This is a genomic window from Frigoribacterium sp. Leaf164, assembly GCF_001423665.1.
Lineage (GTDB): Bacteria > Actinomycetota > Actinomycetes > Actinomycetales > Microbacteriaceae > Frigoribacterium > Frigoribacterium endophyticum.
Window position 1 is genome coordinate 1,417,104 of sequence record NZ_LMOX01000003.1, and the last position, 56,135, is coordinate 1,473,238.

At 73.1% G+C, this 56,135-nt stretch carries 49 protein-coding genes (1 of these 49 only partly in view); 21 read left to right on the forward strand and 28 right to left on the reverse strand.

Annotated elements, in window-relative coordinates; translation table 11 throughout:
• Positions 1-168: 168 nt before the first annotated feature.
• The gene (locus tag ASF82_RS14670) at positions 169-1,077 is read right to left on the reverse strand and encodes a diacylglycerol kinase family protein (protein ID WP_056059286.1); all 909 of its coding nucleotides are present in this window, start codon (positions 1,075-1,077) and stop codon (positions 169-171) included.
• A 78-nt stretch (positions 1,078-1,155) separates the two neighbouring features.
• On the opposite strand from ASF82_RS14670, the gene ASF82_RS14675 reads away from it, so the two are divergent.
• Together ASF82_RS14675 and ASF82_RS14680 are read left to right on the forward strand one after the other, a co-directional pair.
• Positions 1,156-1,590, forward strand: a complete 435-nt coding sequence (locus ASF82_RS14675) for a DUF4383 domain-containing protein (protein ID WP_082514681.1) — start codon at positions 1,156-1,158, stop codon at positions 1,588-1,590.
• A 149-nt stretch (positions 1,591-1,739) separates the two neighbouring features.
• A complete protein-coding gene (locus ASF82_RS14680) occupies positions 1,740-2,393 on the forward strand; it encodes a heme oxygenase (biliverdin-producing) (protein WP_056058575.1) in 654 nt (217 codons plus the stop codon).
• Positions 2,394-2,604: 211 nt separating this feature from the next.
• On the opposite strand, the gene ASF82_RS14685 is transcribed toward ASF82_RS14680, so the two are convergent.
• A complete protein-coding gene (locus ASF82_RS14685; RefSeq protein ID WP_056058578.1) occupies positions 2,605-3,912 on the reverse strand; it encodes an ATP-dependent RecD-like DNA helicase in 1,308 nt (435 codons plus the stop codon).
• A gap of 162 nt (positions 3,913-4,074) precedes the next feature.
• Here ASF82_RS14685 and ASF82_RS14690 point away from each other — a divergent pair, with 162 nt between their 5' ends.
• Together ASF82_RS14690 and ASF82_RS14695 are read left to right on the forward strand one after the other, a co-directional pair.
• Entirely contained in the window at positions 4,075-5,073 is a 999-nt protein-coding gene (locus ASF82_RS14690) for a hypothetical protein (protein WP_156370193.1), read from the forward strand.
• Positions 5,074-5,179: 106 nt separating this feature from the next.
• Positions 5,180-6,229: a LacI family DNA-binding transcriptional regulator gene (locus ASF82_RS14695; RefSeq protein ID WP_082514682.1), complete on the forward strand. Its 1,050-nt coding sequence runs from the start codon at positions 5,180-5,182 to the stop codon at positions 6,227-6,229.
• Between the two features lie 240 nt (positions 6,230-6,469).
• Here the strand turns inward: ASF82_RS14695 and ASF82_RS14700 are convergent, their stop codons facing one another.
• Complete coding sequence (locus tag ASF82_RS14700) at positions 6,470-12,301, reverse strand: GH92 family glycosyl hydrolase (RefSeq protein ID WP_200932006.1); 5,832 nt, start codon at positions 12,299-12,301, stop codon at positions 6,470-6,472.
• Between the two features lie 587 nt (positions 12,302-12,888).
• Here ASF82_RS14700 and ASF82_RS14705 point away from each other — a divergent pair.
• Complete coding sequence (locus ASF82_RS14705) at positions 12,889-13,461, forward strand: YdeI family protein (protein ID WP_056058584.1); 573 nt, start codon at positions 12,889-12,891, stop codon at positions 13,459-13,461.
• A gap of 181 nt (positions 13,462-13,642) precedes the next feature.
• Here ASF82_RS14705 and mmsB read toward each other — a convergent pair whose 3' ends face one another.
• From mmsB to chvE, 3 genes are all read right to left on the reverse strand, one after another.
• Entirely contained in the window at positions 13,643-14,764 is a 1,122-nt protein-coding gene (gene mmsB, locus ASF82_RS14710) for a multiple monosaccharide ABC transporter permease (protein ID WP_208381079.1), read from the reverse strand.
• Between the two features lie 83 nt (positions 14,765-14,847).
• Positions 14,848-16,395, reverse strand: coding sequence for a multiple monosaccharide ABC transporter ATP-binding protein (gene mmsA / locus ASF82_RS14715; RefSeq protein ID WP_056058591.1), 1,548 nt, complete (start codon positions 16,393-16,395; stop codon positions 14,848-14,850).
• Between the two features lie 70 nt (positions 16,396-16,465).
• The gene (gene chvE / locus ASF82_RS14720) at positions 16,466-17,596 is read right to left on the reverse strand and encodes a multiple monosaccharide ABC transporter substrate-binding protein (protein WP_056058593.1); all 1,131 of its coding nucleotides are present in this window, start codon (positions 17,594-17,596) and stop codon (positions 16,466-16,468) included.
• Positions 17,597-17,854: 258 nt separating this feature from the next.
• Between chvE and ASF82_RS14725 the strand changes: the two genes are divergently transcribed.
• From ASF82_RS14725 to ASF82_RS14745, 5 genes are all read left to right on the forward strand, one after another.
• Positions 17,855-19,474 carry a glycoside hydrolase family 43 protein gene (locus ASF82_RS14725; protein ID WP_162240282.1) on the forward strand — a complete coding sequence of 540 codons (1,620 nt, stop codon included), beginning with the start codon at positions 17,855-17,857 and terminating at the stop codon, positions 19,472-19,474.
• A 173-nt stretch (positions 19,475-19,647) separates the two neighbouring features.
• Positions 19,648-20,670 carry a LacI family DNA-binding transcriptional regulator gene (locus ASF82_RS14730; RefSeq protein WP_056058599.1) on the forward strand — a complete coding sequence of 341 codons (1,023 nt, stop codon included), beginning with the start codon at positions 19,648-19,650 and terminating at the stop codon, positions 20,668-20,670.
• Positions 20,671-20,795: 125 nt separating this feature from the next.
• Positions 20,796-22,154 (forward strand): ABC transporter substrate-binding protein, encoded by a 1,359-nt coding sequence (locus ASF82_RS14735; RefSeq protein ID WP_056058602.1) that lies wholly within the window; start codon positions 20,796-20,798, stop codon positions 22,152-22,154.
• Between the two features lie 63 nt (positions 22,155-22,217).
• Positions 22,218-23,357: a carbohydrate ABC transporter permease gene (locus tag ASF82_RS14740; RefSeq protein WP_056058605.1), complete on the forward strand. Its 1,140-nt coding sequence runs from the start codon at positions 22,218-22,220 to the stop codon at positions 23,355-23,357.
• A complete protein-coding gene (locus ASF82_RS14745; protein WP_056058608.1) occupies positions 23,354-24,337 on the forward strand; it encodes a carbohydrate ABC transporter permease in 984 nt (327 codons plus the stop codon). Before ASF82_RS14740 ends, ASF82_RS14745 begins: the two co-directional genes overlap by 4 nt.
• A 391-nt stretch (positions 24,338-24,728) precedes the next feature.
• Here the strand turns inward: ASF82_RS14745 and ASF82_RS14755 are convergent, their stop codons facing one another.
• The 4 genes from ASF82_RS14755 to ASF82_RS14770 are packed head-to-tail and all read right to left on the reverse strand — an operon-like array spanning position 24,729 to position 30,292.
• Complete coding sequence (locus ASF82_RS14755) at positions 24,729-27,200, reverse strand: beta-glucosidase (RefSeq protein ID WP_056058614.1); 2,472 nt, start codon at positions 27,198-27,200, stop codon at positions 24,729-24,731.
• Between the two features lies 1 nt (position 27,201).
• Entirely contained in the window at positions 27,202-28,023 is an 822-nt protein-coding gene (locus ASF82_RS14760) for a carbohydrate ABC transporter permease (RefSeq protein ID WP_056058617.1), read from the reverse strand.
• On the reverse strand, positions 28,023-28,976 hold the full coding sequence (locus ASF82_RS14765; protein WP_082514744.1) for a carbohydrate ABC transporter permease: 954 nt from the start codon (positions 28,974-28,976) through the stop codon (positions 28,023-28,025). The genes ASF82_RS14760 and ASF82_RS14765 overlap by 1 nt, the downstream gene beginning before the upstream one ends.
• A complete protein-coding gene (locus ASF82_RS14770) occupies positions 28,976-30,292 on the reverse strand; it encodes an ABC transporter substrate-binding protein (RefSeq protein ID WP_056058623.1) in 1,317 nt (438 codons plus the stop codon). Before ASF82_RS14770 ends, ASF82_RS14765 begins: the two co-directional genes overlap by 1 nt.
• Positions 30,293-30,437: 145 nt before the next feature.
• On the opposite strand from ASF82_RS14770, the gene ASF82_RS14775 reads away from it, so the two are divergent.
• A complete protein-coding gene (locus ASF82_RS14775; RefSeq protein ID WP_056058627.1) occupies positions 30,438-31,460 on the forward strand; it encodes a LacI family DNA-binding transcriptional regulator in 1,023 nt (340 codons plus the stop codon).
• Here ASF82_RS14775 and ASF82_RS14780 read toward each other — a convergent pair.
• Positions 31,457-32,431, reverse strand: a complete 975-nt coding sequence (locus ASF82_RS14780) for a GlxA family transcriptional regulator (protein ID WP_235491306.1) — start codon at positions 32,429-32,431, stop codon at positions 31,457-31,459. The genes ASF82_RS14775 and ASF82_RS14780 overlap by 4 nt on opposite strands.
• A 95-nt stretch (positions 32,432-32,526) precedes the next feature.
• Between ASF82_RS14780 and ASF82_RS14785 the strand changes: the two genes are divergently transcribed.
• On the forward strand, positions 32,527-33,195 hold the full coding sequence (locus ASF82_RS14785; RefSeq protein WP_056058630.1) for an HD domain-containing protein: 669 nt from the start codon (positions 32,527-32,529) through the stop codon (positions 33,193-33,195).
• Positions 33,196-33,277: 82 nt separating this feature from the next.
• Positions 33,278-34,327, forward strand: a complete 1,050-nt coding sequence (locus ASF82_RS14790) for an LLM class flavin-dependent oxidoreductase (RefSeq protein ID WP_056058631.1) — start codon at positions 33,278-33,280, stop codon at positions 34,325-34,327.
• An 81-nt stretch (positions 34,328-34,408) separates the two neighbouring features.
• On the opposite strand, the gene ASF82_RS14795 is transcribed toward ASF82_RS14790, so the two are convergent.
• The 13 genes from ASF82_RS14795 to ASF82_RS14855 all read right to left on the reverse strand — a co-directional run bounded on the left by ASF82_RS14795 (position 34,409) and on the right by ASF82_RS14855 (position 46,077).
• Positions 34,409-36,391, reverse strand: a complete 1,983-nt coding sequence (locus tag ASF82_RS14795) for a cytochrome c oxidase assembly protein (RefSeq protein ID WP_056058634.1) — start codon at positions 36,389-36,391, stop codon at positions 34,409-34,411.
• A gap of 137 nt (positions 36,392-36,528) precedes the next feature.
• On the reverse strand, positions 36,529-36,816 hold the full coding sequence (locus tag ASF82_RS14800) for an HU family DNA-binding protein (RefSeq protein WP_043595940.1): 288 nt from the start codon (positions 36,814-36,816) through the stop codon (positions 36,529-36,531).
• A gap of 105 nt (positions 36,817-36,921) precedes the next feature.
• The gene (gene rpsN, locus ASF82_RS14805; protein ID WP_056058637.1) at positions 36,922-37,227 is read right to left on the reverse strand and encodes a 30S ribosomal protein S14; all 306 of its coding nucleotides are present in this window, start codon (positions 37,225-37,227) and stop codon (positions 36,922-36,924) included.
• Between the two features lie 2 nt (positions 37,228-37,229).
• Positions 37,230-37,397 carry a 50S ribosomal protein L33 gene (rpmG, locus tag ASF82_RS14810; RefSeq protein ID WP_043595944.1) on the reverse strand — a complete coding sequence of 56 codons (168 nt, stop codon included), beginning with the start codon at positions 37,395-37,397 and terminating at the stop codon, positions 37,230-37,232.
• Positions 37,397-37,633 (reverse strand): 50S ribosomal protein L28, encoded by a 237-nt coding sequence (gene rpmB, locus ASF82_RS14815; protein ID WP_056058641.1) that lies wholly within the window; start codon positions 37,631-37,633, stop codon positions 37,397-37,399. The genes rpmG and rpmB overlap by 1 nt, the downstream gene beginning before the upstream one ends.
• Before the next feature lie 195 nt (positions 37,634-37,828).
• Entirely contained in the window at positions 37,829-38,260 is a 432-nt protein-coding gene (locus ASF82_RS14820; RefSeq protein WP_056059296.1) for a Fur family transcriptional regulator, read from the reverse strand.
• Between the two features lie 7 nt (positions 38,261-38,267).
• A complete protein-coding gene (locus ASF82_RS14825; protein ID WP_056058645.1) occupies positions 38,268-39,179 on the reverse strand; it encodes a metal ABC transporter permease in 912 nt (303 codons plus the stop codon).
• Entirely contained in the window at positions 39,176-40,054 is an 879-nt protein-coding gene (locus ASF82_RS14830; RefSeq protein WP_082514684.1) for an ATP-binding cassette domain-containing protein, read from the reverse strand. Before ASF82_RS14830 ends, ASF82_RS14825 begins: the two co-directional genes overlap by 4 nt.
• Positions 40,051-41,052 carry a metal ABC transporter solute-binding protein, Zn/Mn family gene (locus ASF82_RS14835; protein WP_056059300.1) on the reverse strand — a complete coding sequence of 334 codons (1,002 nt, stop codon included), beginning with the start codon at positions 41,050-41,052 and terminating at the stop codon, positions 40,051-40,053. Before ASF82_RS14835 ends, ASF82_RS14830 begins: the two co-directional genes overlap by 4 nt.
• Before the next feature lie 72 nt (positions 41,053-41,124).
• A complete protein-coding gene (locus ASF82_RS14840) occupies positions 41,125-42,696 on the reverse strand; it encodes a dihydrolipoamide acetyltransferase family protein (protein ID WP_056058648.1) in 1,572 nt (523 codons plus the stop codon).
• A gap of 82 nt (positions 42,697-42,778) precedes the next feature.
• Entirely contained in the window at positions 42,779-43,744 is a 966-nt protein-coding gene (locus ASF82_RS14845) for an alpha-ketoacid dehydrogenase subunit beta (protein ID WP_056059303.1), read from the reverse strand.
• Between the two features lie 74 nt (positions 43,745-43,818).
• Positions 43,819-44,976, reverse strand: a complete 1,158-nt coding sequence (locus tag ASF82_RS14850) for a thiamine pyrophosphate-dependent dehydrogenase E1 component subunit alpha (RefSeq protein ID WP_056058652.1) — start codon at positions 44,974-44,976, stop codon at positions 43,819-43,821.
• 30 nt (positions 44,977-45,006) lie between these two features.
• Positions 45,007-46,077 carry a histidinol-phosphate transaminase gene (locus ASF82_RS14855; protein WP_056058655.1) on the reverse strand — a complete coding sequence of 357 codons (1,071 nt, stop codon included), beginning with the start codon at positions 46,075-46,077 and terminating at the stop codon, positions 45,007-45,009.
• Positions 46,078-46,148: 71 nt separating this feature from the next.
• Between ASF82_RS14855 and ASF82_RS14860 the strand changes: the two genes are divergently transcribed.
• The 3 genes from ASF82_RS14860 to purB are packed head-to-tail and all read left to right on the forward strand — an operon-like array spanning position 46,149 to position 48,438.
• On the forward strand, positions 46,149-46,556 hold the full coding sequence (locus ASF82_RS14860; protein WP_056058658.1) for a phage holin family protein: 408 nt from the start codon (positions 46,149-46,151) through the stop codon (positions 46,554-46,556).
• Complete coding sequence (locus ASF82_RS14865) at positions 46,553-47,059, forward strand: low molecular weight protein-tyrosine-phosphatase (RefSeq protein ID WP_056058661.1); 507 nt, start codon at positions 46,553-46,555, stop codon at positions 47,057-47,059. Before ASF82_RS14860 ends, ASF82_RS14865 begins: the two co-directional genes overlap by 4 nt.
• Positions 47,056-48,438: an adenylosuccinate lyase gene (gene purB / locus ASF82_RS14870; RefSeq protein WP_056058666.1), complete on the forward strand. Its 1,383-nt coding sequence runs from the start codon at positions 47,056-47,058 to the stop codon at positions 48,436-48,438. Before ASF82_RS14865 ends, purB begins: the two co-directional genes overlap by 4 nt.
• A 58-nt stretch (positions 48,439-48,496) precedes the next feature.
• Here the strand turns inward: purB and ASF82_RS14875 are convergent, their stop codons facing one another.
• Genes ASF82_RS14875 through ASF82_RS14885 form a run of 3 tightly spaced genes read right to left on the reverse strand, consistent with a single transcriptional unit; the run spans position 48,497 to position 50,281 of the window.
• Positions 48,497-48,742, reverse strand: a complete 246-nt coding sequence (locus ASF82_RS14875) for a hypothetical protein (protein ID WP_056058669.1) — start codon at positions 48,740-48,742, stop codon at positions 48,497-48,499.
• Complete coding sequence (locus ASF82_RS14880; RefSeq protein WP_235491307.1) at positions 48,739-49,497, reverse strand: DUF308 domain-containing protein; 759 nt, start codon at positions 49,495-49,497, stop codon at positions 48,739-48,741. The genes ASF82_RS14875 and ASF82_RS14880 overlap by 4 nt, the downstream gene beginning before the upstream one ends.
• Before the next feature lie 55 nt (positions 49,498-49,552).
• Positions 49,553-50,281 (reverse strand): hypothetical protein, encoded by a 729-nt coding sequence (locus ASF82_RS14885; RefSeq protein ID WP_056058672.1) that lies wholly within the window; start codon positions 50,279-50,281, stop codon positions 49,553-49,555.
• A 217-nt stretch (positions 50,282-50,498) separates the two neighbouring features.
• On the opposite strand from ASF82_RS14885, the gene ASF82_RS14890 reads away from it, so the two are divergent.
• Entirely contained in the window at positions 50,499-51,593 is a 1,095-nt protein-coding gene (locus ASF82_RS14890; RefSeq protein WP_056058675.1) for an acyl-CoA desaturase, read from the forward strand.
• Positions 51,594-51,701: 108 nt separating this feature from the next.
• Here ASF82_RS14890 and idi read toward each other — a convergent pair whose 3' ends face one another.
• The gene (idi, locus tag ASF82_RS14895) at positions 51,702-52,214 is read right to left on the reverse strand and encodes an isopentenyl-diphosphate Delta-isomerase (RefSeq protein WP_056058678.1); all 513 of its coding nucleotides are present in this window, start codon (positions 52,212-52,214) and stop codon (positions 51,702-51,704) included.
• A gap of 85 nt (positions 52,215-52,299) precedes the next feature.
• Here idi and ASF82_RS14900 point away from each other — a divergent pair, with 85 nt between their 5' ends.
• The 4 genes in view from ASF82_RS14900 to ASF82_RS14915 are tightly spaced (each overlapping or abutting the next) and all read left to right on the forward strand, a layout consistent with a single transcriptional unit that may run on beyond the window.
• The gene (locus tag ASF82_RS14900) at positions 52,300-53,370 is read left to right on the forward strand and encodes a polyprenyl synthetase family protein (protein WP_235491308.1); all 1,071 of its coding nucleotides are present in this window, start codon (positions 52,300-52,302) and stop codon (positions 53,368-53,370) included.
• Positions 53,367-54,281: a phytoene/squalene synthase family protein gene (locus tag ASF82_RS15975; RefSeq protein ID WP_056058681.1), complete on the forward strand. Its 915-nt coding sequence runs from the start codon at positions 53,367-53,369 to the stop codon at positions 54,279-54,281. The genes ASF82_RS14900 and ASF82_RS15975 overlap by 4 nt, the downstream gene beginning before the upstream one ends.
• Positions 54,278-55,990, forward strand: a complete 1,713-nt coding sequence (crtI, locus tag ASF82_RS15980) for a phytoene desaturase family protein (RefSeq protein WP_235491309.1) — start codon at positions 54,278-54,280, stop codon at positions 55,988-55,990. Before ASF82_RS15975 ends, crtI begins: the two co-directional genes overlap by 4 nt.
• On the forward strand, positions 55,990-56,135 hold the 5' end (the start) of the coding sequence (locus ASF82_RS14915) for a lycopene cyclase domain-containing protein (protein ID WP_056058684.1). Its footprint extends 196 nt past the window's final position; only the first 146 of its 342 coding nucleotides appear in the window; its start codon is at positions 55,990-55,992; its stop codon lies off the right edge, out of view. Before crtI ends, ASF82_RS14915 begins: the two co-directional genes overlap by 1 nt.

Sequence of the window (56,135 nt, forward strand, 5' to 3'; positions counted from 1 at the left end):
CCGACCTTGGTGATGCGCTTGCGGGTGAAGGCGTTCATGATCAGGTCCTTTTCTGTGGTTCCCGGTGGGGTGCAAGGGATTCGCCACCGGGACCGACACGGATTGGTCCCGCTCGTCGCTCTCAGGAGACGGTCAGGTGCGGCAGTCCGCACCGCACCCGGCACCGCCTCAGAGGCCGGGCCCGCCGTAGACCCGGAGCGCCCCGGGCGCGACCTCGACCGTGACGGGCAGCGCGCCGATCCGCTCGCCGTCGGCGTAGGCGACGACGTCGTCCGACTCGATCACCACCCGTCGGGCCCGGTGGACGTGCACCCGCGGGTCGTCGAGGTGCGTCCCGGCGGCGACCCGCGCGAACAGCCGCACGAACTGAAGCCGGGTGAGCCGCTCGACGACGAGCACGTCGAGCAGCCCGTCGTCGAGCCGCGCGTGCGGCAGCACCCGCATGCCGCCGCCGAACGACTGGCCGTTGCCGACGCTGACCAGGGTGCCCCGCACCTCCGACGCGACGCCGTCGATCTCCAGCCGGTAAGCGAGGTGGCGCAACGCGAGCAGCTCGAGCGCGAGCGCCAGGTCGTAGCGTCGACGGCCCCTCGGCCAGCGCAGGCGGTTCGCGCGCTCGTTGACGACGGCGTCGAAGCCGGCCGAGAGCATGCAGCCGAACCAGGTCGACTCGTCGCCGCGGGTCACCCGGCCGGCGTCGATCACGGTCGCGGGCTGCTCGAGGCGGTGGACGAGGAGGCGCGTGGCGGCCGCCACGTCGTCGTGGGGCAGCCCGAGGGCCCGGGCCATGTCGTTGCCGGTGCCGGTCGGCACGACCCCCAGCCCGACCGGCGTCCCGGCCACGAGGTCGACGCCCAGGGCGACCATGCCGTCCCCGCCGACGACGACCAGGGCGTCGGCGCCCCGGTCGAGCTCGCGGCGGACGGCGTCGACGAGGGCCGCGTGCGACTCCTCCTGCAGGGGCGCCACCGTGTGGCCCGCGTCGCGGAGGGCGGCGACGACGCCGTCGCCGACCCCCCGGCGGCGGCCGGTCGAGGCGGAGGGGTTGACGGCGACCACGAGGCGGAGCGGGGGCATGCCCCTGATCATGGCACCGCACCTCCCGCGGGCCAGCGCGCCGTGCGCGGCCCCCGGCCCACCTGGCATGATCGAGGGATGACGACCACGACGACGCCCGCCGCCTACGAGCCCACGATCCGCGAATCGCCGAACCGCGCGCTGGCCCTGACGATCGGCACCGTCGTGCTGCTGCTCGGCGCCGTCGGGTTCTTCGCAGAAGACATGGGGTCGTTCGTCAGCACCGAGGGCGCGCCCCTCGGGCCCTGGAACGTGAACCCCGCCCTGATCGTCATCTGGGTGCTGACCGGTGCCGCGCTCATCATCGCCGGTGCCTCGGGCCGTGCCGCCGCCCGCTCGATCAACCTCGCGGTGGGCCTGCTCTTCGTCGTCTTCGGCGTCGCCGGGTTCCTGGTGCGCGACACCGAGGCGAACTACCTCGCGCTCAACCTCGGCGACGACGTCACGCACCTCGTCGCCGGCGCGCTGCTCGTGCTGACCGCGGTCGGCGCCGAGCGTCGTCGCCGCCGCTGAGCCGCAGCTCCCGGCGGGGCCGCCGCTAGGGCGCACGTTCACGGCGGACTCCAGGGCGCGGCCCTGGCCGACCCGCGCCTCCCCGGCTATGGTTAGGCTCACCTAACCGGCCTCGTGCCGGGTCGCCGACCGGATCGGAGGTGGGAGCGATGTCCGTCGTCATCCCCTTCTCGCAGGCCCTCCGTGAGCGCACCTCGGCCAGCGCCTCCGGCGTCGACGCGGGCTGCTCGTTCATGACCGACCTGATGACCGGCCGCGGCACCCGCGACGACTACGTGCAGATGCTCGCGCAGCACCACTTCGTCTACGAGGCCCTGGAGCGCGTCGCCGAGCGGTGGGCGGGCGACTCCGTCGCCCGGCCGTTCCTGTCGCCGGCGCTGACGCGGCTGCCCGCGATCCGCGCCGACCTCGAGTTCCTCCTGGGCGAGGGGTGGAGGCGCCGCATCGAGCCTCTGCCCGTGACGGCCCGGTACGTGGCCCGCATCGAGAGCGCCTCCGCGTGGGTGGGCGGGTTCATCGCGCACCACTACACGCGCTACCTCGGCGACCTGTCGGGGTGCCAGATCATCCGCACGCTGATGCAGCGCCAGTTCGGCTTCGAGACGAACGGCGTCGGGTTCTTCCTCTTCGCCGAGATCGCCCGCCCGAAGGAGTTCAAGGGCACCTACCGTCAGCAGCTCGACGCGGTCGACTGGACCGCCGACGAGCGCGAGCGCGTGATCGACGAGGTCGTGGTCGCCTACCGCTTCAGCACCGAGCTCTTCGTCGAGCTCGCCGCCGCGAAGGCCGCCGCCGCCGCGTAGCGCGCCGGCGCCCCTCCTCGCTCACGAACCCCGTTCTCGCACGGGAACCCGGCCGCGGCGGGGTTCCCGTGCGAGAACGGGGTGCCGCGCGGGAGCGAGGTGCCGTGCGGGAGCGGGGTGCCGTGCGGGAGCGGGGTGCCGCGCGGGAGCGGGGTGCCGCGCGGGTGCGCGCGGGCGTGCGCAGGCGCGGGCGCCCGCGCGACGCGACGCGCTACGCGGTCGCGGCGTCCTCGGCGGCGCGGATCGCGGGCACGCGCGTCGACTGGCTCATGAAGCGCCGCACGTCGAGGTCGACGATGATGTCGGCCGGCCGCAGCGGCCGCGTCAGGTAGAGGCCCTCGAGGGTCGTGATGCGGCTCAGCGCGACGTAGGTCTGCCCCGCGCTGAACACCCGCGACCCGAGGTCGACGACCGCGCTGTCGTACGTCTTGCCCTGCGACTTGTGGATCGTCACGGCCCACGCCAGCCGCAGCGGGAACTGCGTGAACTCCGCCACGACGTCCTTCTTCAGCTGCTTCGTCGTCGCCGACCACGAGTACGCGAACTTCTCCCACACCGCCGGCTGCACCTCGTGCTCCTCGCCGTCGACCTCGACGAAGACCGTGTCTCGCACCTTCGTCACCGTGCCGGTCGTGCCGTTCACCCAGCGCTGGTCGGGGTCGTTGCGCAGGAACATCACCCGGGCCCCCGGCTTCAGCTCGAGCGCGTCGTCGGCGGGGTAGGCCCGGCCGCCGAACTCGCCGCTCACCTCGGCGCGCGCCGTCAGCACGCGCCCGGGCAGCCGCTCGAGCTCGACCTTGTTGATGCGGGTCACGGTGTCGTTGCGCGTCGCGAGCGTGATCGCCGAGCCGTCGGTCGGAGCGGGCCGCGCCCCGGCCGCGTTCAGCGCCCTGGCGATCTCGGCCGTCACGCGCCCGTGCCGCACCGCGTTCAGCATCTCCTTGAAGTCGCCCGCCGTCTGCCGGTGGATGAACGCCAGCTCGTAGATGCGCAGCGAGGCCTCCTGCCAGACGTGCGCGTCGAAGAACCACATCGACCGGTAGTTGTCGCGGAAGTACGACTTCTCCTCCAGGTCGCCCGGCACCGGGGGCAGCTGGTAAGGGTCGCCGAACAGCACGACCTGCACGCCGCCGAAGGGCTCGGCGCGGCGCTGGCGCGCCTGGCGCAGCGAGCGGTCGATCGCGTCCATCAGGTCGGCGTTGACCATGGAGACCTCGTCGATGACGAGCGTGTCGATCGTGTTGAGCAGCTTGCGCAGCTCGCTCTTCTGCTCGATGTCGTGGTCGGCGATCAGGCCGATCGAGAGGCGGAAGAGCGAGTGGATCGTCTGCCCGCCGACGTTCAGCGCCGCGACCCCGGTGGGCGCGCAGATGACGATCTGCTTCGACGTGTTCCACGACAGGTGGTTGAGCAGCGTCGACTTGCCGGTGCCCGCGCGGCCCGTCACGAAGACGTTCTCGCGCGAGTTCTCGATCGCGTCGAAGACGGCCTGCTGCTCGGCGGAGAGGGCGACTGGCACGGGCGGGACGACCTTCCGGGGCACGAGGCTGATCAGGGGCGAGGGGGAGGCGCGGCGAGGCCGGGGCGACCGGCCCCGGCGACCGCGGCCGGAGCACCCAATCTACCCGCGACTCCTCTCGGGCACGGCTCGCCGTGACCTGCTCCGACCTATGCTGTGGAGATGTCTTCTGCTGTGGGGGAGAGGAGACCCGCCCTGCGCCGCTGGCCGTTCGTCGCGATCTGGGGCGGGGCCGCCCTCCTCGTCGTGATCGGGTTCGTCGTGACCGTGTCGGCGCTCAACGCGACCCTCTACGGCGCCGCCGGCTTCGCGCGCGGCTACCTCGACGCCGTCGACCGCGGCGACACCTCGAGCGCCCTCACCCTCGCGGGCGTCGAGCAGACCGACGAGCTCGAGGACTCCCTGCTCGACGTGCCCTCGCTCGGCGGCCTCGACGACGTGCACGAGGTCTCGCAGCTCTCGCTCGGCGACGGCACGCGCACGGTCACCCTCGGCTACACGCTCGACGGCGTCGAGGGGCAGTCGCAGTTCGTGCTCACCGGGGCGGGCACGCGGTTCGGCGTCTTCCAGGCCTGGCGCTTCGCGCAGCCGCCCACGGCCATCCTCAGCGTGACGCCCGAGCACGACCCCCGCTTCACGGTCGACGGCCGCGTCGTCACGACCGCCGGCGGCGACGTCGCGACGCGCTTCACGGTGCTCGCCCCCTCGCGCTTCGAGCTGTCGCACGAGAGCACCTGGCTCGAGGCGCCGACGGTCGAGGCGAGCGTGCTCGGCGTGGGCTCGACCTCGTCGGCGACCGTGGCGACCGTGGCCCGCGCCTCCTTCGCGGAGGAGCTGCAGGGCCAGCTCGACGACCAGCTCGACGACACCTGCGTCACGCAGTCGGTGCTGCTGCCCGCCGGCTGCCCGTTCGGCCGCCAGGTCGACGACCGCGTCACGAGCGACCCCGTCTGGTCGATGGTCGAGCACCCGCAGCTCGCCGTCGTGCCGTCGGCGACGCCCAGCCAGTGGCTCGTGCAGGAGACCCCCGGCACCGCCCACCTCGTCGTCGAGGCCCAGTCGCTCTTCGACGGCCGCCGCTACACGATCGACGAGGACGTCCCGTTCACCGTCAGCTACCAGATGACCATCGGCACGGACGACCAGATCACCTTCCAGTAGCGCTCCGCGGCCGGGGGGAGTCGCGGGTCGGCCGCCCGGCAGGGCTCCCGCCCCGGTCCCGGCGAACGCCCCGGGTCTGCATCGGCCGCGCTGCCATACTGTGCCGATGATCCCGGGCGACGAGCAGGCTGGCGCGCTGACGGGGGCCTCCGCGGCCCCCCGAGCAGCCGTGACGCTCGTCGACGTCGCCGCCCGCGCCGGCGTCAGCCTCAAGACCGCGTCGCGCGCCGTGAACGGCGAGCCGCACGTCGCGGAGGAGACGAGGAGGCGCGTGGTCGAGGCCGCCGACGCCCTCGGCTTCCGCCTGAACAGCATGGCCAGCATGCTGCGCCGCGGCATCCGCTCCAGCGTGGTCGGCTTCGTCACCGGCGACCTCGCCAACCCGTTCTACGCGGCGATCGCGTCCGGGATCGAGCAGGAGCTGCGGGGCCACGGCATGCAGCTCGTCGTGGCCAGCACCGACGAGGACCCGGTGCGGGAGCGCGAGCTGGTCGACGAGCTCGTTTCGCGACAGGTGCGGGCGCTCGTCGTGGTCTCGACCCGCGCCTCCCACGCGGAGCTCGCCTCGGTGCAGGAGCGCGGCGTCCGCGTCGTGCTCGTCGACCGCCCGCCGGTCGGGCTCGAGGCCGACACCGTGCTGCTCGACAGCGTCGCCGGAGCCCGCACGGCCGTCGAGCACCTGCTCGCCCACGGGCACCGACGGATCGGCTTCGTCGGCGACTTCTCGCGGCTCTCGACGCACCACGAACGGCTCACCGGCTTCGGCGAGGCGATGACCGCGGCGGGCGTCGACGACTGGCGCCGGTGGGTGCGCGAGGACCGGCACGACGCGGCCTCGGCCCGCTCGGGCGTGAGCGACCTGCTCGCGCTGCCCGAGCCTCCCACCGCCCTCTTCGCGAGCAACAACCGCGTCACGACGGGCACGCTCTCGGCGCTGCGCGGCCTCGCGGTGCCGCCGGCGCTCGTCGGCTTCGACGACTTCGACCTCGCCGACGTGCTCGGCGTGACGGTCGTCGCGCACGACACCGTCGAGATGGGGCGCCAGGCGGCGCGGCTCGCCCTCGCGGCCGGGGAGCCCCCGCGGTGCGTCGTGGTGCCGACCCGGCTCGTGCCGCGCGGCTCGGGCGAGGTCGCGCCCGGCGTCAGCTGGCGCTGACGCGCCGCGCTGCCCGCTGCCCGCCGCCCGCCGCCGCACGCCGCACGCCGCTGCCCGCACTGACGAACCACGTCCTCGCGGCCGAACCACGCCGCGGCCTGGTTCGGCGGCGAGGACGTGGTTCTTCTCCGGGGGCGCCGCGGCGCGACTCCGCGGGACGACAGAGACCCCCGTGCGGGCACGGGGGTCTCTGCGGTCAGGGTGAGCGGGGCGGCGGGACTCGCCCGCCGCCCCCGGCCGCTAGGCGTCGTCGCCGACGGCCAGCAGGTGGCGGCGCCGACGTCGCGCCGCCTCGATCGCCAGGGCGAGCGCCCCGGCCGCGAGCAGGACGCCGGCGACGAGCCCGCCGTCGACGGGCGACTCCGGCCGGCCGCCCGTGTAGGCGAGCGACCCGTCGTACGAGCCCGGACGCAGCGGGGCCACGCCGGTCGCGGACGGTGCCGTGTCGACCACCGAGAAGGCGACGCGGACGGCTGCCTGCGACGTGCCTCCCAGGGCCTCCACCTCGTGGGCACCGGTGACGGCGCCGGCCGGCACGGTGAACGAGCCGCTGACCAGGCCGTCGGCGCCCGCGGTGAGGGTGCCGAGCGCGATCGGGTCGCTGAACAGCGTCAGCGAGACGGTCTCGCCGGGCGCGAAGCCCGCGCCCTCGACCGGAACCGCCGTGCCGCGCGTGGCGGAGTCGGCGAGCACCCGCAGCGACGGCGTCCACGCGCCGGGGCCGCCGGGGTTGCCGGGGTTGCCGGGGTTCCCCGGGTTCCCGGGGTTGCCGGGGTTCCCGGGGTTCCCCGGGTTGCCGGGGTTGCCGGGGTTGCCGGGGTTGCCGGGGTTCCCCGGCTCGCCCGGCTCCTCCGGCTCGACCGGCGCCGCCGCGACCGTGACGGTGGTCGTCGCCGAGGCGCTCGACCGCCCGTCGTCGACCGTGACCGTCACCGTGTACGTGCCCGGCAGCGCCCAGGTGTGCGCTCCCGAGACGGCCCCGCCCGCGACCGTGCCCGCGGTGACGGCCGTGCCGTCGCCCCAGTTCACGGTCGCCGTGACGGCGCCGTCGGCCGCGTCGCCGACGCCGCCCGTCACCGTCGCGAGCTCGCCCGCGACCTCGACGCCCGCCGTGCCCGTGAGGCCCGCGGCCGTCCCGGTCACCACGAGGTCGGTCGGGGGCGCCAGGCGCGTGCCGTCGGTCGCCAGCGCGAACACGTGGATCCGCCCGGCGGCCCGCGGGTCGCCCGTCTGCACCGGCAGGGTCAGCGAGACCGCCGTCTTGCCGGTCGGCAGCGTGACCGGGGCCGTGGCGTAGACGCCCGCCACCGCTCCGTCCGAGCCGTTCGCCCCGTTCGTGCGACCGTCCGAGGTCGCGACGACGACGTTGCCGAACGCCGGGGTGGTGACCCCGGCCGTCCAGTCGCCGAACTCGATCGGGAAGGGCTGGGTCGAGCCGTCGTCGAAGGTCAGCGTGCCGACCGTCTGCTGGGCCCGCTCGTTCGCCGTGCCGATCACCGACAGCTGGGTGACGTCGTCGCCGAGCTCGAGCGGCAGCACCTGGCCGGCGCCGGTCGCGTTGTCGGGCTCGCCCGCCGGGATCGCCGGCAGGTCGAACGTCAGCGCGGTGCCGGGCACGGCCACCGTGGTGCCCTGCACGAAGCCCTTCTCCGCGAGCGACTGCCGCTTCAGCCCGTTCTGCAGGTAGTCGCAGTTCGCGGCCTGGCCCGGCTCGCCGAGGCAGACGCTGTCGAAGGCGCCGACCAGCGAGGGGGCGGTGCGGGTCACCACGACGTCGGCGGTGGTCGACGCCGACTCGGTGCCGTCGGTCGCCGTGACGATCGCCGTGTAGGTGCCCGGCGCGTCGAACACGTGCGCCGGGGCCGTGACGTCCCAGCCGCCGAGGGCGGTGGGCGTGAGGGCCGCGCCCTGCGGGCCCTCGCCGTCGAGCCAGTCGACCGTCGCGGTGAGCTCCTCGGGGGCGTCACCGCCGCCTCCTGCCCCGCCGGAGGCGCGGGTCACGGTCGCGACGGAGCCCGAGAACTCGGCCCCCGCCTCGCTCGTCAGGCCCGGCTTGCCGGTCAGCGTGAACTCCCCGGCGGGTGCCGTGGTGTCGGCCATCAGCTCGAGCTCGGAGAGCGTCATCGCGCGCCCGTCGGTCGTGCCGGTGGCCGTCAGCCGGTACCAGGTGAACGGCCGCGGGTCGGTGACCGTGAACGGCCTGGTCTGCAGCGCCGACGGGAAGGTCTGCGCGGCGCGCTCGTCGAGCGGCAGCCAGGTGGTGCCGTCGGTCGAGCCCTCGAGGGCCCAGCCGGTGGGCGCCGCCGAGCCGGCGGGGCCGTTCGTCAGCGTGTAGCGCGAGACCGTGACCGGCCCCGACGCCGAGCGCCAGGTGACCGCCGCGTCGGGCGCGTCGAAGGCGACCGCGGTGCGGGCCGAGTCGTCGGCGAGGCGGTCGACGACCGTCCCGTCGCTCGAGCTCAGCACGCCCTGGCCGGCCGTCGTCGCGTCGACGAGGGGCACCGGCACCTCGACGGGCTCGGGGGCGTGCGCCGCCCACGTGCTCGGCCGGGTGCCCATCGTCAGGTCGAGCACGCCGCCGGCCGCGACGTCGTCCTGGCTGAGCGAGACGGTGTCGATCGCCGCTCCGTTCAGCCGGGCCGACTGCACGTACACGGCCTCGTTCGAGTTGCCCTCGGCGCGCACCGTGAACTCGCGGCCCGACCCGAGGTGGATGGTCGCCTCGTCGAACAGCGGCGAGCCGATCGTGTACGAGTCGGTGCCCATGGCGAGCGGGTAGAAGCCGAGCGCCGAGAACAGGTACCACGACGACATCTCGCCGTTGTCCTCGTCGCCGGGGTAGCCCTGGCCGATGTCGCTGCCGACGAAGAGCCGCTGCGTGATCTCGCGGACGACGCGCTGCGTGGTCGCGGGGTCGCCGTTCGCCGCCGAGACGTAGGGGATGTGGTGCGAGACCTGGTTGCTCATGCCGAGCTGCCCGATCCGGACGTCGCGCGCCTCCAGCATCTCGTGGATGACGCCGCCGTACCCGCCGGGCTTGTCGGCGTCCTCCGGCGTGGAGTAGAACTCGGCCAGCTTGGCGTCGAGCCCGTCCGAGCCGCCGTAGAGCGCGGCCAGGCCGGCCACGTCGAACGGGGCGTGGAAGGCGAAGTTCCAGCCGTTCGTCTCCGTGTACGCGCCGCCCCACGACTCGGGGTCGAAGGTGTCGGGCGACTCGGCGAAGGTGCCGTCGGCGTTCCGGGCCTGGAAGAAGCCGACCGCGGGGTCGAACAGGTCCACGTAGTCGCGCGACCGGTCGAGCAGCCAGGCCGACTCCTCCCTCAGCTGCGCTCGCCGCGCCTCCGGGGTGGCCGGGTCGTCGGCGAGCGCCGCCGCCATGTGGCCGAGCCCGAAGTCGTTGATGTTGCCCTCGAGGCCCCACGAGACGCTCTCGCCGGTGCTCGCCGGCGTGTAGCCGAGGAAGAGCGACTGGTCGAGGCCCTTCCGGCCGACGCCGCTCTCGGTGGGCTGCACCGACGCGTTCTTGAGCGCGGCGTCGTAGGCCTCGAGCGCGAGGTCGCCGCTGACGGCGCCCTTCAGGTAGGAGTCGGCGAACGCGACGTCCGAGCTGGTGCCGGTCATGAGGTCGGCGTAGCCGGGGCTCGACCAGCGCGCGATCCAGCCGGAGTCGCGGTACTGCTGCACGAAGCCGTCCATGAGCTCGCTCGCGACCTCCGGGTAGAGCATCGAGTAGGCGGGCCAGACGGTGCGGTAGGTGTCCCAGAAGCCGTTGTTGACGTAGATCTTGCCGGCCTTCACCTGCGCGTTCGTCGTCGTGTCCGTCGCCGCGCCCTCCTTCGGCGCGACGGGGCTGGCGTACCGGTAGTCGGGCACCGAGGCCGTGCCGGTGTTCTCGAACTGCGAGTTCGGGTACATGTTGAGGCGGTAGAGGCTGCCGTAGAGCGTGGCGAGCTGGTCGTCGCGCGCCCCCTCGACGGTGATGACGCCGAGGCGGTCGTTCCAGAGCTGCTCGGCGGCGCCGCGCACCTCGTCGAAGCTGCGGCCGGTGACCTCGAGGTCGAGGTTGCGCGTGGCCTGCGCGGCCGAGATGAACGACGTGGCGAGGCGCAGCTCGACGACGCCGGCGGGGCTGTCGCCGCTCGGCGCCGTGGCGTCGAACGAGGCGTAGCGGGCACCGTCGCGGTCGCCCGCCGCGGTGCCGACCGAGGTCGGCGTGCGGTCGAACGTGCCGGAGACGAACATGCGGCTGGCGCCGGCCGAGAGGCCGGAGCCGTTCTCGACCCAGCCGCTGACGCGGCCGTCGGCCGACACCGTGAGGCCCGAGCTGCCGGCGACGCGGTCGACGATGACGCTGCCGGCCCGGGTGGTGCTGCCGGGGTCGGTGCCCGCGGTCTCGGGGAAGGCGAAGCGCAGCACGGCGCCGTGGTCGGTCGGCGTGACGGCGGCCTCGAGGCCGCTCGTGGTGGCGACGCTGTAGAGGTCCGGTCGCGCGACCTCGGCCCCGTGGTCGAACTGGAGGGCCCGGGTGGCGAGCGAGGCGTCGGGCGCCCCCGCGCCTCCCGCACCCGCGACGGTGGTCGACGGGAGGATGGCGAGCTGGTTCCGGTCGCCCATCCACGGGCTCGGCTCGTGCGAGACGCCGAGGCCCTGCAGGCGGGGGAGGTTCTGCGCGTCGTTGCCGCGGGCGTAGTCGTACAGCCACGACTGGCTCGACGCGTTCGTCATCGGCGTCCAGAAGTTGAAGCCGTTCGGCACGGTGGCCGCCGGGACGTTGTTGCCGCGCGAGAAGCCGCCGGTCGCGTTGGTGCCGCGACGCGTGTCGACGTGCGCGACGAGGCTGCTGCCGTCGACGCGGGCGGGCGCCGGGTCGAGGTCGAGGTCGTCGACCCAGCCCTGGAAGCGCGTGTCGGCCGTGCCGCCGTCGTTGTCGTAGGTGAACAGCACGCGCTCGACGGTCTGGCCGGCCAGGTCGCCCAGGGGCACCTGCACCGAGTTCCACTGGTCGGCGTAGAGGATCTTCGCGGCGCCCTGGTCGGCGGCGGAGGTGCCGCCGCCCTGGCCGTCGACGACGCCGTCGGCCGCGCTGACGAGCGAGCCGTCGCTGAGCTGCAGGTCGACGGCGGCGTAGGTGGCCGGGTACTGCAGGTCGCCGCCGAGCTCGGGGAAGACCTTGTACGAGAAGACGGTGTCGTCGCCGATGAGCAGGTCGAGGTCGTCGTAGAGCACGTTCGTGGCACGGGCGGGGCCGTCGGTCGCGTGCTCGCCGGCGTATCGCAGAGAGCGGGTGCCGCTGAAGCCGGCGCCCGGCTTCATGTTCGGGCCGCTGACCGGGCCGGTGCCGACGACGGTCACCATCGGGCCGGCCGGAGGCGCGGTGTCGGTCCCGTCGCCCAGGCTCCAGTCCGCGAGCTGGGTCAGCCCCGCACCGGCGTTGGCCGTGATGTCGAGGCGGTACGCGTCGTAGGCCCCGGGCGTGGTGACGGCGTACTCGTTCGTGGCTCCGCGGCTCGCGAAGGAGATGCCGGTGAGGGCGGTGATCGGGGTCCAGGTGGCTCCGCCGTCGGCCGAGCCCTGCAGGGTCACGTCGCGGGGGTCGCGGGTGGGGGCGTCGCCGCCGCTGGTGAGCGAGAACTCGGCCGCGGTCTGCGGCGAGTCGAGCAGGTAGGTGATCGACGCGGTGCGCTCGAAGGCGAGCCACTTGCTCGCCGCGTTGCCGTCGGTGAGGTTGATCGCGACCTCGCCGGGGGCGTTCTCGGCGGTGGCGGTGACCTCGGTCACGTGGCCGAGCAGGCTGCCGGCGGGGAGGCCGGTCGAGCCGGAGACGTTCTCGCTCGGGGCGACCGAGGCCGACCCGGGGTCGACGTCGGTGAGGGGCGTGCTGGCGAGCGGCTGCGCGTCGGCGGCCTCGAAGCTCGTGCGCCAGTCGCTGCCCGCGACCGCGGCGGCGCGGGCGTCTCCGCCGCGGGCGTCACCGGAGCTGCCGGAGCCGCCGGAGCCGCCCGGTGCGGCGGCCGCGGGGCCGGCGCCGGTGAGGGCGCCCGTGACGGCCAGGGCGATCGCGGTGGTGATCACCCCCGCCCGTCGTGCCTGCTGCTTCGCGGAACTCCGCCTCCAGCTCGCGCCCCTGCGCTGCTGCTCGTCCGTGCGGACACGACCTGACGCCATCGTCACTCTCCTGCTGTCGACCCGTGATCGGGGGTGCGGCGGCCCGGGGGCCTGCCGCCGGCCGCTGGTACGGCCGAGCACGACGACGACGCCTGTCATCGATGACAGCGTTGTCATGCACGTGTTCTTTCTACCCCCGCCCGGGGGTGGTGGTCAAGGCCGGCGGCGCGTGCCGTTGCCGCCCGGCGCCGCTCGAACCGCAGCACGCGCCTCGGCCGCGGGTGCGCTCGCCGCGGCGGCGCCCAGCCCCCGTCGCGCACGGCACGGGGCCATCGAGGTGCCTCGTCCTGGGACCTCACGTGCGTCGGGGCCCCAGATGGAGTCGTCTCGTCGTGGCAGCAGGCTCGCGCTGCTCGTGTCGCCGCCTGACGCACCACGTCTTCGCAGCTGAACCAGGCCGCGGCGTGGTTCGCCGGCGAGGACGTGGTGCCTCCCGCGCTGCACTCCCGCGCCGCACCTCGCCCGGCGTCGGTTGCACCCGCTACCGTCGCCCCATGGTCAGCGTCGCCGACAAGCCCGCCCTGCACCTCACCGAGCCGCAGTGGGTGCACTACCTCGAGACGGTCGCCCACCCCGACGGCGTCCGGCTCCTGCTGCGCAAGAAGTCCTCCGCCCGGGTCGGCATGACCTGGTCGGAGGCCCTCGACGTCGCGCTCTGCCACGGCTGGATCGACGGCCAGTCCCAGCGCGTCGACGACGACTTCCTGCTGACGGCCTTCCAGCCGCGGCGCCGTGCGAGCCCGTGGTCGCAGGTCAACCGCGACCACGTCGCGCGCCTCGTCGCGGAGGGGCGGATGCTCCCCGCGGGCCAGGCCGAGGTCGACCGTGCGAAGGCCGACGGCCGGTGGGAGGCGGCCTACCGTCAGAAGGACGCGGTCGCCCCGCCCGACCTCCAGGCCGCCCTCGACGCCGACCCCGCGGCCGCCGCGCACTGGGCGACGCTCACGAAGACCGTGCGCTTCCGGACCTACTTCCGCCTCGCGGCCCTCAAGCGCCCCGAGACCCGCGCCGCGCGCGTCGCCGACGTGGTCGCCGCCGCCGCCCGCGGCGAGCAGCACTACCGCTGACGCGCCCGCCCCGCGCCTCGCCTCGCGCGCCCGCCCCGCGCCTCGCCTCGCGCGCCCGCGCAGACGACGAACCCCGTCCTCGCACGGCAACCCCGCCGCGGCGGGGTTCGAGTGCGAGGACGGGGTGTCGGGAGCTCGGCGCAGGCGGCCGGGCCGGCCCCGGGGGGCCGACCCGCGCCTCCTACCGGCGGCGCCGTTTGCTGTACACGTCGAACGCGACGGCCAGCAGCAGCACGAGCCCCTTGATGACCTGCTGCCAGGCGGCGTCGACCGAGAGGATCGACAGCCCCTGGTTCAGCACGCCCATCACGAGCCCGCCGATGACGGCCCCGACGACGGTGCCGATGCCGCCCTGCACGGCCGCGCCGCCGATGAACACCGCGGCGATCGCGTCGAGCTCGAAGCTCTGGCCGGCCGAGGCGACGGCGCTGCCGGCACGGGCGGTGCTGACGACGCCGGCGAGCCCGGCGAGCAGGCCCATGTTGACGAAGATGCCGAAGGTGACCCACTTCGTCTTGACGCCCGACATCATCGCGGCGAACAGGTTGCCGCCCATGGCGTAGACGTGGCGGCCGAACACGGTCCGCGTCAGCAGGAACGAGTACAGCAGCACCAGCGTCGCCAGGATGATGAGGATGATCGGCGTCCCGCGGTTGTACGCCAGCAGGTAGCAGAGGTACATGATCGCGGCGACGGCGATGGCGATCTTCAGCACGAACGACACCGCGCGCTCGCGGGGCAGCTCGAGGCGGCGGAGGTTCGCGCGGGCCCGCAGCTGCTGGGCGATCAGGCCCGCCGAGGCGAGCAGCCCGATGCCGAGCGTGAACAGGTCGGGCTGGCCCGTGGTCGGCAGGGTGCCCGAGCCGATCGAGTTGAACGCGCGGGGCAGGCCGCTGATCGTGCCGCCGGTGAGCAGCACGAGGGCGACGCCGCGGAAGACGAGCATGCCGGCGAGCGTGACGATGAACGCCGGGATCCCGACGAACGCGACCCAGAAGCCCTGCCACGCGCCGATCAGCGCGCCGACGAGCAGCGAGAGCGCGACGGCGGCGCCCCAGGGCAGGCCCCAGTCGTTCATGGCGAGCGCGGCGACGGCGCCGACGGTCGCGACGACCGAGCCGACCGAGAGGTCGATGTGCCCGGCGATGATGACGATCACCATGCCGATCGCGAGGATCAGCACGTAGGCGTTCTGCTGGATGAGGTTGCTGACGTTGCCGGGGTAGAGCAGCCGGCCCTCGGTCAGCACCTGGAAGAGCAGCACGATCACCAGCAGCGCGGCGAGGATGCCGTACTGGCGCATGTCGATCCGGAGGCGGCGCTTGGCGCCCGGCACCGGCGCGGGTGCCGGCGGCGGAGCGGAGGGGCGAGGAGGTGCGGTGGTGGTCACGAGGCTTCTGCTCCTAGGGTCCTGGTCGCGGTCATGTGGCGCATCAGCTCTTCCTGGCTGGCGTCGGCGCGCGAGAGCTCGGCCGTGAGGCGGCCCTCGGCGATGGTGTAGATCCGGTCGGAGAGGCCGATCAGCTCGGGCAGCTCGCTCGAGATGACGATGACGGCCTTCCCCTGGGCCGCCATCTCGGCGATGATCCCGTAGATCTCGTACTTGGCCCCGACGTCGATGCCCCGGGTGGGCTCGTCGAGGATGAGCACGTCGGGGCCCGAGTAGATCCACTTGCTCAGGACGACCTTCTGCTGGTTGCCGCCCGACAGGTTGCCGACGATCGCCGAGACCGTGGGGGTCTTGATGTTCATCTGCTTCCGGTAGTCGTCGGCCACGGCGTACTCGCGGTTGCGGTCGATGACGCCGAGCTTGGCGAGCTTGCCGAGGGCGGCGGCCGAGACGTTCACCGTGATGCTGCCGATGAGGTTCAGGCCGTAGCGCTTGCGGTCCTCCGTGACGTAGGCGATGCCGTTCTTGATCGCCTCGCCGACGGTGCGGGTCTGGATCTCCTTGCCGTCCTTGTAGACGCGGCCCGAGATGTCGGTGCCGTACGACCGGCCGAAGAGGCTCATCGCCAGCTCGGTGCGCCCGGCGCCCATCAGGCCGGCGAAGCCGACGACCTCGCCCGCCCGCACGTGGAACGACGCGTGGTCGACGACGAGCCGCTCGGAGTCGACCGGGTGGTGCACGGTCCAGTCCTCGACGCGCAGCTTCTCGGCGCCGATGTCGGGCACCCGCGGCGGGAACTGGCTGTCGAGCGGGCGCCCGACCATCGCTCGGATGATGCGGGTCTCGATCTCGGGGGTGTCGACGACGGGGAACGACTCGATGGTCTTGCCGTCGCGGATGACCGTGACGGTGTCGGCGATCGCCCGGATCTCGCCGAGCTTGTGGCTGATGATGATCGACGTGATGCCCTGCTCGCGCAGCTGGTCGATCAGGCCGAGCAGGTGGGCCGAGTCGTCGTCGTTGAGGGCCGCGGTCGGCTCGTCGAGGATGAGGAGCTTCACCTCCTTCGAGAGCGCCTTCGCGATCTCGACGAGCTGCTGCTTGCCGACTCCGAGCTCGAGCACCTTGGTGACCGGGCTCTCGGCGAGGCCGACCCGCGCGAGCAGCTTCGAGGCCTCGAGGTTGGTGCGGTTCCAGTCGATGACCCCGGCGCGCTGCACCTCGTTGCCGAGGAAGATGTTCTCGGCGATGGAGAGGAACGGGCTGAGCGCGAGCTCCTGGTGGATGATCACCACGCCGTCGCGCTCGGAGTCGTTGATGGACGAGTAGCGGACGGGACTGCCGTCGATCTCGATCGTGCCGTCGAAGCTGCCGTGCGGGTAGACGCCCGAGAGCACCTTCATCAGGGTCGACTTGCCGGCCCCGTTCTCGCCGCAGACCGCGTGCACCTCGCCGCGCTGCACGCTCACCGAGACGCCGTCGAGGGCCCGGACGGCGCCGAACTCCTTGACGATGTCGGTCATCTGCAGGATGACGTCGTTCATGTCTTCTCGCTTCGGGTCGAGGGAGCCGGCGGCGGCCCCGAGGGGCCGCCGCCGGCTGCCGGGGGTGGGGTCAGAGACCGACGTCGGAGGCGTCGACGAAGCCCGAGTCGACGAGCGTGCCCTGCACGTCGTCCTTGGTGACGACCACCGGGTCGAGCAGGTACGCGGGGACGACCTTCTCGCCGTTGTCGTACGTGTCGGTGTCGTTCGTCTCGACCTCGTCGCCCGCGACGATGGCCGCCACCATCGCCTGCACCTGGGTGCCGAGCTCGCGGGTGTCCTTCCAGACGGTCATCGACTGCTGGTCGGCGAGGATCGCCTTGACGTTGGCGACGTCGGCGTCCTGGCCGGTGATGATCGGCCAGTCCGAGCCCGGCTGGTAGCCGGCGGCGTCGAGGGAGGCCTCGATGCCGAGCGCGAGGCTGTCGTTCGGCGACAGGACCACGTCGACCTTCTCGCCGCCCGTGTAGAACGACTGCAGCCGGTTGTCCATCTCGGCCTGGGCGTCGTCCGAGCCCCAGCCGAGGATGCCGATGGCCTTCCAGCCGTCGTCATCGGCGGGGGCCTTGCCGCTCGGCACGACGAGCGCGCCGCTCTCGACGTAGGGCTGCAGGACGTCCCACGCGCCGGCGAAGAAGAAGCCGGCGTTGTTGTCGTCGGGGCTGCCGGCGAACGGCTCCATCGTGAAGGGGCCCTTCTCGCCGTCGGCGAGGCCGAGCTGCTCCTCGATGTACTGGCCCTGCAGCTGGCCGACCTTGTAGTTGTCGAAGGTGGCGTAGTAGTCGACGGCCTCGGTGCCGTTGATCAGGCGGTCGTAGGCGATGACGGTGGCGTCCTGCGACTTCGCGTCCTCGAGCGCCGGGCCGAGGGTCTGCCCGTCGATGGCGGCGACGACGAGGATCTTCGCGCCCCCGGCGACCTGGTTCTGGATCTGGCTGATCTGCTGGTCGGTCTTGTTGTCGGCGTACTGCAGGTCGACGGTGCAGCCGTCGCCCTCGAGCTTCTCCTTGAGGCCCTCGCCGTCGTTGATCCAGCGCTCGAGGCTGCGGGTGGGCATGCTGATGCCGACGTTGCAGTCGGTGCCCGAGGCGTCGTCGCCGCCGCCGGAGGAGCCGGAGGAGCCGGCGGGCGCGCAGGCCGCGAGGCCGGCGACGAGGCCGACGGTGAGGGCCGCGACGGAGAGCTTCCGTGCTGTGGTCATGGTGCGGATCCTTTCGATGGGATCTGCCCGGGCGGCGCCGCCCGGACGCGTCGTCGATGACGGCGTGCCGTGCGGTGGTGCGTCGTGGCCGGACCAGATCGAGCGGGTACTTCGCTGTAGGGCTCGAACCGACGTGGGTGGCGTCGGGGTATTTGTTGGCTCTCGGAACATATACGGGCCCCGATCGTCGGCGCAAGGGCCTCGGAGACCGTTACCGGATCGAGATGAGCCGGGCTCACCGCGGCTATGCTCGCCGTCGTGCCCGCCGACGTGCCCCTCGCTGCCGACCCGACCACCGCCTCCGCCCGGCCCCGCGCGACGCCGGTGCTGCCGGGCTTCCACCCCGACCCGAGCGTCTGCCGGGCGCCCGGCGACGACGTGGTCTGGCTCGCGACGTCGACCTTCGAGTACTGGCCCTCCGTCGCGCTCTCCTCCTCGACCGACCTGCTGACCTGGGAGGCGCGGGGCTCCGTCGTCACCCGCCCCGGCGCCCTGGACCTGGCCGGCGTGCCCGACAGCGGCGGGGCCTACGCGCCCACGCTGCGGCACGGCCTCGGTCGGTGGTGGCTCGTCAGCACGGTGGTCGGCGGCGACCGGCCGGGGTCGTTCGCCTGCACGGCCGACGACCCGGCCGGCCCGTGGTCCGACCCGGTCGTCGTCGAGGGGGCCGAGGGCATCGACCCGGCGCTGTTCTTCGAGGCGCGGCCGGGCGGCCGGCGCGACCGCGTCTGGTGGCTCGGCACGCGCCTCCGCGACCCCGGCTCGTACGAGGGCGAGACCGAGATCTGGCTGCGCGAGCTCGACCCCGACACGCTGCGGCTGACGGGGCCCGAGCACGTCGTCTGGACGGCCGCGCAGCGCGGCGCCGTCTGGAGCGAGGGGCCGCACCTGGTCGAGCGCGACGGCTGGTTCCACCTCGTCACCGCCGAGGGCGGCACCGAGCGGGCGCACGCCGTCGTCGCCGCCCGCTCGCGCGCCGTCACCGGGCCGTACGAGGTCGACCCGCGGGGCCCGCTGCTCACGCACCGGCACCTCGGGCAGGGGCACCCGGTCGTCGCCGTCGGCCACGCCGACCTCGTCGAGCTGCCCGACGGCGAGTGGCGCGCCACCGTGCTCGGCATGCGCCCGGTCGGCGGCCACACGGTGCTCGGCCGCGAGACCTTCCTCGCCCGGGTCACGTGGGAGGACGACCGCCCCGTCGTCAACGCCGGCGTCGGCCAGCTCGACGACGCGGTCGTCGGGCACGGGCCCCGGGTGCCGGAGGCGCGGGTCGACGGCCTGAGGGGCTCCCGGCCCCTCGACGCGGCGTGGCTCTCGGTGCGCGGGGCGCCCTCGTTCGCGGTGCCTGGCTCCGACGGCCTGGTGCTCGACGGCGCCGGCGCCGCCCGCCTGCACGACTCGACCGGCGTGCCCGCGTTCGTCGGGGCGCGGCAGCGCGACCACCACGAGACGCTCGAGCTGGCCGTCACGGCGCGGCCGGGAACGGGCGGAGCGGCGGGCCTCGTCGTGCGGCAGTCCGGGGCGGCCGACCTCCGCGTCGAGGTCGTGCGCGGGCTCGACGGCGACGGCCTCCGCGTGCGCATCGTGGCGCGCGAGACCGGCGTCGACCGCGAGATCGCCGGCGCCACGGTGGAGGAGACCGGCTCGGGTGGTGTCGAGATGCTGCTCCGCGCCTCCTGCCGGGGCGACGCCTACGACCTCGTCGCGCTCGTCGTCGACCCCGCGGGCGGGCCGCCGGCGGAGCTGCTGCGGGCCCGGGCGGAGGCGCGGGTCGTCAGCACCGAGACGGCCGGCGGGTTCGTCGGCGTGGTCTGGGGCGCCGCGGTCGACGGGCCCGGTCAGCTCGTGCTGCACCGCGCCTCCCGCGCCGTCCGCTGACCGGGCCGTCCGCTCCGGGCGCTCGCGGTCGCGGAAGTGGGCAGACCTCAGGTTGGACAAATCGTCAGCCGTTGCGCATGATGACCTCGCCGCCGATCGCACAGTCGTGCACCGGGGGAGCGCCTGCGTCGCCGCTCCTGTCCTGCGACGCACGACCGATCGAGGTGGATGCCATGGGTGCGACCCGTGACGACGTGGCGCGCCTCGCCGGGGTCTCGTCGAGCACCGTCTCGTACGCGATCAGCGGTCGGCGCACCATCTCGGAGGCGACCCGGCAGCGCGTCGAGCGCGCGATGGCCGAGCTCGACTACACCCCGAACGCCTTCGCCCGCGGCCTCGCCGGCTCGCGCGGCGGGATCCTCGCCCTGCACTACCCGTCCAGCCCCCGCGGCGTGACGTCGTCCGAGTTCGAGTACGTCGCCGCCGCCACCGAGCGCGCCCGGTCGTGCGGCTACCACCTGCTGCTCTGGTCGAACCCGATCGGCGACGTCGAGGGGCTCGGCAGCCTCGTCAGCGAGCGGCTCGTCGACGGCGTGATCCTCATGGAGCTGACCTCGACCGACGCCCGCGTCGAGGTGCTCGAGCGTGCCGGGGTGCCCTTCACCAACATCGGTCGGCCCGACGACGCGAGCCGCCTCTGGTTCGTCGACGCCGACTACGAGGCGATGGGCCGGCTCGCCGTCGACCACGTCGCCGACCTCGGGCACGAGCACCTGTTCTTCCTCAGCCAGGGCCTCGGCGCGCTCGAGCGGGGCTCGGGCCCGCTGACGCGGACGACGCGGGCGCTCGCGGGGCCGGTCCGCGACCGGGGCCTGCGGGTCGAGGTGGTCCACGCCGACACCTCCGTGCGCGGCGGGCGGGAGGCGTTCGCCGCGTTCGCCGCGCTGGTGCCGCGCCCGACGGCCGTGCTCGCCTTCAACGAGATGGCGCTCGCCGGCTTCGTCCAGGCCGCCGCGCTCGCCGGCTGTCGCGTGCCCGACGACGTCACCGTCGTCGCGCTGAGCATCGGCGACCTGGCCGCCGACATGACCTCCCCGCCCCTGACCACGGTGTCGCCGCCGGGCGACGAGATCGCCGCCGCGGCCGTCGACGACCTCGTCGCCGCCATCGAGGACCGCCGCGGCGAGGCGCCGCACCTGCTCGTCGCGCCGCGGCTCACGGTGCGCGGCAGCTCCGCTCCGCCGACACGCTCCTAGGCGCGGTTGCGCGCCTCCGCACGGTGTGTGACACTCATCGTCGACGCGCGTCGATGACGACACGTCGACGGTCCGCTCGACAGCACGAGCGATCGCCCGCCGCACCACTCAATGAGGAGAACCCCATGCGAGCACCCCTGAACCGCCGCGTCACCGGCGGGATGGCCTTCCTGGCCGCCACGAGCCTCCTGTTGGTCGGCTGCTCCGGCAGCTCCGACCCCAACGACCCCAACGCCGGCGGCGGAGCCGGCGGGTCGGTCGGCACCGCCGACGGCGTCGTGAACGTCTACGGCACGATCAACGGCGACGAAGCGACCCTCCTCGAGCAGTCCTGGGCGGACTGGGAGAAGGAGAACGACATCGAGATCAAGTACACGGGCGACAAGGAGTTCGAGAAGCAGATCGGCATCAAGGTCCAGGGCGGCGACACCCCCGACCTCGCGATCTTCCCGCAGCCCGGCCTGCTGGCCGACACGGTCAAGTCCGGCAAGGTGCAGGAGCTCCCCGCCGACGCCCTCGCCAACGTCAAGGAGGGCTGGTCGGGGGACTGGCAGAAGTACGGCCAGGTCGACGGCACCCAGTACGGCGCGCCCCTCATGGCCAGCGTCAAGGGCTACGTCTGGTACTCGCCGGCGAAGTTCAAGGAGTGGGGCGTCGAGGTCCCGAAGACGTACGACGACCTCGTCGCGCTGTCGAAGACCATCCAGGAGAAGACCGGCGGCCCGTCGTGGTGCGCCGGCTTCAACTCGGGCGAGGCCTCGGGCTGGCCCGGCACCGACTGGGTCGAGGACCTCGTGCTGCGCGAGGCCGGCCCTGACGCCTACGACTCGTGGGTCGCCGGCGACACGAAGTTCACCGACCCCGAGATCAAGTCGGCCTTCGACGCGGTCGGCGAGATCCTCCTCGACCCGACGCTCGTCAACGCCGGCTACGGCGACGTGAAGTCGATCAACTCGACCGCGTTCGGCGACGTCGCGACCAACGTCGCGAACGGCACCTGCGCCCTGACCCACCAGGCCTCGTTCTTCGAGGGCTTCCTGACCGCGGCGAACAACGCCGAGGGCCAGCCCGCCACCGTCGCCGAGGACGGCGACGTCTGGGCCTTCCTCACCCCGCCGATGGAGGAGGGCGACCCCGCCGCCGTCACCGGTGGCGGCGAGTTCGTCGCCGCGTTCTCGAACGACGACGACACCGCGAAGGTGCAGGCGTACCTCGCCAGCGCCGACTGGGCCAACAGCCGCGTCTCGCTCGGCGGCGTCATCTCCGCCAACCAGGGCCTCGACCCGGAGAACGCCGGCAGCGACCTGCTGAAGAGCGCCGTGGAGATCCTCCAGGGCACCGACACCACCTTCCGCTTCGACGGCTCCGACCTGATGCCCAAGTCGGTCGGCTCCGACAGCTTCTGGAAGGGCATGGTCGACTGGATCGACGGCACCGACACCGACTCGGTCCTCGAGGAGATCCAGGCCGGCTACACCTCCTAGTCGTCCTTCCGTCAGGGGCCGTCGTACGTCGGCGGCCCCTGACCCGTCCCCGAAAGGACAGCGATGTCCAGCTTCTTCCAGTGGTTGGCGGGTGTCCCGCCCCTGGCGCAGATCCCCCTGATCCTGCTCGCCTTCACCGCGCTCGTCGGCATCGTGCTCGTCTTCGTCGAGTTCGCCCCGCGTCGCGGCCTCCAGTACACGATCCTCCGGCTCGCGGTCTGCGTGCTCGTGCCGGTCGTGGTGCTGCTCGCGTTCGGCCTCTACAACTCGGTGATGTGGGTCGCGGTCGTCGCGGCCGTGCTCGGCGGCGGGCTGTTCCTGCTCGACTACCGCTCGAAGCGCGGCTCCGGCTACTCGCTGCAGCTGATCGCCTTCATGGCCCCCGCGGTCTTCTTCCTCATCATCGGCCTGATCTACCCGACGATCACCACGGCGGGGCAGGCCTTCATGAAGAACGACGGCTCCGGCTTCGCCGGCATCGACAACTTCATCTGGGTCTTCACGAGCCCCGACGGCCTCACCGCCTTCGGCAACACGCTGGTCTGGGTGCTGCTCGCCCCGATCACGGCGACGGCCATCGGCCTCGCCTACGCCGTGTTCATCGACAAGAGCCGCGGCGAGAAGGTCCTCAAGCTGCTGGTCTTCATGCCGATGGCGATCTCGTTCGTCGGTGCGTCGATCATCTTCAAGTTCTTCTACGACATCCGCCAGGGCGAGCAGATCGGCCTCCTGAACGGCGTCCTGGTCGCGTTCGGCGGCCAGCCCGTCGACTGGCTGGGGCTCGAGCCCTGGAACACCCTGCTGCTCGTGATCGTGCTGATCTGGACCCAGGCCGGCTTCGCGATGACGGTGCTCTCCGCCGCCATCAAGGGCGTCCCCGCCGAGCAGCTCGAGGCGGCGTCGCTCGACGGCACCAACGGCTTCCAGGCCTTCCGCCACATCACGGTGCCGGGCATCCGCACGACGATCATCGTGGTGCTCACGACGATCTCGATCGCCTCGCTCAAGGTCTACGACATCGTCTCGGCGATGACCGGCGGCCGCAACGACACGACCATCCTCGCGTTCGAGATGGTGCGCCAGTTCCAGCTCGGCAGCCGCACCGGCTACAGCTCGGCGCTGGCCGTCATCCTGTTCGTCCTGGTGCTGCCGATCGTGATCTACAACGCCCGCCAGATCCAGAAGCAGAGGGAGATCCGATGACCGCCACGCCCACCCCGGTCGGGGTCGCCGTCCCCCCTCGCACCGAGAGCCAGCTGAAGCGCGGCGTCGCGAAGATCGAGAACTCCAGCGGCAAGCTGAAGAAGGGCACGACGAGCCGCGGGGCGACCATCGCCGCGCTGATCATCGCCGTGATCTGGACCCTTCCCACCGCCGGCCTCTTCATCTCGTCGTTCCGCCCCGCGACCGACATCAAGACGACGGGCTGGTGGACGGTCTTCGCCAACCCCGGCTTCACTCTCGACAACTACGTCAACGCGCTGAACTCGGGCGACAGCCTGACCCTCGGCAAGGCCTTCCTCAACTCGCTCGTCATCACGCTGCCCGCGGCGCTCATCCCGATCACGATCGCGAGCCTCGCGGCCTACGCGTTCGCCTGGATCGACTTCAAGGGCCGCAACACGATGTTCGTGCTGGTGTTCGCCCTGCAGATCGTGCCGATCCAGATGGCCCTCGTGCCGCTGCTGCGCCTGTTCTCGGACGGGCTCGTCATCGGCGGGCTGTACATCCTCCCCGGCCTCGGGGTGAACGGGCTCGACGGCTCGTTCGCCAAGGTGTGGATCGCGCACACGATCTTCGCGCTGCCGCTGGCGATCTTCATGCTGCACAACTTCATCAGCGAGATCCCGGCCGAGGTCATCGAGGCCGCGCGCATGGACGGCGCGGGGCACGGCCAGGTCTTCTTCCGCATCGTGCTGCCGCTGTCGATGCCGGCCATCGCCTCCTTCGGCATCTTCCAGTTCTTGTGGGTCTGGAACGACCTGCTCGTCGCGACGGTGTTCACGTCGGGCGAGGGGCTGCCGATCACGAAGGCCCTGCAGGACCTCTCGGGCTCGTACGGCCAGTCGTGGGAGCTGCTCACGGCGGGCGCGTTCATCTCGATCATCGTGCCGCTGATCGTGTTCTTCGCCCTGCAGCGCTTCTTCGTGCGCGGCCTGCTGGCCGGCGCGACGAAGGGCTGACCCCGAGGAGTCGCGGGTCGGCCCCCGCAGGCTGCCTCACCACGGACGCCGGTCCGGTGCACCCGCACCGGGCCGGCGTCCGTCGTCCGCCCGGGGGTCGCCCGGGCGACGACGAGGTGACGCGATCGGGACCCTGGGCGACGACGAGGTGACCCGATCGTGGCCCTCGACGGTGCCGTGGGCCCAGATCGCGTCGCCTCGACCCGGCGAGGGCGCGAGGGCGCGCGAGGCGCGCGAGGCGCCCGAGGCGCCCGAGGCGCCCGAGGCGCCCGAGTCGCGGGAGTCGCGGGTCGCCTCGCGCGGGCCCGCGCACACCGGAGGGGGCGGCGCCTCCACAGCACCGCCCCCTCCGTTCCCTCGCCCCCGCGCACCACGGCGGGGGCCCGGTGCCTCAGCGCACCGTCACCACCGAGGTCAGGCGGCGGGTGTGGTCGACGACCCGTGCCTCCCCGGTCACCTCGACGTCGACCGCGGCGACGACGTCGCTGCTCGAGCGGGCGACCCGCAGCTGCAGGGCCCCCGTCTCGATGCGCCGCAGGCCGTCGCGACCGGTCGCCGAGGCGAGGTCGACCGGCACGACGATCTCGAGCACGGCCTGCTCGCCGGGCGCGAGCTGCGGGGTGCGCCCGTAGGCGACCAGCCGCTGCCCCGGCCGGACCGTCTCGGCCACCGGGTCGTGCAGGTAGACCTGCACGACATCGGCCCCGATCCGGTCGCCGGTGTTGTGCACGGTCACCTCGAGCGCGACCTCGCCGACGGTCGGCACGCGCAGCGGCCCGTCGCCGCCGCCGGGCACGACGACGTCCCAGTCGAAGGTCGTGTACGACAGCCCGTGCCCGAAGCCGAAGGCGGGCGTCGGGTCGACGTCCGACACGGCCGACCGCGCGGCGAGCGGGCTCTGCAGGTAGGTCGACGGCTGGGATCCCGGGTGGGCGGGCACGCTCACGGGCAGCCGGCCCGACGGCGTGGTCGCGCCGGTGAGCACGTCGACGACCGCCGCCGCGCCCTCCTCGCCGGGGAAGAACGCCTGCACGACCGCGGCCGCCTCCGTGGCGGCACGGCCGAGGGCGTAGGGGCGCCCGGTGAAGAGCACGACCACGGTCGGCGTGCCGGTGTCGAGCACGGCGTCGAGCAGCTGCTGCTGCACGCCGGGCAGCGCGAGGTCGACGGCGTCGCAGCCCTCGCCGCTCGTGCCGCGGCCGAAGAGGCCGGCGCGGTCGCCGAGCACGACGAGCGCGACGTCGGCGTCGCGGGCGGCGTCGACGGCGGCGGGGATGCCCGAGGCGTCCGTCCCGTCCACGTCGCAGGCCGCGACGACCGCGCCCAGGCCGGGCACCGCCTCCCGCAGGCGCTCCGCGAAGGTGGGCAGCTCGATGCCGACCGCGACGTCGGGGTGCTGCGACCCCACGTGTGCCGGGAAGGAGTAGCAGCCGAGCAGCGCGGCGGAGGTGTCGGCGTTCGGGCCGACCACGGCGAGGCGCGGGGCGGTGCCCCTGCCGGCGCCGGTGCCCTGGTCGGCGCCGGAGGCCGAGCCGACACCGGTCAGCGGGAGCCCCCCGGTGAGCGGCAGCACCCCGTCGTTGCGCAGCAGCACGACGGCCTCGTCGGCGAGCCGCCGGGCGAGGGCGCGGTTGCCGGCCGTGTCGAGGTCGATGTCGTCGGCGCGGGCGAGGGGCGCCTCCGGGTCCCACCCGGGGTCGAGCAGCCCGAGCTCGGCCTTCTGGGTCAGCACGCGGAGCGCGGCCCGGTCGATCAGGGCCTCGTCGACCTCGCCGGCGCGCACGGCGGCGACGAGGGCCGGCCCGAACGCGTCGACCGTGGGCAGCTCGACGTCGACGCCGGCGGCGAGGGCCAGCCCCGCCGCCTCGGCCCGCGAGCCCGCGACGCCGTGCAGCGTCTCGAGGAAGGCGACGCCGAAGTAGTCGGCGACGACGGTGCCGTCGAAGCCCCAGGTGTCGCGCAGCAGCCCGGTCAGCAGCGACTCGTCGGCGGCTGAGGGCACCCCGTCGATGTCGGTGTAGGCGTGCATGACGCTCCGCACGCCGCCGAGGGCCACGGCCATCTCGAACGGCGGCAGCACGACGTCGGCGAGCTCGCGCCGCCCCATCGAGACGGGGGCGAGGTTGCGGCCAGCACGCGACGCCGAGTAGCCGGCGAAGTGCTTGAGCGTCGCGACGACGCCGGCGCTCTCGAGCCCCTGCACGTAGGCGGTGGCGACGGTGCCCACGAGGTGCGGGTCCTCCCCGATGGTCTCCTCCACGCGGCCCCACCGGGCGTCGCGCACGACGTCGAGCACGGGGGCGAGCCCCTGGTGCACGCCGACCGAGCGCAGGTCGTCGCCGATGCGCGCCGCCATCTCGCGGACGAGCTCCGGGTCGAAGGAGGCGCCCCACGAGAGCGGCACCGGGTACGCGGTGGCGCCCCAGGCCGCGAAGCCCGCGAGGCACTCCTCGTGCGCGAGGGCCGGCACGCCGAAGCGGCCGCTCTCGACGATGGTGCGCTGGGTGCGGGCCAGCGAGTGGGCGCCGGCCACGGCCTCGACCGGGGCCGTGCCGAACGGGCGCGTCAGCTGCCCGAGGCCGGTCGGCAGCAGCTCGTCGAGCGAGACGGGCTCGGCCATGTCGTGCTGGTGCGGGGCGACCTCGGCGCCGTCGGCCGAGGCGCCGACCCAGATGCCGAACAGCTGGGCGGTCTTCTCCTCGAGGGTCATCGCCGCGACGAGGGCCGCGGCGCGCTCCGCGGCCGGCAGGGCCGGGTCGCGCCAGGGGCCGTCGAGGGGGGCCGACGAGGAGGCGCGGGCCGGCTCCGCCGCCGCCCCTCCCGCCGCCGGGGTGCTGGTGCTGGTGCTGGTGGTGCTGGTCATGTCACTTGCCGCCTACTCCGATGAGGCCCTGCACCAGCGCGCGACGCGCGAAGAGGTAGAGCACGAGGATCGGGATCATCGAGAGCACCACCGCGGCCAGGAGGCCGGGGATGTTCACGCCGTACTGGGTCTGGAAGTTGAAGAGTCCGAGCGTGACGACGCGGGTGTCGTCGGACTGCGTGAGGATCAGGGGGAAGAGGAAGCCGTTCCACGCCTGGAGCGCCGAGAACACGACGATCGTCGCGAGGCCGCCCTTCGAGAGCGGCAGCACGAGCCGGAAGAACGCGCGGAACGGCGTCGCGCCGTCCATCGACATCGCCTCGTAGAGCTCGGGCGAGATGTCGCGCATGACGCCCGACAGGATGAGCGTGCAGACCGGCAGCGCGAACGCCGCGGTCGGCAGGATGACCCCGAGGAGGTTGTCGTACAGCCCGGCGACCGAGATCAGGTAGAAGATCGGCACGATCACGGCCTGCGCCGGCACCGCGAGCCCGAGCAGGAAGACGCGGAACACGCCCCGCACGAGCGGCGAGGTGCTGCGCACGATCGCGTAGGCGAGCGGCGGCACGAGCAGCAGCACGACGAGCACCACGGCGACCGTGACGAACAGCGTGTTGAGGAAGTACTGGGCGAAGCCGGTGTCGAAGGCGTCGACGTAGTTCGAGAGCGTGAAGTCGCCGAACGGCAGCGAGAGCGGGCCGTTCGCGGCGTAGCCGGTGCGGGTCTGCAGGGTGGCCGTGACCATCGCGTAGAGCGGCAGGGCCACGACGGCGAGCCAGATCGCGGCCAGGGTGCCGGCGATCCAGTTGGGTCGGGTGGTCATCAGACTCCTTCTGCCTGGGAGCGCATCTCGCCGTAGCCCGAGAACTTGACGACGATCAACGAGATCGCCGTCGCGACGATCACGAGCGCGACCGCGATGACGCTGGCGCCGCCGAAGTCGAACGACGAGAAGGCCTTCTGGTACATGTACAGCGGCGAGACGAGCGTGTCGGTGCCGGGGCCGCCGTTGGTGAGGATCAGCACGGTCTCGAAGGTGGTGAGGCCGCCGACGAGCATGAGGATCAGCGACGTGACCACGGTGTTCTTGAGCTGCGGCAGCGTGATGCTGAAGAACTGGCGCACCATGCCGGCGCCGTCGAGCGAGGCCGCCTGGTAGAGCACGGCCGGGATGCCGCGCGCGCCGCCCTGGTAGATCAGCGTGTGGAACGGCGTGTACTGCCAGGTGCTGACGAACACGAGCACCGCGATCGCCGTGCCCTGGTGGCCGAACAGGTTGCCGTCGCCGAAGAGCCAGGGCGCGCTGCCGGGGATGCCGAAGTTGGGGTCGAGCAGCGCTCGCCAGAGCACCGAGATGGCGGCCGACGAGAGCAGCAGGGGGATGAACCAGATCGCGACGACGGCGGCGCGGGCGCGCTGCTGGCCGGCGGCCCAGACCCCGAGGAGGAGCGAGACCGGGGTCTGGACCGCGATCGAGAGCAGCACGAGCACGACGGTCAGCCCGATGCTCTTCAGCAGCAGGGAGTCCTGGCCGATGCGGGTCCAGTTGTCGAGGCCGACGAACCGGGGGTCGCCGATGCCGCCCCAGGTGACGAACGACATCCAGACCGTGGCGACGAGCGGCACGAGGGCGAAGAGCCCGAAGAAGACGGTGGCGGGCAGCGCCCAGACGGAGCCGGGCCGGCCGACGGCGGCCTGCCCCGTCCGGGGCCGACCGGCACGGCGAGCCGTGCCGGTCGACCCGAGCGCCCCGCGACGAGCGGTGGCGGACGACATCACGGAGCCTGCAGCGCCTGCATGGCGGCGATGAAGCCGTCCTCGTCGAGGGTGCCGCTGAAGTACTGCGCGACGGCGGTGTGGATCGGCGTCATCGCGGCGGGCGGGTAGGCCTGGTCCCACGAGAGCTGGAACGAGGGGGCGTCGGCCACGAGGTCGAACTGGTACTGCGAGTAGGCCGGGTCGGCCGCCGTCGACAGGAAGTCGGGCGTGTTCGTCGTGGTCGGCAGGTTGCCGATCGCGAGCTGCTGCTGCACGAACTCGTCGCTGTACATGATCTTCAGGAAGTCCTCGACGGCGTCGGGGTACCGCGTGCCCTTGATGACCGAGTAGAAGTTGTTCGTGTTGCCAGCCAGGTTGGCCGGGTCGCCCTTGCCGCCCTCGACGGTCGGGAAGGTCGTGTAGCCGAGGTCGGTCGCGGCGAACTCCGGGTCCTCGTTCTGCTGCGTCGAGTACTCCCACGAGCCCATCAGCTCGAACGCGGCCTTGCCGGTGCGGAGCAGGGCGGGCGAGCCGCCGTCGGTGAACTTGACCGAGTCGAAGTTCGTGCCGAAGCCGCCGGCGTCGACGAGGTCGCGCAGCATGCCGAGCGCCTCCCTGCTGTCGTCGCTGGCCCAGGCGTCGGCGTCGCCGTCGAGGGCCGACTGGAACAGCTCGGGCCCGGCGACGCGGTCGTAGGCGTACTGGAACCACATCTGGGTCGGCCACTGGTCGCCGCCGCCGAGCGCGATCGGGGTGACCCCGGCGCCCTTCAGCGTCTCGACGGCCGCCATCAGGTCGTCCCAGGTCTCGGGCACGGCGATGCCGGCGTCGGCGAGGACCTTCTTGTTGTAGAAGAGCATCACGGGCTGCGTGCCGCGCATCGGCACCCCGTAGGCCTTCTCGTCGAAGCGGGCCGTGTCGAAGACCGAGGGCAGGAAGGCCTCTTCCAGCTGCGGGTCGTCGGCGATCATGTCGTCGAGCGGCAGCAGCAGGTCGGCGTCGACGAACGGCTTGATGCTGCCGCCGCCCCAGTTGAAGAAGACGTCGGGCGCGCTGTCCGTGTCGATGATCGTCTGCAGCTTCTGCTGGTAGTTCGCGCCGGGGATGACGTCCAGCACGGCCTTGACGTCGCTGGTCTCGTTGAACTTCGCGACCACCGCCTCCTCGACCTTGTTGGTGGCGTCGCCGTAGACCGCGACGTGGATCTCGTTCTCGGGGCGGCTCTCGGCGCCGGAGCCGCCGGAGCAGCCGGCGAGCAGCGCGCCGGTGGCGAGCGTCGCGACGACCGCGAGCGACCGCCGCAGTCGCCGGGAGCGGGGGGATGAACTGTTCATCGTTGAACACCTTCCGAAAGTTTCGGTGATTCGCCCGAAATGAGTGCCGGACGGTCGAAGCATAGGCAGGAGGCGCCCCCGAGGTCAATAGGTTGTCGCAGACCACAAATGGCGGGCGCCGCCGACCGCCAGCTACGATCACCGGATGGACGAGCTCGACGCCGCACCCCGGACGACGCTGGCCGAGGTGGCCGACGAGGCCGGCGTCTCGCTGTCGACGATCTCGAAAGTGTTGAACGCGCGGGCGGATGTATCGGCGAGCACCCGCGCCCGCGTCGAGGCCCTGCTCGAGGACCGCGGCTACCGCCGCCGGCCCTCGCCCTCCCGGTCGTCCACCCTCGTCGAGCTGGTCTTCCACGAGCTCGACTCGGCCTGGGCGCTCGAGATCATCCGGGGTGTGGAGGACGTCGCCCGCGCTCGCGGCCTCAGCGTCGTGCTCACCCAGAGCGGCGACCGGCACTCGCCCGACGCCGGCTGGGTCGACGGGGTGCTGCGCCGTCGGCCGGCCGGCGTGGTGCTGGTCTTCTCCGACCTGGGGGAGTCGCAGACCGCCCAGCTGCGCTCGCGCGACATCCCGTTCGTGATCGTCGACCCCGCCGGCGACCCCGCGCCCGACGTGCCCTCGGTGGGCTCGGCCAACTGGTCGGGGGGCATGGCCGCCACGCGGCACCTGCTCGAGCTCGGCCACCGGCGGATCGCCGCGATCACGGGCCCCGACGACATGATGTGCTCGCTCGCCCGGCTCGACGGCTACCGCTCGGCGATGGGCGCCGCGGGCGTCGCCGTCGACGAGCGGCACGTCGCGTTCGGCGACTTCCAGGTCGGCGGCGGCCGCGAGGCGGCGATGCGCATGCTCCGGCTGCCCGAGCCCCCGACCGCGATCTTCGCGGGCAGCGACCTGCAGGCGCTGGGCGTCTTCGACGCGGCCCGCTCGCTCGGCCTCGCCGTGCCCGACGACCTCTCCGTCGTCGGCTACGACGACCTGCCGCTCGCCGAGTGGACGAGCCCCCGCCTCACCACCGTGCACCAGCCGCTCCGCGAGATGGCGCAGGAGGCGACGCGGCTCGTGCTCGGCGGCACCGCGGGGCGGCCGACCCGGCTCGACCTCGCGACGTACCTGGTGCGGCGCGAGAGCACGGCGGCGCCGGCGCCCGCCGCAGCCGCCTAGCCGGCCTGCCGCAGCGGCGCGCGCCCGGCGAACGTCGCCCGGTACGCCCGCGGCGTCGTGCCGAGCACGCGCCCGAAGTGGTGCCGCAGCACGGCCGACGACCCGAAGCCGACGCTCGCCGCGATCGCGTCGAGCCCGAGCGACGTCGTCTCGAGCAGCTGCTGGGCCCGCAGGAGGCGCTGCCTCGTCACCCAGGCCGCGGGCGTCGTGCCCCGCTCGGCCCGGAAGCGCCGGGCGAACGTCCGCGGCGACATGTGCACCCGCGCGGCCAGCGACTCCACCGGGAGCTCCTCGTCGAGGTGCTCGAGCACCCACGCCGTGAGGGGAGCGAGCGAGGTGTCGGGCTCGGCCGGCAGCGGGGTCTCGATGAACTGGCTCTGGCCGCCGTCGCGGTGCGGGGGCACCACCATGCGGCGGGCGACGACGTTCGCGGCGGCCGCGCCGGCCACCCGGCGGACGAAGTGCAGGCAGGCGTCGATGCCGGCCGCGGTGCCGGCCCCGGTGATGACGCGGCGGTCCTCGACGAAGAGCACGTCGGGGTCGACGGTGACGGCGGGGTGCTCGGCGGCGAGGCGGTCGGCGTACATCCAGTGCGTGGTGGCGCGGCGGCCGTCGAGCACGCCCGCCGCCGCGAGCACGAAGGCGCCGCTGCAGACGCTGATCAGCCACGCGCCGCGGGCCTCCGCGCGGCGGATCAGGTCGAGCGCCGCGGGGGAGAGCGCGTCGGGGCCGGTGCCGAGGGCGGGCACGCAGATGACGTCGGCGCCCTCGGCGGCGTCGAGCCCCAGCTCGACCGTGATCGAGAAGCCCTGGTTCGTGCGCACGAGGCCGGGGCGCTCGGTGACGACCCGGTGCTCGAAGGCGGGGCCGCCGACGGCGCGGCGGTCGAGGCCGAAGACCTCGCAGAGCACCCCGAACTCGAAGGGGGCGACGCCGTCGGCGACGAGGGTGGCGACGGTCAGGGGCTCCACGGGTCTCCTCGAGGTGGTCGTGCTTGGCAGGAACGGTGCGTCTCGTGGCGATGCTGCCACTCGTCGGCGCCCGTGTCCACTCGTAGGGTCGCTGCATGACCTCCGCCCCGGCCCCCGCCCCCGCCGACGCCGCCGCCCGCGTCGAGCAGCTGCTCGCGCCTCCCACCGTCGTGGCCGCGCGCTCGCGCGCCGTGGCGGCCGCCCACGCCTCCGTCGCCCTGGTCGGCCACAGCGAGCGGTCGTGGGTGCTCGCGGCCGAGCTCGGGCGCCGCGAGGGGGTGGCCTTCGACCCGGAGCTGCTCTACGCCGCGTCGCTGCTGCACGACCTCGGCCTCGTCGCGTCGTTCGACAGCCACGAGGTCGCCTTCGAGCGGGCGGGCGGCGACGTGGCGCGCGTCTTCGCCGCGGGCGCGGGCTGGGACGACGACCGCCAGCGGCGCCTCGGCGAGGTCGTCGTGCGCCACATGTGGCCGGCGGTGTCGGCCGAGCTCGACGCCGAGGGGCACCTGCTCGAGCGGGCCACGAGCCTCGACGTCAGCGGGGTGGGCGGCGACGACTGGGAGCCCGCGTTCGTCGCGGCCCTCGTCGAGCGGGTGCCGCGCACGGGCTTCGCGGCGGAGTTCGGCGTCGCGATCGCCGCCCAGGCGCACCGCAAGCCGGCGACCGAGGCGGGCCGCGCCGTCCGCTCGGGCATCACCCGCCGGCTCGCGGAGAACCCGCTCGACCGCCTCGGCGGGGTCCCGCTCGACCGCCTCGGCGGCTGAGTGCGATCCGTCGGAATGGGGAGGCGCCTCCCCGGGTTGCCCCGCTAGCATGATGCAAACGCATGGAAATGGAGCGCACCCCATGGCACACCCCCTCGAGTTCGGACTCGACACCTTCGGCGACGTCACCGAGCGCCCGGCCGGGGCCGCCGACGCCGGCCAGCTCGTCTCGCACGCGCAGTCGATCCGCGACCTGGTCGACCAGGCCGTGCTCGCCGACCAGGTCGGCCTCGACTTCATCGGCGTCGGCGAGCACCACCGCGTCGACTTCGCCGTCAGCGCCCCCGAGGTCGTGCTCGCCGCGATCGCGGCGCGCACCGAGACGATCCGCATGGGCTCGGCCGTGACCGTGCTCAGCAGCGACGACCCCGTCCGGGTCTACGAGCGCTTCGCCACCGTCGACGCCCTGTCGAACGGGCGGGCCGAGGTCATCCTCGGGCGCGGCTCGTTCACCGAGTCGTTCCCGCTCTTCGGCCTCGACCTGCAGGACTACGAGGTGCTCTTCGAGGAGAAGATCCAGCTCTTCGCCGAGCTGCTGAAGGACGAGCCCGTCACCTGGACGGGCACGAAGCGCGGTGCCCTCAGCGAGCAGTGGGTCTACCCGCGCCCCGAGAGCGGCACCCTGAAGACCTGGGTCGGCGTCGGCGGGTCGCCGCAGTCGGTGATCCGTGCCGCGCACTACGGCCTGCCGCTCTTCCTCGCCATCATCGGCGGCCAGCCCGCCCAGTTCGCGCCCTACGCCGACCTCTACCGCCGGGCCCTGACCGAGTTCGGCAAGGAGCCGCAGCCGATCGCGATGCACTCGCCCGGCTTCGTGCTCGAGACCGACGACGAGGCGAAGGAGCTGCTGTACCCGTACCAGGAGGCGCAGACGAACCAGCTCGGTCGCGAGCGCGGCTGGCCCCCCTACTCGCGCGCGCAGTACGAGCAGAGCGCCGGCCCCGACGGCGCCCTCTACGTCGGCTCGCCCGAGACGGTCGCAGCGAAGATCGCGGGGAACATGGCCCTGCTCGGCGCGACGCGCTTCGACATGCGGTACAGCATGGGGCGCCTGCCGCACGAGGCGATGATGCGCAGCATCGAGCTGTACGGCACGAAGGTGGTGCCCCTGGTGCGCGAGATGCTCGCCTAGCGAGCACCGCGCCTCCGGCACGCCCCAGCGCCGCGGGCGAGAGGGCCGGGGGGAGGCGCGGGGCCGGCCGTCGGGGAGCGCTCAGCCCCGGCGGTCGCTCCGTGCCAGCGCCCCGAGCTGCTCGTTGTACGCGTCGAGCTCGGCGTCGCCGTCGCGCTCGGCCTGGCGGTCCTTGCGCTTGGCCTCGCGGCTGTCGCTGCGGCTCCACATGATCGCGACGGCGATCGCCAGCGAGACGGTGGGGATCTCGCCGACGCTCCAGGCGATGCCGCCCGCCGCGTACTGGTCGGCCACCGGCGTCGCGCCCCAGGTGCGGCCCATGGCGCCGTACCAGTCGGCGAGGAAGAGCGACGTGCTCGTCATGATGCTCAAGCCGAAGAAGGCGTGGAACGCCATCGTCGCGAGCAGCACCAGCAGCCGCATCGGGTAGGGCAGGCGGCCCTTGACCGGGTCGATGCCGATCATCGACTGCACGAAGAGGTACCCGACGATCAGGAAGTGCACGATCATCCAGTAGTGCCCGAGGTGGGTCGTCGTGGCCCAGCTGAACAGCGACGTGTAGTAGAAGACGAACAGCGAGCCGGCGAAGAGCACCGCCGAGACGATCGGGTTGCTGATGACGTGGGCGTACGTCGAGTGCACCAGGACCATGATCCACTCGCGGGGGCCCCGCGTGCCGTCCTGTCGCTTGCGGATCGCGCGCAGCGCCAGCGTGACGGGGGCTCCCGGCACGAGCAGCACCGGCACGACCATGCCGAGCGCCATGTGCGCCAGCATGTGCATGCTGAAGAGGTACTCCTCGTAGACGTTCGGGGCGCCGCAGGTGATGTAGAAGAGCACGACGAGGCCGGCGATCCACGACACGGTGCGGCCGAGCGACCACTGGTCGCCGCGGCGTCGCAGCCGGACGACGCCGGCCACGTAGAAGAAGATGCCGAAGGCGCAGAGCAGGGCCCAGAGCAGGTCGGGGTTCCACTCCGTGAGGTACCGCAACGGCGTCAGCTCGCGCGGCAGCACCTCCTCGGTGAGGATCTCGGCGGGCGTCGGGTCGGCGAGGTCGGTCGCGACGACCTGCTCGACCGGCGTGGCCGTGCGGCCGAGGGCCGCGGCCACGCCCGAGGCGAGGCCCATGAAGGCGAGCTCGGCCGAGACGAACCACCAGAAGAAGCGGTTGGTCGCCGCGGGGTGCGTCGACATGCGCGCGACGAGCCAGCGGCGCTGGACGACGCCGAAGAGGCCGAGGGCCACGAGGGCGAGGGTCTTGACGAGCACCAGCACGCCGTAGCCGGTGGTGAGGGCGGCCCAGTCGCCCAGGCGGAGGGCTGCGCTGCCGACGCCGGAGACCGCGACGACGACGAAGCAGATGATCGCGACGGTCGAGTAGCGGGCCAGGACGACGCCGATGCGGCCCTTCTCGAGCGTGGGGCGCAGCAGCACCAGGGCGACGAGCCCGCCGAGCCAGACCGAGGCGCCCTCGAGGTGCAGGGCGAGGTCGGTCACGGCGGCGTCGTGCCCGCTCGCGCCGGCGGCGTGGCCCTGCTGGGCGATGGGGATGAGCCCGCCCATGGCCAGCAGCGTCAGGGCGACGAGCGACCAGATGTTCCGCAGCGCGAAGGCGAGCACGGTGACGCCGGCGGCGATGAGGGTCGTGGTCAGCCAGGCGACGCCGAGCTCGGTGTTCGTGAGGAAGAAGGCGAGCGTGCGCCCGAACTGGTCGTCGACGGTGACCGGCACGTTGGCGACGCTGAGGAAGGTGAAGAAGGCGGTGGCCGCGGAGGCGACGGTCCAGGCGCCGGCAGCGCCCGCGGCGATGTCCATGGCCCGTTCGAACTCGGCCTCCTTCCGCGACAGCGCGAAGCAGGTGAGGAACAGCGTGCCGATGGTCACCGCGGCGGTGACGTTGTTCAGCATCTTCGCGATGGGGAGGCCCCACCGGACGGCCTCGCCGGGGTCGACGACGAGCGGCGCGTCTGCCGCGCCGCCGAACTGCAGGGCCGCCAGCAGCGAGAGGAACGCCACCAGCACGAGCAGTGCGGGACCGGAGGCGCGGGTGATCCTGGTCATCGAGGCCTAGCTTAGGTCGGGTCGACTGGGAGTCGGCGGCCGATCGCTCGGCGACGAGCGACCCGTCGCCGGACGCACGGAAGGGGCGGCGACCGAGGTCGCCGCCCCTTCCGGGGTGCTCCGTGAGGAGCGGAGGACTACTTGACCGCAGCCTTGAGCTTGCTGCCGGCGCTGACCTTGACCGAGTCGCTCGCGGCGATCTCGAGGGCCTCGCCCGTCTGCGGGTTGCGGCCCGTGCGGGCGGCGCGGTGGGTCTTCTCGAAGGCGATCCAGCCGGGGATGGTCACCTTGGTGCCGTCGGCGACCGACTTCGAGACGACGGAGAAGAACGCGTCGACGACGCCGCTGACGGCGGCCTGGCTCTGGCCGGACTCGGAAGCGACAGCTGCGACGAGCTCGGTGCGGTTCAGTGACTTGTCAGCCATGTGGTGTCCTCCTCGGACTTCGTTCGGTGAGACGAGGCACGGTGTCCACCGTGCCCGTGGAGTTCGGGCCCCCCGGGGCCGAGGCCCCGGGGAAACGGCTCGAACCTACCAGGAAGACTTCGTGATGCCCGGAAGCTCGCCTCGGTGTGCCATGTCGCGGAAGCGGACACGGCTGATGCCGTACTCCTTGAGGTGGCCACGGGGGCGACCGTCGATCGCGTCGCGGTTGCGGAGGCGGACCGGCGACGCGTCGCGGGGCAGCTTCTGCAGGCCGAGACGAGCGGCCTCGCGGCTCTCGTCGGTGCCGGCGGGGTCGACGAGGGCCTTCTTCAGCTCGAGACGCTTCTCGGCGTAACGAGCGACGATGACGGCGCGCTGGTCGTTCTTGGCGATCTTGCTCTTCTTGGCCATGGTTAGCGCTCCTCGCGGAATTCGACGTGCTTGCGGATCACGGGGTCGTACTTCTTCAGCACGAGGCGATCGGGGTTGTTGCGACGGTTCTTCTTGGTCACGTACGTGAAGCCGGTGCCCGCCGTCGAGCGGAGCTTGATGATGGGACGAACGTCCTGCTGACGTGCCATCAGATCTTCTCCCCACGCGCGAGGAGGTCCTTGACGACCTTCTCGATGCCACGAGCGTCGATCACCTTGATGCCCTTGGCGCTGAGCTGCAGGGTGACGTTACGACGAAGCGACGGCACGTAGTACGTCTTCTTCTGGATGTTGGGGTCGAAACGACGCTTGGTGCGTCGGTGCGAGTGCGAGATGTTGTGGCCGAAACCGGGGATGGCTCCGGTCACCTGGCAGGTTGCTGCCATGGTTTCCTCCGTAGGTACCGTAGGAGCCGGAGCCCCTACCCAAGGTCACTTGTCGGCGCGCCGGTCCCCCTGCCCGATCGTGAGAACGAGCGCTGCTCGGTCGTGAGACCGGGCGGATGGTGCTGGGGGGCGGTGCACATGGGCGCAGATAGCGCCCAACCAAAGGGAGAGCCTACGCGACACGCCCGGCCGGGGTCAACTGCGGAGCCCGCCCCGGGTCACGACGGGGTCGCGCCCGGCGGCCTTCTCGGCCGAGCACGCCGCGCAGAGCCCGAAGACGTCGACGATGTGCTGCGCCTCGGTGAAGCCGTGCTGCGCGGCGACCTGGCGGGCCCAGGTCTCGACCGCGTCGGCCTCGATCTCGACCGTGGTGCCGCAGACGCGGCAGATCAGGTGGTGGTGGTGCGTGCCCGGCGTGCAGGCGCGGTAGAGGCTCTCGCCCTCCTGCTGCAGGGAGTCGGCCGAGCCGTCGGCGGCCAGGTCGGAGAGGGCGCGGTAGACGGTGGCCAGCCCGATCGGGGAGCCGGAGTCGCGGAGCTGGGTGTGCAGGGACTGCGCGCTGACGAAGCCCTCGCTGCTGCCGAGCGCCTCGCGCACGGCCTCCCGCTGCCAGGTGTTGCGCTTCACGACCACGTCAGGCCTCCTTCGTCGGTGTCGAGGGTACCGGCGTGCCTCGGCGTCGGCTGGGCGTCGCCCCGCCGCGCGACCCCGCGCGCTCCCGGCCCCGCCCGACGACGCGGCAGACGAGCCAGATGGCGAACGAGATCGTCGTCACGTAGGGGCTGATCGGCAGCCCGCCGCCGAGGGCGAGCAGGATCCCGCCGACGACCGAGGTCACGGCGAAGGCGACGCTGAGCAGCGGCACGAGCCGAGGGTTCACGGTGACGCGCAGGGCGGCCGCGGCCGGGGTGACGAGCAGCGACAGCACGAGCAGCGCCCCGATGACCTGCACCGACACGGCGACGGCGAGCCCGAGCACGAGCATGAACAGCAGCCCGAGCGCGCGCACCGGCACGCCGGCGGCGGCGGCGACGTCGGGGTCGACGCTCGCGAAGGTCAGGGGCCGCCAGATGACGAGCAGCACGACGATCACCACGGCCGAGATGCCGACGAGCCAGCCGAGCTGGGGATTGTCGACCGACACGATCTGCCCGGTGAGCAGGCCGAACTTGTTGGCCGAGCGGCCCTTGTAGAGCGCGAGGAAGAGGATGCCGAGGCCCAGCCCGAACGGCATCAGCACCGCGATGATCGAGTTCCGCTCCCGGGCGCGGGCGCCGAGCAGCCCGATCAGCAACGCCGCGACGACGCTGCCGACGAGGGAGCCCCCGACGACGTTCGCGCCGAGCAGCAAGGCCGCGGAGGCGCCGGCGAACGACAGCTCGCTGATGCCGTGCACCGCGAAGGGCAGGTTGCGCGTCACGACGAACGGGCCGATGAGCCCGCCGACGAGGCCGAGCACGGCCCCGGCGATGATCGAGTTGCGCACCAGCACGACGAGCTCGCCGAAGTCCTGGAACGAGAACAGCTGCGACCAGAGGTCGGTCATCGGGCACCTCCCTCGTCGTCGGCGGGCTCGTCGACGTGGTGGTCGTCGTGGCCGTGGCCGCCGACGATCACGATGCGGCCCATGGTGCGGATCACGTCGACCGGGGTGCCGTACAGCTCCGACAGCACGTCGGCGCGCAGCACCTCGTCGGGCGTGCCGACGCGGAACGAGCCGCCGGCGAGGTAGAGCACCCGGTCGACCACGTCGAGGATGGGGTTGACGTCGTGCGTGACGAACACGACGGCGGCGTCGCGGGCCCTGCGCTGGCGGTCGATGAGCTCGGTGACGCCGCGCTGGTGGCGCAGGTCGAGCGAGATCAGCGGCTCGTCGCAGAGCAGCAGGGCGGGGTCGGCGGCGAGTGCCTGCCCGACGCGGGCGCGCTGCTGCTCGCCGCCCGACAGGGTCGCGACCGGCGCGGAGGCGAAGGAGGCGGCGCCCACCTCCTCGACGAGGCGGTCGACGGCGGCGCGTTCGGCCGCCGACTCCCGGCGGAGCCCCCAGCGGTGGCCCGTGACGCCGAGCGCGATCATGTCGCGGGTGCGGAGCGGCGTACCCGACTCCATCAGGCGCTGCTGCGGCACGTAGCCGATGCGGCGGTGGCCGCGGCCGACGGCCTGGCCGAGGAACTCGATGCTGCCGCTGGTGAGCTGCTGCTGGCCGAGGATCGTCCGGAGCATGGTGGTCTTGCCCGCGCCGTTCGGCCCCAGCACGGCGAGGAACTCGCCCGGCGCGACGTCGAGGTCGAGCCCCTGCCACAGCACGCGGTCGCCGAACCGCACGCCCGCGTCGCGGAGGCGCAGCACGGCGTCGCCGCCGCCCGTGCCCCAGGGGGCGGGGGCGGCGGCGACGGGGGAGTCGGTGGGGCCGGGTGTCACTGGTCGAGTGCCGCCTTGATCGCGTCGATGTTGCTCTGCTGCCACGAGACGTAATCATCCCCCGACGGGAGCAGCTCCGTGACCGGCACGATCGCGACGCCGGCGTCGGTGGCCGCCGTCTCGACCTGCTCGGTCTCGGGGCTCGAGGTCTGCTCGTTGTAGGCGAGGAGGTCGACGCTGCCGCCCGAGAAGAGCTGGAGGGTCTCGTTGAGCACGGCCGGGGAGACGTCGGTGCCCTCCTCGATCGCCTCGGAGAAGGCCTCCGGCGTGACGTTCTCGAGCCCCATGGCGTCGAAGAGGTAGCCGGGCACGGGCTCGGTGTAGGCGACCGACTCGCCGCCGTGGGCGGTCTCGACCTCCGCCGCCTGCGACTCCAGGTCGGCGATCTGCGCGCCGAACGACTCGGCGTTCGCGGTGTAGGCGTCGGCGTTCGAGGGGTCGAGGCTGCCGAGCTCGTCGGCGATCGCCGTCGCGAGCGCGGCCATGCTCGGCAGGCTGTAGAAGACGTGCTCGTTGAACTCGCCGTGGTCGTGACCGTGGTCGTCGCCCTCGGTGGTGGCCTCGTCGCTCGCCTCGTCGCCGGAGTGCTCGTCGTCGGAGTGGCCGGCCTCGTCGTCGGGGTCGAGCCCCGAGATCTCGACCGCGTTCAGCACGGTCGCGCTCGTTCCGCTGGCGTCGACGAGCGTGTCGACGAAGTCGTCGTAGCCGCCGCCGTTCTCGATGACGACGTCGGCCTTCGAGACCGCGAGCTGGGTGCGGGCGTCGGCCTCGAACGAGTGCGGGTCCTGCGAGGAGTCGCTGATCACGCTGGTGACGTCGACGTCGTCACCGCCCACGGTCTTCGCGATGTCGCCGTAGACGTTGGTCGAGGCGACGATAGAGATGCCGTCGTCGGCGGTCGGCGCGCCCGCGCCCTGCTCGCCGCCCGAGCAGCCGGCGAGCACGAGGGCCGCGGCGGCGGGCAGGGCGAGCAGGGGCAGGGCGCGTCGCGAGGTCATGACGGCCACGCTATTGCTACTGATAATGATTGTCAAAACGAGGAGGCGCGGGTCGCCTCCCCGGGCCCGCGCTCAGTCGAGCAGCAGCGCCGGCTCCTCGAGCACGCTCGCGACGTCGGCGACGAAGCGGCTGGCGACGTCGCCGTCGACCACGCGGTGGTCGAAGCTCGCACCGATCGTCGTCACCATGCGCGAGCGCACCTCGCCGTCGACGACCCAGGCCTTGGGCTTGATGGTGCCGAGCGCGACGATCGCGACCTCGCCGGGGTTGAGGATGGGGGTGCCGGTGTCCATGCCGAAGACGCCGATGTTCGTGATGGTGATCGTGCCGTCGCGCATGTCGGCCGGGGTCGTCTTGCCGTCGCGGGCCGTCAGCGTCAGCTGCTCGAGGGCCTGGGCCAGCTCGAGCAGGCTCATCGACTGGGCCTCCTTGACGTTCGGCACGATCAGTCCGCGCGGCGTGGCCGCGGCGATGCCGAGGTTGACGAAGTGCCGCACGAGGATCTCGCGGTCGGTCCAGGCCGAGTTCACCATCGGGTTGCGGCGCACGGCCCAGATGATCGCCTTCGCCATGATCAGCAGCGGCGAGACCTTGACGCCGGCGAACTGCGGCGACGCCTTGAGGCGCTTGACGAACTCCATCGTGCGGGTGGCGTCGACGTCGACGAACAGGCTGACGTGCGGGGCCGTGTAGGCCGACGACGTCATGGCGGCGGCGATGGCCTTGCGGACGCCCTTGACCGGGATCCGCTCGACGCGCTCCTCGCCCCACTCGGGCGTCTCGATGTTGCGGAAGACGCTCGCCTGCTTGGCGTGGCGGATGACGTCGTCGCGGGTCACCTCGCCGGCGAGGCCGGTGGGCTGGACGAGCGTGAGGTCGACCTCCAGGTCTTTCGCGAGCTTGCGGATCGGCGGCTTGGCGATGATCGGCAGCGCCTGCGCGGCGGGCACCGAGGTCGCCGGGCGGCGGCGGCCCTGCTCGGCGATCCGCAGCTGGCGCGCGTCGACCTGCCCCTTGCTGGGCTGGCGACGACGCGTCTGGCCGTGGCCGCCGGCGGCACCGTAGCCCACGAGCACCGCGCCGGAGCCGCTGTCGTCGACCACGGGGGCGGAGGCCGCGGGGGCGGCGGGGGCCGCCGGGGCGGCGACCGGGGCCGCGGGGGAGGGGGCGGCGGCGGAGGCGACCGGGGCCGGGGCCTGCACCGCGACTCCTGCAGGCGCGGCGGGAGCGGCAGCGGCCGGAGGCGCGCTGACGGCGACCGGGTCGACCGCGTTCTCGAGGTGGCGGGCCCGCTGCTCGGAGAGGGCCTCCTCCTCCTGCGCGATGATCTGCGCGGTGCGGGCCATGCCGCCCGACTCGAGCGACTCGGCCTGGGCGGCGCGGTCGCCGGGGGTGGTCGGTGCGGTGCCGTCGCCGATGGTGATGATCGGGGTGCCGACGTCGACGGTGTCGCCCGAGCTGACGAGGATGCTCTCGACCACGCCGGCGAACGGCGAGGGCAGCTCGACGAGCGACTTGGCGGTCTCGATCTCGACCAGCACCTGGTTGATCGCCACGGTGTCGCCCGCGGCGACCTTCCACTCGACGATCTCGGCCTCGGTGAGGCCCTCGCCGACGTCGGGGAGGGCGAACTCTGAACTCATGCGGGGTGACTCCTCGTGACGCGGTGGGGCCGGGGCCCGGGGTGCGGAGCGGCGCGCGGCGGGCGCGCCGGGGGGCGGACGCTCAGTACGCGAGCGCCCGGTCGACGGCCTCGAGGACCCGGTCGGCGTCGGGCAGGTACAGGGTCTCGAGCTTGGCGGGCGGGAAGGGCGTGTCGAAGCCGCTGACGCGCAGCACCGGCGCCTCGAGCGAGTAGAAGGCCTTCTCGGCGACGGTCGCGGCGATCTCGGAGCCGACGCTGACGAAGCCGGGGGCCTCCTGCGCGACGACGAGGCGGCCGGTCTTGCGGACCGACTCGAGGATCGGGCCGTAGTCGACGGGCGACAGCGAGCGGAGGTCGACGACCTCGACCGAGATGCCCTCGGCGGCGGCGATCTCGGCGGCCTGCAGCAGCACGCTCACCATGGCGCCGTGGCCCAGCAGGGTCACCTCGGTGCCGGTGCGCACGACGCGGCTGGCGTGCAGCGGCGCCTGCGGGTCGCTGAGGTCGACCTCGCCCTTCGGCCAGTAGCGGCTCTTCGGCTCGAAGAACATCACCGGGTCGTTCGACGCGACGGCCTCCTGGATCATCCAGTAGGCGTCGTGCGGCGTGCTCGGGCTGACGACGCGGAGGCCCGCGGTGTGCGCGAAGTACGCCTCGGGGCTCTCCTGGTGGTGCTCGACGGCGCCGATGTGCCCGCCGTAGGGCACCCGGATGACGACGGGCATCTGCAGGTCGCCCTCGTGCCGGTTGGTCATCTTCGCGAGCTGCGAGGTGATCTGGTCGAAGCCCGGGTAGATGAAGCCGTCGAACTGGATCTCGCAGACGGGGCGGAAGCCGCCCATCGCGAGGCCGATCGCGGTGCCGACGATGCCCGACTCGGCGAGCGGGGTGTCGATGACCCGGCTCGCCCCGAACTCGGCCTGCAGCCCTTCGGTGACGCGGAAGACGCCGCCGAGCGTGCCGATGTCCTCGCCCATGAGCAGCACGCGCGGGTCGTCGGCCATGGCCTTGCGGAGGCCGGCGGTGATCGCCTTGCCGAGCGGCATGGACACGCGGGAGTCGCGGGTCGGGTCGTCGACGCCGGCCGCGGTCGCGGTCTCGGTGCGGTCAGCGGTGTCGGTCATGAACGTGCTCCGTCGGTGGGTGCGTCGGCGGCCGGGCCGAACGACTGCTCGTAGCGGGCCAGCCACTCCTTCTGCTCGGCCATCAGCGGGTGCGGCTCGCTGTAGACGTGGTCGAACATCAGGCCGATCTCGGGCTTCGGCAGCGTGGTGGTGCGGCGGCGGATGTCGGCGCCCAGGTCGTCGCACTCGACGGCGAGCTCGGCGAGGAAGGCGTCGGTCTCGCCGAGGCCCTTCAGGTAGGTCTCGAAGCGGGCGATCGGGTCTCGGGCGATCCACCCCTGCAGCTCGTCGTCGGTGCGGTACTTCGTGGGGTCGTCGGAGGAGGTGTGCGCCCCGACCCGGTAGGTCATCGCCTCGATGAAGCGCGGGCCGCCGCCCGTGCGGGCGGCGTCGAGGTCGCGGCGGCTGACGGCGTACGAGGCGAGCACGTCGTTGCCGTCGATCTGGGTGCCGGGGATGCCGAAGCCGCCGGCGCGGTGCACGAGCGGGGTGCGCGACTGGCGCGAGACCGGCACGCTGATGGCCCACTGGTTGTTCTGCAGGAAGAACAGCTCGGGCGTCTGGAAGCTCGCCGCGAAGACCAGCGCCTCGCTGACGTCGCCCTGGCTGGTCGCGCCGTCGCCGAAGAACGTGACGACGGCCTGGTCGGTCTCGACGTCGCCGGTGCCGGCCTTGCCGTCGAGCGTGAGGCCCATCGCGTAGCCCGTGGCGTGCAGGGTCTGCGAGCCGATCACGAGCGTGTAGACGTGGAAGTTGTGGTGCTCGGCGGGGTTCCAGCCGCCGTGCGTGTGGCCGCGCAGCAGGCGCAGGATGTCGACGGGGTCGACGCCGCGGCTGAGCGCGACGGCGTGCTCGCGGTACGACGGGAAGAGGTGGTCCTGCGGGCGGGTCGCGTGCGCGAGACCGATCTGGGCGCCCTCCTGGCCGTGGCTCGGCACCCAGAGGGCGAGCTGGCCCTGGCGGGCGAGGGCGGCGGCCTCGACGTCGAAGCGCCGGGTCAGCACCATGTCGCGGTGGAACGCGCGCAGCTGGTCGTCGGTGAGCGCGTCGACGTAGGGCTGGAACTCGGCCGAGGCGTCGGAGTCGACCCGCTCGCCCGTGTGGCTCAGCAGCTGGATCGTCGTCACGTCGCGGCCCGCTTCGGTGGAGGACATGGGGTCCAATCTACTCAGGCCCACATGCCGTCAGGAGGATGTGTCGCCGCGCAGCTCGCGCGCCGCGCGCAGCAGCCCGTCGACCGACGCGGGCTCGCCGATCGTGATGCGGAGGCCCTCCGGGGCGAAGGCGCGCACGACGATGCCGTGCCGCTCGAACACCTCGGCGGCGCGGGCCGTGTCGTCGCCCGTGGCGAGCCAGACGAAGTTGCCCTGGGCGTCGGGCACCGACCAGCCCTGGTCGAGCAGGGCCTGCCGCACCTGGTCGCGCAGGGTCGCGAGGCGGGCGACCCGGTCGAGCAGCTCGCCCTCGAGCTCGAGCGAGGCGAGCGCGGCGGCCTGGCCCTGCTCGGTGACCGAGAGGGGGATGGCGGTCGCGCGGGCGGCGTCGAGCACCGAGGAGGCGCCGATCGCGTACCCGACGCGGAGGGCCGCCAGCCCGTACGCCTTCGAGAAGGTGCGCAGCACGACGAGGTTGGGGTGGCGCTCGGTGAGCGACCCGCCGCGGACGGCGTCGTCGGCCGTGACGAACTCGGCGTAGGCCTCGTCGAGCACGACGAGGAGGTCGTTCGGCACCGCGGCCATGAACGTCTCGAAGTCGTGGGTGCTCACGGTCGTGCCGGTCGGGTTGTTGGGCGAGCAGACGATGACGAGGCGGGTGCGGTCGGTGACGGCGGCGGCCATGGCGTCGAGGTCGTGGCTGCCGTCGGTCCGCAGCGGCACCGGCACGCTCGTCGCGCCCGAGACGGTGACGATGCCCGGGTAGGCCTCGAACGAGCGCCAGGCGTAGACGACCTCGTCGCCGGGCGCCGCGGCGGCGAGCACGAACTGGTTGAGCAGCGACACCGACCCGGCGCCGACGTGGACCTCGTCGGTGGTGACGCCCCATTTCTCGGCGAGGGCGGCCCGCAGGGCGGAGGCGCTGGCGTCGGGGTAGCGGTTGACGGCGACCGCGCCTCGCAGCGCCTCGACGACGCCGGGCAGCGGCTCGAAGGGGTTCTCGTTCGACGACAGCTTGAACGCGTCGGCGGCGGCCTGCTTCCCCTGGCGGTAGGGCGGCAGCGCCGCGATCTCGGGGCGGAGGCGCACGGGACTGGTCACCCGGCCACCTTAGGGCGGGCGGAGGCGGTCGGCGACTACCGCGGGCCGCGTGGGGTCGGCATGATGGGCCCATGACCCGATTCGTCGTGCGGCTGCTGATCAACGCCCTCGCCCTCTGGGCGACCACGTCACTGGTCTCGGGGGTGAGCGTCGACGCGTACGGGTCGGAGGGCACGACCGAGACGGTGCTCACCTACCTCCTCGTCGCCCTGATCTTCGGCGTCGTCAACGGAGTCGTCGGCACCGTCATCCGCGTGGTCGCGTTCCCCCTCTACGTGCTCACGCTCGGCCTGCTCTCGCTGATCGTCAACGGGCTCCTGCTGGTGATCGTCGCCGCGGTCTCCGACGTCATCGGCTTCGGCCTGCAGGTCGACGGCTTCTGGTGGGGCGTGCTCGGGGCGCTCGTGCTCGCGATCGTCGCCTGGCTGATCGGCATCGTCGTGCGGCCCGTCGTCGAGCCGCGCGACCGCCGGCGGTGAACCGCTTCCGCGTCTGCTTCGTCTGCACCGGGAACATCTGCCGGTCGCCCATGGCGGAGATCGTGCTGCGCGAGGTCGCGCGCCGGGCCGGGCTGGGCGACGCCCTCGAGGTGACCTCGGCCGGCACGGGCGACTGGCACGTCGGGGAGGGGGCCGACCCGCGCACCGTGAGTGCCCTCGCGGCCCGCGGCTACGATGGTCAGCGGCACCGGGCGAGGCAGTTCGAGACCGCCGACTTCGCGCGCTACGACCTCGTGGTCGCGTTGGATCGCGGTCACGAGCGGGTGCTGCGGTCGTGGGCGACGAACGAGGCCGACCGGTCGAAGGTGCAGCTGCTGCTGTCGTTCGACCGGGCGAGCGGAGGCGAGCCCGTCGGCACCGACGTGCCCGACCCCTACTACTCCGACCCCGCGATGTTCGACAGCGTGCTCGCGATGGTCGAGCGTGCCTGCACCGCCCTCTTCCGCCAGATCGAACCCGCACTCCGCAAGGGACCCTCATGACGTTGCCCCCTCAGCCCCTCAGCCCCCTCGACGGCCGGTACCGCGCCTCCGTCGGCCTGCTCGGCGACCACCTCAGCGAGGCCGGCCTCAACCGGGCGCGGGTGCACGTCGAGGTCGAGTGGCTGATCGCCCAGACCGACCGCCGCGCCTTCGGCTCGTCTCCGCTCGACGAGGGGCAGAAGGCCGCGCTGCGCGCCGTCGTCACCGACTTCGGGCAGGAGGCCATCGACGAGCTCGCGGGCCTCGAGGCCACCACCCGCCACGACGTCAAGGCCGTCGAGTACTACGTGCGCGCCCGTCTCGCCGACCTCGGCCTCGAGGGCATCGCCGAGCTGACGCACTTCGCGTGCACCAGCGAGGACATCAACAACCTCTCGTACGCCCTCACCGTGAAGCAGGCGGTGACCGAGGTCTGGCTCCCCGCGTTCGACGCCGTGCAGGAGGCGCTCGCCGGCTGGGCGACGGAGGCCCGCGACGTGCCCATGCTGGCCCACACCCACGGCCAGCCCGCGACCCCGACGACCGTCGGCAAGGAGTTCGCGGTCTTCGTGCACCGCCTCCGGCGCCTCCGCGCGCAGATCGAGGGCACCGAGTACCTCGGCAAGTTCAGCGGCGCCACCGGCACCTTCTCCGCCCACGTCGTCGCCGACCCGTCGGCCGACTGGCCCGAGGTCTCGCGCGAGTTCGTCGAGGAGCGCCTCGGCCTCACCTGGAACCCGCTGACCACCCAGATCGAGTCGCACGACTGGCAGGCCGAGCTCTACTCGCGGGTCGCGCACGTCAACCGCGTCCTGCACAACCTCGCGACCGACATCTGGACCTACATCTCGATGGGGTACTTCACGCAGATCCCGATCGCGGGCTCGACCGGCTCGTCGACGATGCCCCACAAGATCAACCCGATCCGGTTCGAGAACGCCGAGGCGAACCTCGAGCTCTCCTGCGCCCTGCTCGACTCGCTCGCCGCGACGCTCGTCACCTCACGCCAGCAGCGCGACCTCACCGACTCGTCGACGCAGCGCAACATCGGCGTCGCCTTCGGCCACTCGATGCTCGCCCTCGACAACCTGCGCCGCGGGCTCGGCGAGATCGCCGTCGGCACCGCCGCGCTCGAGGCCGACCTCGAGGGCAACTGGGAGGTGCTCGGCGAGGCGATCCAGACGGTCGTCCGTGCCGAGGTCGTCGCCGGCCGCTCGTCGATCGCCGACCCCTACGCGATGCTCAAGGAGCTCACCCGCGGCCGCCGGGTCGGCCAGGCCGAGCTCGTGGCCTTCGTCGAGGGGCTCGACATCGGCGCCGACGCGAAGGCGCGCCTCGTGGCGCTGACCCCCGCCGGCTACACCGGCATCGCGTCGCAGCTCGTCGACCGCCTGGCCTAGCCGCCGGGCCGCGGCCCCCGAGGTCGGGGGCCGCGGTCCGGCGCCGCGCTGTGCGGGCTCAGTGGCCTCGCGACCCGCCGCTCTCGTCGATCTCGTGCTGCTCGTCGTCGTTCGGCTTGGCCGCGAGGGCGAGCATCGCGATGACGACGAGCGCGACGATGAAGCCGATGCAGAGGAAGATCAGCGCGAGGTCGAGCTCGCGGGTCGTCATGAGCACGACGACCCCGACGAACACCGCGAAGACGGCGCTGAGGCCGAGGAACTCGGCGGGGCGGACGCGGTCGCGCCAGCTGGGCTGTGTCATGGGTGCTGTACTCCGTCTGCACTGGTCTGGGGGGCGGCGTCGGTCGCCGCGTCGGCGCCCGTCTGCCACTTGAGCGAGAGGCCGGCGATGACGAGGTAGACCCCGACCACCGCTCCCCACGCGCCGAGCAGGCCCACGAGCACGGTCGACGACGTGAGCACGCCCTCGATCTGCTCCACGCCGCCGAGCTGCTCGGCGTAGTCGGGCGGGACGACGAGGAAGGCGAGGGCCAGCAGGAGCGTCATCGCGCCGACGGTGGTCCAGTCGCGGGCCAGGGGGGTGCGTCGACGGCGACGCAGCCCGGTGACGAGCTCGAGCGCGCCCGTGACGAGCGCGAAGGTGGTGACGAGGGCGACGAGCACCGGCAGGCCGCCGCCCGAGAACGCGAGGGCCAGGGCACCCACGACGAGGCTGACGAGGCCCTGCACGAGGCCGAGGGTGCGGCTCGACGGGTCGTCGAGCCGGCGGAGCGACCCGAGGGCGAGCACGAGCCCGCCGACGACGCCCGCGACGCCGAGGGCGAGCAGGCCCACGCGCGGCGAGTGGTCGGGCGAGAACGTGATGGCGACGCCGAGGGCGATCGCCGGGACGGCCCGGAGGATCGGCACGGGCCAGTAGCGGGGCGCCGACCCGGCGAGGTCGACGCGGCCGACGGGCCGGTCACGGCCGTGCGCACCAGCCTCGTGCGCGGTGGTCGCGGGGTCGCTCGGCCGGGGCTCGGTCGGCCCGGGGGAGGGCGCGGCAGCAGCAGGCACGGGAGACCTTCTTCGACGGGGGCGGGCCCGGCGACGCCGAGCAGACGGCCCGAGTTTACCGCCCCTCGCTGACAGCCCACCTCCGGGCGGCGCCCACGGCCGGAGCCGGGGCGGAGTGGATGCGGCCCGCCGGGTGGTCGGCCAGGCCCCCGACCCGGCCGGGCCGCCGCACCTGGAGCATCCCGGTCGAGACGAGGCTGAGCGAGACGAGCCGCCCGGCGAGCAGGCGCAGGCAGTCGTCGGCGCCGTCCGGGCCCGGTTCGTCGATCGCGACGCCCTGCGGCAGGGCGCTGAGGCGCACGGCGGCGACGGAGGCGGCCCGCCAGCCCCGGGACGGGTCGCGACGCAGGTCGCTGAGGAGCTCCAGCACGAGGGGCACGTCGGAGCGCCCGCGGACGAGGAGGCGGTGGTGGAGCTGCGGCGACCCCGCGCCTCCCGCAGTCCCCCGCCGGGCCTCGACGAGGGTGACGAGACCGTGCCGCACCGGCCCGTCGTGCTCGGCGGAGAGCCCGTCGACGCGGGCGCCGGGCGGCACGGCCACGGGGTGCGCGCCGGGGAGGCGCGGCGCCCACCCGTCGAGGCCCCACCCGCCGAGCCCCCGCACCTCGAGCGTCGTGGCCCCGTCGCACGGCCCGCCGCAGGGCGCCGCGACGAGCTCCCGGATGCCCGCCCCGACCCCCGCCGCGCCCGCCTCGTCGAGCCCGGGCAGGGCCAGGGGCGCGGGCGGGCAGCCGTGCACGAGGCCGACGAGCGGGGCGGGGGAGTCAGGGAGCGAGGCCGTCATCCGTCCATGGTGACATGCCGGATGTCAGTATCACCAGGGGCGAGGGCCCCGGGAGGCGAGGATCACCTGGGCGGTCGTGGCCAGGACCACCCGGAGGGGACAGGGGGGACACGAGGCGATCTCCCTACCGATGCCCAGCCCCGGCCCCTACGGTCGTCCCATCCGAGGGCGCATGCTCACCACCACTGGCTGGGAAGTCCACCATCGCGGGAGCTGCATGACCTCCATCGCCCCCTCGGCTCCGGCCGGGTTCCGTCCGACCGTGCCCGGATCGGCCAGCAAGCCGACCAGCACCTACTCGACGCTCCTGGCGTCGGTGCGCGAAGCAGGGCTGCTCCGCCGTCGGACCGGGTTCTACGTCACCGTCTTCGTCGTGCTCGTCGTCTGCCTGCTCGGCGCGGCGACCGGCTTCGTCCTGCTCGGCTCGAGCTGGTTCCAGCTGCTCATCGCGGCCGCGCTCGGCGTCATCCTCACCCAGTTCGCCTTCCTCACGCACGAGGCCGCGCACCGCCAGGTGTTCGACTCGGGCACGCGCAACGACAAGGTGGGCCGCGTGCTCGCCGCCGGCGTCGTCGGCATGAGCTACGCGTGGTGGATGTCGAAGCACACGCGCCACCACGCCAACCCGAACACCAAGGGCAAGGACCCGGACATCGCGTTCGACACGGTCTCCTTCCTCGAGGAGGACGCGGCGAAGCAGACCGGCCTCATGCGCCAGCTGACGCGTCGCCAGGGCTGGTTCTTCTTCCCCCTGCTGCTCGGCGAGGGCGTCAACCTCCACGTGCACTCGATCAAGGTGCTCCTCACGAAGGAGAAGGTCGAGGGCCGCGCCCTCGAGGTGTCGCTGATCGCCGGGCGCATGATCGCCTACTTCGCCGTCGTCTTCGCGTTCCTGCCCGTCGGCATGGCGTTCGCCTTCATCGGCGTGCAGATGGCCGTCTTCGGCCTCTACATGGGCTCGTCGTTCGCCCCGAACCACAAGGGCATGCCGATCATCCCCGAGGGCGCGAAGGTCGACTTCCTCAGCAAGCAGGTGCTCACCTCGCGCAACATCACCGGTCGCTTCTCGACCGCGTTCATGGGCGGCCTGAACTTCCAGATCGAGCACCACCTCTTCCCGAGCATGGCCCGCCCGCACCTGCGCGCCGCGAGCCTGCTCGTCAAGGAGCACTGCGCGAAGCACGACATCCCCTACGCCGAGACCACGGCGATCAAGTCGTACGGGATCGTCATCCGCTACCTCAACCGCGTCGGCCTCGCCGCCCGCGACCCCTTCGACTGCCCCGCCGCGGCGACGCTCCGCCCGCGCTGAGCCAGCCCGCACACGACGACGGCGCCGTCACCTCGCAGGAGGTGGCGGCGCCGTCGTCGTGCTGCCGGGGGCAGGCTCCGGCAGGGCAGGAGGCGCAGGTCGGCCCGGTCAGGCCGCCGTCGCCGGCCAGGCGGCCAGCTGCCACCCCAGCCACGGGCTGAAGGCGAAGGGAGCCGCCTCGACGGCCCCGCGGAGCGCCTCGGGCTCGAGCCAGGCCCACTCGGCGACCTCGTCGGGCGAGGGGTCGGGCACGCCGACCGCGCGGGCGGTGAACACCGGGCAGATCTCGTTCTCGACGATGCCGGAGGCGTCGGTCGCGACGTACCGGAACTCCGGCAGGATCACGCTGACGTCGGCCACCTCGATGCCGAGCTCCTGCGACGCGCGGCGGTAGACGGCCTCCTCCGGGGTCTCGCCGGGCGCGGGGTGGCCGCAGAACGAGTTGGTCCAGACGCCGGGCCAGGTCTTCTTCGACAGGGCACGGCGGGTGACGAGCACGCGGCCCCGCTCATCGACGACGTGGCAGCTGAAGGCGAGGTGCAGCGGCGTCGTCGTCGTGTGCACGGTGGCCTTCGGCGTGCTGCCGACGGGCTCGCCGGCCTCGTCGAGCAGGACCACCATCTCCTGATCAGACCCTGCAGGAGGGCTGTCGAGAGGCTGAGCATGAGCGCGTTCGCCGAGTTCCATGGGAGGTAGTCTGCCCTCTGTGGACGCTCAACAGCTGCGCGGCGGCGCGCGCGCCCGACACGAGCGTGTCGAGGTCGTCCTCGACGACTTCTTCCGGCTGGCCGAGCGCCGGGCCGCGCTCGTGGGCCGTCGCTACGTCGAGCTCTGGTCGGTGCTCGAGCGCAACACGGTCGGCGGCAAGCGCTTCCGGCCCCGCATGGTCTTCACCGCCTACGACGCCCTCGGCGGCACCGACGACGAGGCCGTCGCCGGCGTCGCGGCCTCCTTCGAGCTGCTGCACACGGCCCTGATCGTCCACGACGACGTCATCGACCGCGACTTCTCGCGCCGCGGCATCCCCAACGTCTCCGGCAGCTACCGCGACACCGCCACGACGGCGGGCATCCCCACCCCCGCCGCCGAGCACCGCGGCATGTCGGCCGCCGTCATCGCGGGCGACCTCGCGCTCGCCGGGGCCAGCCGGCTGCTGCTCGACGTCCGGTGCGAGGGCGGCGTGCGGGCGCGCCTCCTCGACATCCTCGACGAGGCGATCTTCGTCAGCGCGGGCGGCGAGATGGTCGACGTCGAGCTGTCGCTCTCGCCCGAGGTGCCGACGGTCGCCGAGATCCTCGACATGGAGCGCGCCAAGACCGCGGTCTACTCGTTCGAGGCCCCGCTGCAGGCCGGGGCCGTGCTGGCCGGCGCCCCCGACGCCGTCGTCGACGCGGTCGGCGAGTTCGGCCGCGAGGTCGGCGTCGCCTACCAGGTGGTCGACGACCTGCTCGGCGTCTTCGGCCTCGAGGCCGACACCGGCAAGACCACCCTCGGCGACCTGCGCGAGGGCAAGCGCACCGTCATCGTCGCCCACGCGGCCACGACCGACGAGTGGTTCGCGATCCGTCCGTTCATCGGCAAGGCCGACCTCACCGAGGCCGAGGCGGAGCACGTGCGCTCCCGGCTCGAGGCGTGCGGCGCCCGCGCGTTCGCCGAGTCCCTCGTCGAGCAGCACGCCCGCCGCGCGCTCGCCGTGCTCGACGGCCCGGCCGTGGGCGACGCGCTCCGCGAGGCCCTGACCCCCGTCGTCGCGACCGTCCTGGAGCGCGTGCGGTGACCGGCCTCTCGCTCTACGACGCGGTCGCCGACCAGACCGCGGCCGGCGTGATCCGCCGGTACTCGACCTCCTTCGGGCTGGCCTCGCGCCTCCTCGGGTCCGACGTGCGGCAGCACGTCGAGAACGTCTACGCGCTCGTCCGCGTGGCCGACGAGATCGTCGACGGCCCCGCCGCCGAGGCCGGGCTCGACGTCGAGGCCGCGGGCCGGTGCCTCGACGACTACGAGGCCACGACCGAGCGGGCGCTCGCGGAGGGCTTCAGCTCCGACCTCGTCGTGCACGCCTTCGCGCGCACCGCCCGGGCCACGGGCTTCGGCACCGAGCTCACGCGGCCCTTCTTCGCCTCGATGCGGGCCGACCTCAGCGCCCGCGAGCACGACGACGAGTCGTTCCGCCGGTACGTCTACGGCTCGGCCGAGGTCGTCGGCCTGATGTGCCTCCGGGCCTTCCTCGTCGGGCACGGCTACCCCGCCACCACGCTCGCCGCCCTCGACGAGGGCGCCTGCCGCCTCGGCGCCGCCTTCCAGAAGGTCAACTTCCTCCGCGACCTCGCGGCGGACTTCGAGCACCTGGGCCGCAGCTACTTCCCCGGCGTCGACGTCGACACCTTCGACGAGGCGACCAAGCGGCGGCTCGTCGACGACATCGACGACGACCTGCGGGTCGCCGGTGAGATCATCCCCGTGCTGCCCGCGTCGTCGCGGCGCGCGGTGGCGCTGGCCCACGGCCTGTTCGCTGAGCTGAACCGACGGCTCGAGGCGACCCCCGCTTCCTCGCTGATCCGGGCGCGCGTCCGCGTGCCGAACCCGGTGAAGCTGCGCATCGCGGCCGGCGCCGCGGTCGGCCGCGTCGTGGCCGTGCCGCCCGCCCGCACCCCGAGCACCACCCCGACCGACGGAGCCCCTTCGTGAGCACACCCTGGCTGAAGTCCACCACCGGCGCGACGACGGTCGAGCGGCACGGCCGCCGGGTGGTCGTGATCGGCGGCGGCATCAGCGGCCTCGCCTCGGCGGCGCTGCTCGCCCGCGAGGGCCACGACGTCACGGTGCTCGAGAAGAACGACGCCGTCGGCGGCCGCGCGGGCAGCTGGGCGAGCGACGGCTTCCGCTTCGACCTCGGCCCGAGCTGGTACCTCATGCCCGAGGTCTTCGACCACTTCTTCAAGCTGATGGGCACGAGCGCCGACGAGCAGCTCGACCTCGTCGCGCTCGACCCCGGCTACCGCGTCTTCTTCGAGCCGGGCGCCGAGCCCGGCGACGACGACCCGGCGCCGATCGACGTGCCGCTCGGCCTCGAGCGCAACGTCGCCCTGTTCGAGAGCGTCGAGCCCGGCAGCGGCGAGCGGATGCGCCGCTACCTCCGCTCGGCCCGCGACACGTACGAGATGGCGAAGCAGCGGTTCCTCTACACGAGCTTCGAGAGCGTGTCGCCGCTGCTCCGCGGTGACGTGGTCGTGCGGCTGCCCAAGCTCGCCCGGCTCCTCCTGCAAGACCTCGACACCTTCGCGTCGAGGACGGTCAGCGAGCCGCGCCTCAAGCAGATCCTCGACTACCCCGCGGTCTTCCTCGGCTCGTCGCCGTTCCGCACGCCGAGCATGTACCACCTGATGAGCACCCTCGACCTCGACGACGGAGTGCTGTACCCGCAGGGCGGGCTGACGACGGTCATCGAGCGCATCGCCGCGGTCGCCCGCGACGCCGGCGTCACCATCGTCACCGGCGCCTCCGTCACGAGCATCACGACGGCCGTCGAGGCCGACCCAGCACCCCGACGCGGTCGCCCGCGGGTGCCGACGGCGCGGGCCACGGGCGTCGAGTACACCGACGCGGGAGGCGCGGAGCACGCCCTCGAGGCCGACACCGTCGTCAGCGCGGCCGACCTGCACCACACCGAGACGCGCCTCCTGCCCCGCTCGCTGCGCACCTACGACGAGAAGTACTGGCACGGCCGCGACCCCGGCCCGAGCGCCCTGCTCGTCTACCTCGGCGTCGAGGGCGAGCTGCCCGAGCTCGAGCACCACTCGCTGTTCTTCGCCCGCGACTGGCACGAGAACTTCGACCGGATCTTCGGCGACGACAAGCGGATCCCCGAGCCGCCGTCGCTCTACGTCTGCAAGCCGAGCACGATCGACCCGTCGACGGCTCCCGAGGGCCAGACCAACCTCTTCGTGCTCGTGCCGCTGCCCGCCGACCCCGCGCTCGGCCGCGGCGACGTCGACGGCGACGGCGACCCGATGGTCGAGCGCCTCGCCGACCAGGTGATCGACCAGATCAGCCGCTGGGCGGGCGTGCCCGACCTCGCGTCGCGCGTCGTGCTGCGGCGCACCCGCGGGCCGCGCGACTTCGTCGACGACGTCAACGCCTGGCAGGGCAGCATGCTCGGCCCTGCGCACACGCTCGACCAGAGCGCGATGTTCCGCGCCGGCAACACCTCCGAGCACGTGCGGAACCTGTTCTACGTCGGCGGCTCGTCGCGCCCCGGCATCGGCCTGCCGATGTGCCTGATCAGCGCCGAGGTGCTGCTCAAGAACATGCGCGGCGACACGAGCACCGAGCCGCTGCCCGAGCCCGCCGCCGAGGCCGGGGCCCCCGCCGCGCCGGCCACCGCCGGAACGGCCTGATGGGCGCCGCCTACCTCGTCGCGCTGCTGATCTCGCTCGCCGGCATGGCGGCGCTCGACCGCCGCTTCACGCTGTTCTTCTGGCGCGACGGCTGGCGCGCGGCGGTGACGCTGCTCGTCGGCGTCGCCTTCTTCCTGGTCTGGGA

What these genes read in the sequence shown, in the direction of transcription:
- chvE (WP_056058593.1), bottom strand. Translation starts at nt 17,596, where the DNA reads ATGACCACAGCACGGAAGCTCTCCGTCGCGGCCCTCACCGTCGGCCTC.
- mmsA (WP_056058591.1), bottom strand. Translation starts at nt 16,395, where the DNA reads ATGAACGACGTCATCCTGCAGATGACCGACATCGTCAAGGAGTTCGGC.
- ASF82_RS14730 (WP_056058599.1), top strand. Translation starts at nt 19,648, where the DNA reads ATGGGTGCGACCCGTGACGACGTGGCGCGCCTCGCCGGGGTCTCGTCG.
- ASF82_RS14795 (WP_056058634.1), bottom strand. Translation starts at nt 36,391, where the DNA reads ATGACCAGGATCACCCGCGCCTCCGGTCCCGCACTGCTCGTGCTGGTG.
- ASF82_RS14680 (WP_056058575.1), top strand. Translation starts at nt 1,740, where the DNA reads ATGTCCGTCGTCATCCCCTTCTCGCAGGCCCTCCGTGAGCGCACCTCG.
- ASF82_RS14845 (WP_056059303.1), bottom strand. Translation starts at nt 43,744, where the DNA reads ATGCCGCTCGGCAAGGCGATCACCGCCGGCCTCCGCAAGGCCATGGCC.
- ASF82_RS14840 (WP_056058648.1), bottom strand. Translation starts at nt 42,696, where the DNA reads ATGAGTTCAGAGTTCGCCCTCCCCGACGTCGGCGAGGGCCTCACCGAG.
- ASF82_RS14850 (WP_056058652.1), bottom strand. Translation starts at nt 44,976, where the DNA reads ATGTCCTCCACCGAAGCGGGCCGCGACGTGACGACGATCCAGCTGCTG.
- ASF82_RS14705 (WP_056058584.1), top strand. Translation starts at nt 12,889, where the DNA reads ATGGTCAGCGTCGCCGACAAGCCCGCCCTGCACCTCACCGAGCCGCAG.
- ASF82_RS14745 (WP_056058608.1), top strand. Translation starts at nt 23,354, where the DNA reads ATGACCGCCACGCCCACCCCGGTCGGGGTCGCCGTCCCCCCTCGCACC.
- ASF82_RS14735 (WP_056058602.1), top strand. Translation starts at nt 20,796, where the DNA reads ATGCGAGCACCCCTGAACCGCCGCGTCACCGGCGGGATGGCCTTCCTG.
- rpmB (WP_056058641.1), bottom strand. Translation starts at nt 37,633, where the DNA reads ATGGCAGCAACCTGCCAGGTGACCGGAGCCATCCCCGGTTTCGGCCAC.
- ASF82_RS14800 (WP_043595940.1), bottom strand. Translation starts at nt 36,816, where the DNA reads ATGGCTGACAAGTCACTGAACCGCACCGAGCTCGTCGCAGCTGTCGCT.
- ASF82_RS14785 (WP_056058630.1), top strand. Translation starts at nt 32,527, where the DNA reads ATGACCTCCGCCCCGGCCCCCGCCCCCGCCGACGCCGCCGCCCGCGTC.
- ASF82_RS14765 (WP_082514744.1), bottom strand. Translation starts at nt 28,976, where the DNA reads ATGTCGTCCGCCACCGCTCGTCGCGGGGCGCTCGGGTCGACCGGCACG.
- ASF82_RS14775 (WP_056058627.1), top strand. Translation starts at nt 30,438, where the DNA reads ATGGACGAGCTCGACGCCGCACCCCGGACGACGCTGGCCGAGGTGGCC.
- ASF82_RS14825 (WP_056058645.1), bottom strand. Translation starts at nt 39,179, where the DNA reads ATGACCGACCTCTGGTCGCAGCTGTTCTCGTTCCAGGACTTCGGCGAG.
- ASF82_RS14890 (WP_056058675.1), top strand. Translation starts at nt 50,499, where the DNA reads ATGACCTCCATCGCCCCCTCGGCTCCGGCCGGGTTCCGTCCGACCGTG.
- ASF82_RS14740 (WP_056058605.1), top strand. Translation starts at nt 22,218, where the DNA reads ATGTCCAGCTTCTTCCAGTGGTTGGCGGGTGTCCCGCCCCTGGCGCAG.
- purB (WP_056058666.1), top strand. Translation starts at nt 47,056, where the DNA reads ATGACGTTGCCCCCTCAGCCCCTCAGCCCCCTCGACGGCCGGTACCGC.
- idi (WP_056058678.1), bottom strand. Translation starts at nt 52,214, where the DNA reads ATGGTGGTCCTGCTCGACGAGGCCGGCGAGCCCGTCGGCAGCACGCCG.
- ASF82_RS14675 (WP_082514681.1), top strand. Translation starts at nt 1,156, where the DNA reads ATGACGACCACGACGACGCCCGCCGCCTACGAGCCCACGATCCGCGAA.
- ASF82_RS14755 (WP_056058614.1), bottom strand. Translation starts at nt 27,200, where the DNA reads ATGACCAGCACCACCAGCACCAGCACCAGCACCCCGGCGGCGGGAGGG.
- ASF82_RS14835 (WP_056059300.1), bottom strand. Translation starts at nt 41,052, where the DNA reads ATGACCTCGCGACGCGCCCTGCCCCTGCTCGCCCTGCCCGCCGCCGCG.
- rpmG (WP_043595944.1), bottom strand. Translation starts at nt 37,397, where the DNA reads ATGGCACGTCAGCAGGACGTTCGTCCCATCATCAAGCTCCGCTCGACG.
- ASF82_RS14770 (WP_056058623.1), bottom strand. Translation starts at nt 30,292, where the DNA reads ATGAACAGTTCATCCCCCCGCTCCCGGCGACTGCGGCGGTCGCTCGCG.
- ASF82_RS14790 (WP_056058631.1), top strand. Translation starts at nt 33,278, where the DNA reads ATGGCACACCCCCTCGAGTTCGGACTCGACACCTTCGGCGACGTCACC.
- ASF82_RS14885 (WP_056058672.1), bottom strand. Translation starts at nt 50,281, where the DNA reads ATGACGGCCTCGCTCCCTGACTCCCCCGCCCCGCTCGTCGGCCTCGTG.
- mmsB (WP_208381079.1), bottom strand. Translation starts at nt 14,764, where the DNA reads ATGCGCCAGTACGGCATCCTCGCCGCGCTGCTGGTGATCGTGCTGCTC.
- rpsN (WP_056058637.1), bottom strand. Translation starts at nt 37,227, where the DNA reads ATGGCCAAGAAGAGCAAGATCGCCAAGAACGACCAGCGCGCCGTCATC.
- ASF82_RS14670 (WP_056059286.1), bottom strand. Translation starts at nt 1,077, where the DNA reads ATGCCCCCGCTCCGCCTCGTGGTCGCCGTCAACCCCTCCGCCTCGACC.
- ASF82_RS14690 (WP_156370193.1), top strand. Translation starts at nt 4,075, where the DNA reads ATGTCTTCTGCTGTGGGGGAGAGGAGACCCGCCCTGCGCCGCTGGCCG.
- ASF82_RS14875 (WP_056058669.1), bottom strand. Translation starts at nt 48,742, where the DNA reads ATGACACAGCCCAGCTGGCGCGACCGCGTCCGCCCCGCCGAGTTCCTC.
- ASF82_RS14760 (WP_056058617.1), bottom strand. Translation starts at nt 28,023, where the DNA reads ATGACCACCCGACCCAACTGGATCGCCGGCACCCTGGCCGCGATCTGG.
- ASF82_RS14695 (WP_082514682.1), top strand. Translation starts at nt 5,180, where the DNA reads ATGATCCCGGGCGACGAGCAGGCTGGCGCGCTGACGGGGGCCTCCGCG.
- ASF82_RS14860 (WP_056058658.1), top strand. Translation starts at nt 46,149, where the DNA reads ATGACCCGATTCGTCGTGCGGCTGCTGATCAACGCCCTCGCCCTCTGG.